At 41.3% G+C, this 57,671-nt stretch carries 49 protein-coding genes and 3 pseudogenes (2 of these 52 cut by a window edge); 25 read left to right on the forward strand and 27 right to left on the reverse strand.

Annotated features, from left to right (window positions below; translation table 11 throughout):
• The 17 genes from V7K97_RS25720 to V7K97_RS25800 form a co-directional block, all read right to left on the reverse strand.
• A protein-coding gene (locus V7K97_RS25720; RefSeq protein WP_334803812.1) for a hypothetical protein crosses the window boundary here: on the reverse strand, positions 1–828 show its 5' portion. 12 nt of this gene lie to the left of the window's left edge; only the first 828 of its 840 coding nucleotides appear in the window; it begins with the start codon at positions 826–828; its stop codon lies off the left edge, out of view.
• Positions 829–919: 91 nt separating this feature from the next.
• Positions 920–2,761: a heterocyst formation ABC transporter subunit HepA gene (gene hepA, locus V7K97_RS25725; protein ID WP_334803813.1), complete on the reverse strand. Its 1,842-nt coding sequence runs from the start codon at positions 2,759–2,761 to the stop codon at positions 920–922.
• Between the two features lie 94 nt (positions 2,762–2,855).
• Positions 2,856–3,587 (reverse strand): heterocyst development glycosyltransferase HepC, encoded by a 732-nt coding sequence (hepC, locus tag V7K97_RS25730; RefSeq protein ID WP_334803814.1) that lies wholly within the window; start codon positions 3,585–3,587, stop codon positions 2,856–2,858.
• A gap of 698 nt (positions 3,588–4,285) precedes the next feature.
• Complete coding sequence (locus V7K97_RS25735; RefSeq protein ID WP_334803815.1) at positions 4,286–6,514, reverse strand: GumC family protein; 2,229 nt, start codon at positions 6,512–6,514, stop codon at positions 4,286–4,288.
• A 178-nt stretch (positions 6,515–6,692) separates the two neighbouring features.
• Positions 6,693–7,793, reverse strand: coding sequence for a glycosyltransferase (locus tag V7K97_RS25740; RefSeq protein WP_334803816.1), 1,101 nt, complete (start codon positions 7,791–7,793; stop codon positions 6,693–6,695).
• 509 nt (positions 7,794–8,302) lie between these two features.
• Positions 8,303–9,616: an NAD(P)H-dependent oxidoreductase gene (locus tag V7K97_RS25745; RefSeq protein WP_334803817.1), complete on the reverse strand. Its 1,314-nt coding sequence runs from the start codon at positions 9,614–9,616 to the stop codon at positions 8,303–8,305.
• 233 nt (positions 9,617–9,849) lie between these two features.
• The gene (locus tag V7K97_RS25750; protein ID WP_334803818.1) at positions 9,850–11,097 is read right to left on the reverse strand and encodes a glycosyltransferase; all 1,248 of its coding nucleotides are present in this window, start codon (positions 11,095–11,097) and stop codon (positions 9,850–9,852) included.
• Between the two features lie 104 nt (positions 11,098–11,201).
• Entirely contained in the window at positions 11,202–11,759 is a 558-nt protein-coding gene (rfbC, locus tag V7K97_RS25755; protein WP_334803819.1) for a dTDP-4-dehydrorhamnose 3,5-epimerase, read from the reverse strand.
• 413 nt (positions 11,760–12,172) lie between these two features.
• Positions 12,173–13,024, reverse strand: a complete 852-nt coding sequence (locus V7K97_RS25760; RefSeq protein WP_334803820.1) for a phytanoyl-CoA dioxygenase — start codon at positions 13,022–13,024, stop codon at positions 12,173–12,175.
• A 50-nt stretch (positions 13,025–13,074) separates the two neighbouring features.
• Complete coding sequence (locus V7K97_RS25765) at positions 13,075–14,082, reverse strand: glycosyltransferase family 2 protein (RefSeq protein ID WP_334803821.1); 1,008 nt, start codon at positions 14,080–14,082, stop codon at positions 13,075–13,077.
• A 157-nt stretch (positions 14,083–14,239) separates the two neighbouring features.
• Entirely contained in the window at positions 14,240–15,508 is a 1,269-nt protein-coding gene (locus tag V7K97_RS25770) for a class I SAM-dependent methyltransferase (protein ID WP_334803822.1), read from the reverse strand.
• A 201-nt stretch (positions 15,509–15,709) separates the two neighbouring features.
• Positions 15,710–16,738 (reverse strand): NAD-dependent epimerase/dehydratase family protein, encoded by a 1,029-nt coding sequence (locus V7K97_RS25775; RefSeq protein WP_334803823.1) that lies wholly within the window; start codon positions 16,736–16,738, stop codon positions 15,710–15,712.
• Positions 16,739–17,286: 548 nt separating this feature from the next.
• A complete protein-coding gene (gene lhgO, locus V7K97_RS25780) occupies positions 17,287–18,501 on the reverse strand; it encodes an L-2-hydroxyglutarate oxidase (RefSeq protein WP_334803824.1) in 1,215 nt (404 codons plus the stop codon).
• 147 nt (positions 18,502–18,648) lie between these two features.
• Positions 18,649–19,422 carry a glucose-1-phosphate cytidylyltransferase gene (gene rfbF / locus V7K97_RS25785; protein WP_334803825.1) on the reverse strand — a complete coding sequence of 258 codons (774 nt, stop codon included), beginning with the start codon at positions 19,420–19,422 and terminating at the stop codon, positions 18,649–18,651.
• Between the two features lie 544 nt (positions 19,423–19,966).
• Entirely contained in the window at positions 19,967–22,135 is a 2,169-nt protein-coding gene (locus tag V7K97_RS25790) for a tetratricopeptide repeat protein (protein WP_334803826.1), read from the reverse strand.
• Between the two features lie 56 nt (positions 22,136–22,191).
• Positions 22,192–22,974 (reverse strand): PP2C family serine/threonine-protein phosphatase, encoded by a 783-nt coding sequence (locus V7K97_RS25795; RefSeq protein ID WP_334803827.1) that lies wholly within the window; start codon positions 22,972–22,974, stop codon positions 22,192–22,194.
• 49 nt (positions 22,975–23,023) lie between these two features.
• A complete protein-coding gene (locus tag V7K97_RS25800) occupies positions 23,024–23,698 on the reverse strand; it encodes a vWA domain-containing protein (protein ID WP_334803828.1) in 675 nt (224 codons plus the stop codon).
• 752 nt (positions 23,699–24,450) lie between these two features.
• On the opposite strand from V7K97_RS25800, the gene V7K97_RS25805 reads away from it, so the two are divergent.
• Both V7K97_RS25805 and V7K97_RS25810 read left to right on the forward strand, forming a co-directional pair.
• Entirely contained in the window at positions 24,451–25,923 is a 1,473-nt protein-coding gene (locus tag V7K97_RS25805; protein WP_334803829.1) for a response regulator, read from the forward strand.
• A gap of 47 nt (positions 25,924–25,970) precedes the next feature.
• A complete protein-coding gene (locus V7K97_RS25810) occupies positions 25,971–26,333 on the forward strand; it encodes a response regulator transcription factor (RefSeq protein ID WP_334803830.1) in 363 nt (120 codons plus the stop codon).
• Positions 26,334–26,370: 37 nt separating this feature from the next.
• Here the strand turns inward: V7K97_RS25810 and V7K97_RS25815 are convergent, their stop codons facing one another.
• A complete protein-coding gene (locus V7K97_RS25815) occupies positions 26,371–26,997 on the reverse strand; it encodes a Uma2 family endonuclease (protein WP_334803831.1) in 627 nt (208 codons plus the stop codon).
• A gap of 372 nt (positions 26,998–27,369) precedes the next feature.
• Between V7K97_RS25815 and V7K97_RS25820 the strand changes: the two genes are divergently transcribed.
• The 9 genes from V7K97_RS25820 (at position 27,370) to V7K97_RS25860 (ending at position 34,979) form a co-directional block, all read left to right on the forward strand.
• On the forward strand, positions 27,370–27,804 hold the full coding sequence (locus V7K97_RS25820; RefSeq protein WP_334803832.1) for a hypothetical protein: 435 nt from the start codon (positions 27,370–27,372) through the stop codon (positions 27,802–27,804).
• The gene (locus V7K97_RS25825; protein WP_334803833.1) at positions 27,762–28,238 is read left to right on the forward strand and encodes an HNH endonuclease; all 477 of its coding nucleotides are present in this window, start codon (positions 27,762–27,764) and stop codon (positions 28,236–28,238) included. The genes V7K97_RS25820 and V7K97_RS25825 overlap by 43 nt, the downstream gene beginning before the upstream one ends.
• A gap of 331 nt (positions 28,239–28,569) precedes the next feature.
• A complete protein-coding gene (gene pheT / locus V7K97_RS25830) occupies positions 28,570–31,020 on the forward strand; it encodes a phenylalanine--tRNA ligase subunit beta (RefSeq protein WP_334803834.1) in 2,451 nt (816 codons plus the stop codon).
• Positions 31,021–31,489: 469 nt separating this feature from the next.
• Positions 31,490–32,068, forward strand: coding sequence for a hypothetical protein (locus tag V7K97_RS25835; protein WP_334803835.1), 579 nt, complete (start codon positions 31,490–31,492; stop codon positions 32,066–32,068).
• The gene (locus V7K97_RS25840) at positions 32,052–32,702 is read left to right on the forward strand and encodes a WD40 repeat domain-containing protein (RefSeq protein WP_334803836.1); all 651 of its coding nucleotides are present in this window, start codon (positions 32,052–32,054) and stop codon (positions 32,700–32,702) included. Before V7K97_RS25835 ends, V7K97_RS25840 begins: the two co-directional genes overlap by 17 nt.
• Before the next feature lie 128 nt (positions 32,703–32,830).
• Positions 32,831–33,232: a WD40 repeat domain-containing protein gene (locus V7K97_RS25845; protein WP_334803837.1), complete on the forward strand. Its 402-nt coding sequence runs from the start codon at positions 32,831–32,833 to the stop codon at positions 33,230–33,232.
• Positions 33,225–33,743, forward strand: a complete 519-nt coding sequence (locus V7K97_RS25850) for an ATP-binding protein (protein ID WP_334803838.1) — start codon at positions 33,225–33,227, stop codon at positions 33,741–33,743. The genes V7K97_RS25845 and V7K97_RS25850 overlap by 8 nt, the downstream gene beginning before the upstream one ends.
• A 33-nt stretch (positions 33,744–33,776) precedes the next feature.
• Positions 33,777–34,349 carry a hypothetical protein gene (locus V7K97_RS25855; RefSeq protein WP_334803839.1) on the forward strand — a complete coding sequence of 191 codons (573 nt, stop codon included), beginning with the start codon at positions 33,777–33,779 and terminating at the stop codon, positions 34,347–34,349.
• A gap of 360 nt (positions 34,350–34,709) precedes the next feature.
• Positions 34,710–34,979, forward strand: a complete 270-nt coding sequence (locus V7K97_RS25860) for a YciI family protein (protein ID WP_334803840.1) — start codon at positions 34,710–34,712, stop codon at positions 34,977–34,979.
• A 275-nt stretch (positions 34,980–35,254) separates the two neighbouring features.
• On the opposite strand, the pseudogene V7K97_RS32170 reads toward V7K97_RS25860, so the two are convergent.
• Positions 35,255–35,332 (reverse strand): annotated as a pseudogene (locus V7K97_RS32170) (ribbon-helix-helix domain-containing protein); the annotation flags it as partial.
• A 155-nt stretch (positions 35,333–35,487) separates the two neighbouring features.
• Between V7K97_RS32170 and V7K97_RS25865 the strand changes: the two are divergent.
• From V7K97_RS25865 to V7K97_RS25880, 4 genes are all read left to right on the forward strand, one after another.
• The gene (locus V7K97_RS25865) at positions 35,488–36,288 is read left to right on the forward strand and encodes an ice-binding family protein (RefSeq protein WP_334803841.1); all 801 of its coding nucleotides are present in this window, start codon (positions 35,488–35,490) and stop codon (positions 36,286–36,288) included.
• Between the two features lie 286 nt (positions 36,289–36,574).
• Positions 36,575–37,369 carry a Tab2/Atab2 family RNA-binding protein gene (locus tag V7K97_RS25870; protein ID WP_334803842.1) on the forward strand — a complete coding sequence of 265 codons (795 nt, stop codon included), beginning with the start codon at positions 36,575–36,577 and terminating at the stop codon, positions 37,367–37,369.
• Between the two features lie 231 nt (positions 37,370–37,600).
• Positions 37,601–38,194, forward strand: coding sequence for a tetratricopeptide repeat protein (locus tag V7K97_RS25875; RefSeq protein WP_334803843.1), 594 nt, complete (start codon positions 37,601–37,603; stop codon positions 38,192–38,194).
• Between the two features lie 591 nt (positions 38,195–38,785).
• Positions 38,786–41,041: an EAL domain-containing protein gene (locus tag V7K97_RS25880; protein ID WP_334803844.1), complete on the forward strand. Its 2,256-nt coding sequence runs from the start codon at positions 38,786–38,788 to the stop codon at positions 41,039–41,041.
• On the opposite strand, the gene dcm is transcribed toward V7K97_RS25880, so the two are convergent.
• Both dcm and V7K97_RS25890 read right to left on the reverse strand, forming a co-directional pair.
• A complete protein-coding gene (gene dcm, locus V7K97_RS25885) occupies positions 40,987–42,351 on the reverse strand; it encodes a DNA (cytosine-5-)-methyltransferase (protein ID WP_334803845.1) in 1,365 nt (454 codons plus the stop codon). The genes V7K97_RS25880 and dcm overlap by 55 nt on opposite strands.
• A gap of 593 nt (positions 42,352–42,944) precedes the next feature.
• Complete coding sequence (locus V7K97_RS25890; RefSeq protein WP_334803846.1) at positions 42,945–43,229, reverse strand: DUF2470 domain-containing protein; 285 nt, start codon at positions 43,227–43,229, stop codon at positions 42,945–42,947.
• 245 nt (positions 43,230–43,474) lie between these two features.
• On the opposite strand from V7K97_RS25890, the gene V7K97_RS25895 reads away from it, so the two are divergent.
• Positions 43,475–44,230, forward strand: a complete 756-nt coding sequence (locus V7K97_RS25895; RefSeq protein ID WP_334803847.1) for a metallophosphoesterase family protein — start codon at positions 43,475–43,477, stop codon at positions 44,228–44,230.
• Between the two features lie 75 nt (positions 44,231–44,305).
• On the opposite strand, the gene V7K97_RS25900 is transcribed toward V7K97_RS25895, so the two are convergent.
• Positions 44,306–45,169 carry a M48 family metallopeptidase gene (locus V7K97_RS25900; RefSeq protein ID WP_334803848.1) on the reverse strand — a complete coding sequence of 288 codons (864 nt, stop codon included), beginning with the start codon at positions 45,167–45,169 and terminating at the stop codon, positions 44,306–44,308.
• 393 nt (positions 45,170–45,562) lie between these two features.
• Here V7K97_RS25900 and V7K97_RS25905 point away from each other — a divergent pair, with 393 nt between their 5' ends.
• The gene (locus V7K97_RS25905) at positions 45,563–46,096 is read left to right on the forward strand and encodes a DUF4330 domain-containing protein (RefSeq protein WP_334803849.1); all 534 of its coding nucleotides are present in this window, start codon (positions 45,563–45,565) and stop codon (positions 46,094–46,096) included.
• 132 nt (positions 46,097–46,228) lie between these two features.
• On the opposite strand, the gene V7K97_RS25910 is transcribed toward V7K97_RS25905, so the two are convergent.
• Complete coding sequence (locus V7K97_RS25910; RefSeq protein WP_334803850.1) at positions 46,229–47,125, reverse strand: alpha/beta fold hydrolase; 897 nt, start codon at positions 47,123–47,125, stop codon at positions 46,229–46,231.
• A 223-nt stretch (positions 47,126–47,348) separates the two neighbouring features.
• On the opposite strand from V7K97_RS25910, the pseudogene V7K97_RS25915 reads away from it, so the two are divergent.
• Both V7K97_RS25915 and V7K97_RS25920 read left to right on the forward strand, forming a co-directional pair.
• Positions 47,349–47,777 (forward strand): annotated as a pseudogene (locus tag V7K97_RS25915) (hypothetical protein); the annotation flags it as partial.
• A 288-nt stretch (positions 47,778–48,065) separates the two neighbouring features.
• Positions 48,066–48,839: an armadillo-type fold-containing protein gene (locus V7K97_RS25920; protein WP_334803851.1), complete on the forward strand. Its 774-nt coding sequence runs from the start codon at positions 48,066–48,068 to the stop codon at positions 48,837–48,839.
• Positions 48,840–49,005: 166 nt separating this feature from the next.
• Here the strand turns inward: V7K97_RS25920 and ftsE are convergent, their stop codons facing one another.
• Positions 49,006–49,752, reverse strand: coding sequence for a cell division ATP-binding protein FtsE (gene ftsE, locus V7K97_RS25925; protein ID WP_334803852.1), 747 nt, complete (start codon positions 49,750–49,752; stop codon positions 49,006–49,008).
• 367 nt (positions 49,753–50,119) lie between these two features.
• Complete coding sequence (locus tag V7K97_RS25930) at positions 50,120–50,875, reverse strand: WecB/TagA/CpsF family glycosyltransferase (protein ID WP_334803865.1); 756 nt, start codon at positions 50,873–50,875, stop codon at positions 50,120–50,122.
• Positions 50,876–51,163: 288 nt separating this feature from the next.
• Here V7K97_RS25930 and V7K97_RS25935 point away from each other — a divergent pair, with 288 nt between their 5' ends.
• From V7K97_RS25935 to V7K97_RS25945, 3 genes are all read left to right on the forward strand, one after another.
• Positions 51,164–51,883: a response regulator transcription factor gene (locus tag V7K97_RS25935; protein ID WP_334803853.1), complete on the forward strand. Its 720-nt coding sequence runs from the start codon at positions 51,164–51,166 to the stop codon at positions 51,881–51,883.
• 164 nt (positions 51,884–52,047) lie between these two features.
• Positions 52,048–53,721, forward strand: coding sequence for a SpoIIE family protein phosphatase (locus V7K97_RS25940; RefSeq protein WP_334803854.1), 1,674 nt, complete (start codon positions 52,048–52,050; stop codon positions 53,719–53,721).
• Between the two features lie 3 nt (positions 53,722–53,724).
• Positions 53,725–54,150, forward strand: a complete 426-nt coding sequence (locus V7K97_RS25945; RefSeq protein WP_334803855.1) for an ATP-binding protein — start codon at positions 53,725–53,727, stop codon at positions 54,148–54,150.
• Between the two features lie 479 nt (positions 54,151–54,629).
• Here V7K97_RS25945 and V7K97_RS25950 read toward each other — a convergent pair whose 3' ends face one another.
• Positions 54,630–55,061, reverse strand: a complete 432-nt coding sequence (locus V7K97_RS25950; protein WP_334803856.1) for a ketosteroid isomerase family protein — start codon at positions 55,059–55,061, stop codon at positions 54,630–54,632.
• Positions 55,062–55,317: 256 nt separating this feature from the next.
• On the opposite strand from V7K97_RS25950, the pseudogene queG reads away from it, so the two are divergent.
• Together queG and V7K97_RS25960 are read left to right on the forward strand one after the other, a co-directional pair.
• Positions 55,318–56,315: pseudogene (queG, locus tag V7K97_RS25955) on the forward strand (tRNA epoxyqueuosine(34) reductase QueG).
• Positions 56,290–56,919 carry an HAD-IA family hydrolase gene (locus V7K97_RS25960; RefSeq protein WP_334803857.1) on the forward strand — a complete coding sequence of 210 codons (630 nt, stop codon included), beginning with the start codon at positions 56,290–56,292 and terminating at the stop codon, positions 56,917–56,919. The pseudogene queG and the gene V7K97_RS25960 overlap by 26 nt, the downstream one beginning before the upstream one ends.
• A gap of 109 nt (positions 56,920–57,028) precedes the next feature.
• Here the strand turns inward: V7K97_RS25960 and V7K97_RS25965 are convergent, their stop codons facing one another.
• On the reverse strand, positions 57,029–57,403 hold the full coding sequence (locus V7K97_RS25965) for a hypothetical protein (protein WP_334803858.1): 375 nt from the start codon (positions 57,401–57,403) through the stop codon (positions 57,029–57,031).
• A 223-nt stretch (positions 57,404–57,626) separates the two neighbouring features.
• On the opposite strand from V7K97_RS25965, the gene V7K97_RS25970 reads away from it, so the two are divergent.
• On the forward strand, positions 57,627–57,671 hold the 5' end (the start) of the coding sequence (locus V7K97_RS25970; protein ID WP_334803859.1) for an orange carotenoid protein N-terminal domain-containing protein. It continues 486 nt past the right edge of the window; 45 of the gene's 531 nt are visible here — the first part of the coding sequence; its start codon is at positions 57,627–57,629; its stop codon lies beyond the right edge, outside the window.

Raw genomic sequence — 57,671 nt, forward strand, 5'->3', positions numbered from 1 at the left:
ATTAAACCAAAACTTGTGTCTGACATCACTAACATAATGCCTTAGAGCATTTTTTCTACTTGCAAATTTATCTGGATAGATAAACTGGTCTTCTACATTAAGAACATATTTATTTGAGCATAGAGGCTCACCATGATTATGGTGCATTGTCAAATGCACAATTGTTTGTTCCGTAAAATAAGTGGGATTATCTTGAAGATTTGCTAAACGTTCAATAGCAAAACTCCAGTCAAATTCATGCCTAAATAATATAAATCCACCATTTACTGGATTTGACTTCTCGGAATCATCATAAATAATTCGCTCGTCTAGTGAGCTAGAACAATCAGGTAGATAAAGAGAGTGTTTATCATCAGACTTACTCAAATTAATTAAGTCAACCCCGCCGGGAAAAAATAAAATATCTGAATCAGTGTAAATCGTAGTTCCATTAACAGGAATTGACATTAATGCCGATAATTTTTTGCCCATTGGATGCAGTTGGGCATAATCAAGAACACATTGAGGTAAATCCGTTCTCAGGAAGTTTTGTAAAAGTATTACCTGAACGCAAGGATGAATACGGTGGAGTAAATTACAACTAGAATCAGTGTAGCTGCCATCAGAAACTACAGTGAATGTATCTGGAATGCCAACATGACGAATGAAGGAGCGAATACTTGCCACTTGTTCTGGCAAATCGCGTTCACATGATAAGGCATAGACACTTATGGGAACTTGTCGAGTTTGTTTGATGGGGATGCTGACAATCTGAGAAAGGGCTGCTTTATATAGAGATCGATTAAATTTACCCTGAATTTTAGCAGTGTGGTAGCCTAGATTTACCATTTTTTTCCCTTGTTAAAGCTATAAATAATTGAGGAAGCTACGTAATTCGTAATTTACGAATTACGAACTTGTACTGAGCGCAACCGAAGTATTACGAACTATGGTATTGCATATTGTGATATTCCCAAAGCTTGCCTTTGATTTCCAATAGTTCTTGATACTTGCCTTGTTCTACTATGCGTCCATGTTCTAAAACTACAACTTTATCTGCTTTAGAAATGGTAGAAAGACGGTGAGCGATCGCAATTACTGTTTTCCCAACAGATAGCTTTTCTAATGAATCTTGAATTAACCGCTCAGATACAGAATCTAAGGCACTAGTTGCTTCATCCAAAATCAAAATTTCTGGGTTCCGCAGTAAAGCTCGTGCAATAGCAATTCGCTGTCTTTGTCCTCCAGATAATCTAACACCCCGATCTCCTAATTGGGTATCAAAACCTTCGGGCATTTCCAAAATAAATTCTAATGCATTTGCTTGTTTAGCAGCTTCTTGAATTTCATCATTAGTTGCTTGTGGAGTGCCGTAAGCAATATTCTGCCAAACATTAGTATTAAAGATAAAAGTATCTTGACTGACGACAGCTATTTTGCGACGTAGAGAGTTAATTTCAAACTGCCGCACATCAATTTCATCAATGTAAAGATTTCCATCTGTAGCATTATAGAATCGGGGAATTAAATCAGCAACAGTTGTTTTACCAGCACCAGAGGCTCCGACTAGTGCTGTCATTTTTCCCTTTTCAATAGTTAGGGTAATATTATGCAGGACTAGATTTTTATCGTCGTAACCAAAATCTACAGATACTAAGTTTATTGACCTTTTTAAACCCTTAAACTTAAGCTTTCCATTCTGGAAATAATTTTTGTCGTCACTTTTCAAGAGGTTTTTAATGTTGTCTGCTGAACCATGTAAAGTACTGAGAAAAGCTCTAGTTCCGTTAATATCTTGAACGAATGGAATAAAGCGAAATAGCACAAAGAAAAATGTTAGTAAAGAAGCAACTTGTAGGGTTCCATTAGTAACCAGGGTAGTGAATGCCAAAATAATCATTCCGACCAACACTGTTGTAGCTACCCCTTCAGCAATTGGTTTGACAAGTGTCCAAGTGAAGACAACTTTGGTCGTAGTACTTACTATCTTGTCGCTAGCTTTGTAGTAACGCTGGCGCTCAAATTCTTGAGTACCGCAGGAGTGAACAGTGCGAATGCCATTAATAAATTCTACGGCTGTTGAGGTAAAATTAGCATTAGCAGTTGTCAGACCAAAACTTGATTCTCTGACCCTGGCATTTAGATTGGATAATCCTACACCTAAAAGTGTAAATAATAATGCTGAAATTACTGTTAGCTGCCATGATATCAAAAACATTGATATTAAGTAGACAACAGTTGTTAGTCCTCTAGTAAATAAAAAGGCTGCGCCACTAAAACCCTGTCTGATCCTTTCGATTTCTGTAGTAATTGTGTTAATTAGCTCACCAGAACGAGTTTTAGAAAAGTAACTTAGTGATAAAGATTGTAATTGCTCAAAAATTTGCTTGCGTAAGCGATCGCCAAGATTAAGTTGAGATAGTTCAATATAGACTTGTGAAAAATAATTGAAGGCAACACGTAACCAAGTACTCAATAAAATCAGCAAAGATACGCGGTATAGACGATTAATCGCCGATGTCTTAGCTCCCAAAATCCAAATATCAAACCATTCTATTCCTGTATGGACAGGTTGAGCGTTGGGAGTGGTTAAGCTTTGCAAAAAGGAAAGCAAGAAACCAATACTCACACCTTCAAAAGTTGCCGCTAGAACCGAAAAGATTAGAGCTAAAATTGCAATTTTGCGAAAGTGCTTAAATTCTTGTAATATCAAATAGTTTTCCTGCCAAAAGCTGGTAGCTTTGAGAAAATTACCGAGTGGTTGAGGAAGTTTGAAATGCATGGATTTTATAATAATAGTTTGGCAAGGTAGATAGACCGCTTTTTGCTTTACCCCAAGTGCGGTAGATGAAATCATCAGTTACCGCACAGATAAATTACAGTGTTTGACTATCCAGATGTAACAGGTGAGACTGTGCCTCTACTTCCCACGAAGCTGTAATTTCTGGTAGTTTATTTAGCTGTATTGCATCTTCCAAAGTCCAACAACAAGATCCGGTTAAACTCATATCACCCCGCAGGATATTTAATAACTGGGGCAAATTGTCAAGACCGTATTTACACATCCAACGCCCTAGCGGTGTGATGTTGTGCTTTGTAGTTGTGCAAAACCTCATCGCCCGAAAGAGTTTACCCCGTTTTCCAACCCGCCACTCACGACAAAAAAGTGATCCTGGTGAGTAAACCTGCATTAATACAATCAATCCCAACATGAGCGGACTTACTAATAGCAGTAACACGCAAGCAGCAATCCAATCAATTAGTCTTTGTAATTGTCTCCAGGGTTGGTTAGATAGTTTATTGCCAGCAGGTATGCTTAGGAATATTGGTTTTTGAGCTTCTTCACACGCATCTGCCCAAAACCTGACCAAAGCTTCACCCAGTTTTGCATCTATGCTTACCAAACTTACAGGAGAATGTTGTAAGCATTCTACTAGCGATCGCTTACTATCTAATGAAGGCAGATATGGTTGTTTAACTAGTCCACGCGGCTTCACCAACAGCTTACCCCGTCGCCAATACAGTGTGCAGTACCCAGAGCGATTACCTTGGTGTTGCTGGGTTACATCATATAAATTCTCTAGAGTTGGAATTATTGAAGTTGTCATACGTCTTTGGGATTATACAGGAGTGAATTGCTGAAGAGTTATCAAAGGCTATCAATGCCAAAGACCCAAATCCAAATCTTGTTGTAAGTCCAAAAAGTTGGAAATATTCGTAATTCGTCAGATGTAGTCTAAACCCCAGTTTGAAACAAAGCTACCTGTGGAGTTGGGGGGTCATAAACCCTACACTTAATTACGAGCAACTTTACTATTAACATTCATGGGTAAATCATGATTTTCCGGGAACTACTGACAGTAGAGAAATGTAGAGGGAAATTACCCATGAATCTATATCTACGTTTAATTACGCTGAGGTGTTCACAATTCGGCAGATTTAACAAAACCAGTCTACTCTTGTCTTTTAGCCTTTTTGAAGCTGCTTTAATCTCTACAATATAAGACTATGTAGAAATAGCGATCGCTCAAATAAATTCTTTATTTACTCTTTAAAGAGCCAGTGATTTCTCTGATAACCCATAAAGATAGCATAAATATACTGAATTTATCCTGATCGCAACAAAATTAAATTCTGTTCATTACCTCGTTCCCAGTCTCCGACTGGAAATGCCCCTCATTGGGGCTGCCGCCTCCCTGACTCGCGGCAGAGCCACTTTTGATCTGCATTTCCAGCCAGAGGCTAGAAACCAAAAAGATCCCCGACTTCTCTAAGAAGTCGGGGATCTTTCATCTTGCGGTACTAGTTATTTTTCCACACCTTGACGTAGAGCTAATTGCTGTTGTTTAATATAAGGTACGTAATTACTACTAGAGTTTGATACCCCATTAGCTACAACCCCAATCAGATTTAACTTACTTAACATCGCTGTCGCTTGAGTCAACTGACTTCGCGTGACAATCCCAATGCTTGCCACCATGACCACGCTACGACAAGATGATGCGGTAAGCATGGCATCCACCAAGCCGAGAACTGGGGGAGCATCTATCAGTATCAAATCATAGTTTTCCTCAAATGCTGCCATTAATTGCATCATCCGAGGCGAACTCAACAGATTCGCTGGGTCAGCAGGTTTGGGGCCAGCAGTCAAAATGTCAATGTAGGCGGAACCTGAGTATTGAAGACTAATTTGGTTGGGTAGAGTTGTATCACTGGCCAGTAGAGTTGAAAGCCCCTGTTCATTAGGAAGATTCAATTGTTCGTGCAGACTAGGATCGCGTAAGTTGGCATCAATTAGCAACACCTTTTTGTGTAAACGCGCTGCACTCATTGCCAAACCCAAAGCTAAAGCTGATTTACCCTCATCGGCTAAAGCCGAAGTAATCATCAGAGATTTCAAACTTGTAACAGTATTTAAAAGTTCAATGTTTTTGTAAATCAGATCCAGCGATTCCCAACGCGGTGGAGATTGCAATACCTGAATTGTCCAGGGAGCGAGAACTTCTGGCTTGCCAAAAGGCAATTTGATCATTGATTCTTTGGGTTTGGCTGGCGGTAATTTCGGAGTTGTTCCCAACAACGGTATAGCCATTTGCTTCTCTAATTCAGCAGTGGTGTGAACTGCATCATCAGCCGATTCCCGAATAAAGGCAGCAATGCCTCCTAACATAAACCCAACCACTCCACCTAACAACAAGTTCTGTTGAAGATTGGGACCTAATTGTGCGCCTTTTTGGGGTTCTTCTACCACTTCCCAATTAAATCCACCCTTGGAAAGTTCTTGCCGTAATTGTTGCTCTGCTCTTAAAAGCTGCTCTAATCTTTCACGACTAAATTGTAACTGCGGTAGCATTCGATTGTAATAAGCTAGCAGAGGTGGGAAGCGTTTAATTTCAAGACGCAGTTCGTTTTCTTTCTGAGCCAAAGTTTGATCGCGAGCAGTTAAAGCAACTATATTTGTCTGCGTTTCTACTAACTGACCAGCAAGGCTAAGATCAATTTGCCCAAGCTGTCCTCGTTCGAGAAGAGAATCTCCAGAAGTGAATCCCCCAGAAGATTGTCCGCCTAAAGTTCTTCCTACCTCTTGTTGCAATAACTCCTTCTGGCTCTGAAGCTGTTCTTTAAGTTTTTGCACACTCGGAGTTTCATCTGTAAAGCGTAATCGTTCTTGTGCTAGTGCTAGTTCGCTTTTTTGGATTTCGTTTAGTAAGCCTTGATAGCGAGTAGATTGACTCAGACGAGAAGCAACTAGAGCATTTTGGGGAGAACGGTTAAGTTGTTCTTCTAAAGACTTTTGGCGTGCCAAAGCTTCCTCATATTGAGAACGAGTTGTCTGTCGTTCTTGGGCAATAGTATTCAAACCTGTCTCAATCGCTTTCGCCTGTGACTCTGGATCAATTAAGTTCTGATTTCTGCGAAACCTTTGTAAATTTGTCTCAGCCGCATTTACTTCTTCACTGGCTTTACTTAACTGTTCCCTAATAATTTGCAGACCTTTTTGTAAACGCGAATTCTGCTGTTCTTTGTTATATTCCACATAAACTTGTCGAATTGCACCCAGAACTTTTTGGGTCTTTTCTGGATCTCCAGCAGTGTATTCAACTTGAAAGATTTTAGTAGCGACATTATCTTCTTTGCTCCTTAATTGAGTTAAGACCAAAGAAGTTTTAATTTCAGCTGAACTTATATCTGGATAGTCAGACTGAAGTTTTTCAACTGCTTTTTGGATGAGTCCCGAACTTTGCATCAAGTTAAGCTGGGTTGCAGTATCTATAACCACATTAGAGTCTGTAAACTGGTTGTCTAACCCAGCACCTTCTGTCTTACCTTGATAGTTAGGTTCTACTAGCAGTTGCATTGAACTTTTATAAGTCGGTTTTGTCTTAAAAGTTACTACGCCTGCAAGAGCTACAGAAGTAATTAATACTGCTAAGAACCAAGGAAATCTCCGTATAAGTACAGCAAATAATTGTCCGTAACCTGCTTCACTTTCAGAAGTTGGAGTTATATGAGGATTTAGACTAGCTTGAACCACTTTTATTATCCTTGTCTTTTCTACGAAAGGCTGCGCCAACGAGATTTACGCTAAGAGATTCTCCGAAGAATACCTATTTTTTTACGAACCGCCAACGCGCAGCGTCTCGTTAGAGAAGGAGGCCAAGGAGGAGAGAGAAAATAAATAGGTAATCTTATAGTGAGAAGAGATTAACAAATCAAATGAATAATTGATGCACGCCACAAGCCTGATTAATAATTTGCTCGACCTTACCAAAGAATGCATTTTCTGAAAAGTTTGCTACTGCATGATTACGGATGCGATCGTAATCCCAAGAAATGCCATTAGCTTCTAGTAATGCAACTTGTAATGATTCCGGTGTTTGCCTTTTGAAAAAGACTCCTGTTTCACCTGGTATTTGAGTATCTAATACTCCACCTGCTCCATAAGCGATGACTGGTGTACCACTAGCATTAGCCTCTACTGGGACTAATCCGTAGTCTTCTAAGGCTGCGACAATAATAGACTTGGCTTTGGAAAACAAGTCTTTGCGGGTTTTATCACTTACGTGTCCCAAGAACTCAATATTTTGTAATGCTTTGGATTTTAACCGGGCTTGTTCTGGCCCGTCACCTGATATTAATAACCGCCACCCTAGCCAGTTAAAAGCTTCGACTATTATATCAAGTCGCTTATAACTGATCATCCGAGCGGAGGCAAGATAATATTCATCTTTTATATCTGAAAAAAGAAATTTACTAGTATCAATTGGATAGTTCACCATCATTGCCTTTTTGCCATAAATATTTTCAATTCGGCGGGCAACAACACTCGAATTAGCAATGTAAAGGTCAGGTTCCTGTGCATATTTCAGGTCTACCTTTCTCATTACTTGGAATACTTGTTCAATTAAAGGAGCAAAATATCTGTAGTCTCCGTACTCTCTTAAATAAGTTGCTGTATCCCATAAGAAACGGGTGACATTATGGCAAAAACAAATGTGGCGGGCATTAGGGTTTTTTCGCACTGCTTTGGCAAAGCTGGTGCTACTGCTAATAATTAAATCGTAATCTTGTAAATCTAAGGCTCGAAAGGCAGGAAAATATAGAGGAGCCATCGACCTGAAATATTTTGCTGCACCAGGAATCTTTTGTAAAAAGGTTGTGTTGACTATGCGATCGCCTAAGTCAATAGTTTTTTGGGGATCGTACAAAGATGTGAAAATATCTGCTTCGGGATAGCGCTTACAAAGCAGTTCAAACACACGCTCTGCCCCACCTCGCTGGGTTAAATAATCATGGACGAGAGCAATTTTCATGAATTTGACCTAAAGTTTCGATCAGGTTTGTTTCAACGCTCCCCAGCAAGTTACTATCAACAACTTTAGTTAAATGGGCGGTTAGAAACCGCACCTACACAGGGAAAACCCACCGACCTGGGTTAAGAACCCTTGATTTTGTATTAGTCCGCGCAGGCGGACTTTGTTTGTGTAGCCGCGAATTCTATTCGCCCTGCTTTAGTTAAATCGGCGGTTAGAAACCGCGTCTACACGAGGCTTTACCCACCGACCTGGGTTTCAAACCCTCAATTTTTCCTTAGTCCGCGCAGGCGGACTTCGTTTGTGTAGCCGCGAATTCTATTCGCCCTGACTCTACGCCCCTACAGCCAATTCATTTGTTGCAAATATTTTTGAAACCGATATTAGGGACTTCCAACAAATAAATTATCCAATCTTGTGGGGTGGGCAACATGAGCGTCTTTGGCTATGGGCACTCGTGTCGCCCACCCCACAAGAAGTAGTTGAGTATTTTTTTATTTGTCAGTCCCTTATCCAACTGCTACTAAGATTTTTTCTGGAGCGAAATAGGTGTTTTGCTCAGTTCGGAGTTGGTCGCAAAGTCTGCCTTCAGGTAATTCTACATCCTCATAAGTGAGGACTTGATCTTTAGAAATATCTCGTTTGAGGCGACACCCTTCTGCTAAACCGATTGGTAGAAGATTTTGCTGTTGGACGATATCGGAATTTTCACATTGTCCGTAGGTCATGTAGTAGCCGATGCCGTCTAAGGTTTCTCCTGCTTTCAGGTCGATTTTGGCGGTGGTGACAACATCTACTAGCGGGCCTGCTAGTGGAGACATAACGGCATCACCGAATAGGACAGCACGCGCTACGGACAAGGGAACTTCAAAATGACAGAGGTGATAAGGAGTATAGAAGCTGTAAAGTGGGCCTTCGCCTAATTTGTATAAGTTGAGATAGTGGCGTTGCTTGGGGTCGTCGTGTGTGGCAAATACATATACGCCTGGGCCGGGTTTGGCTCCAACTACATAATCGACAATGCCGCCCAGTTCCTTGAGTTGTTCAACATCATATAACTGGGTCATTTCATCGACAGAACCGTTGAAGTCATATCCTAGCATTCCCCGTTTGGCGACTTTCATGCCTGTGGCATTGGCAACGATCGCTTGCTCGAAGGAAATTTTAGTTCCGTCGGCGAAGCTAGCCACCATGTGGGGCTTTTGACCCCAACGTTTAGCAAATCCTTCCTGGGTGGTGGGATTGCGATAGGGGTCTTGAAGTCCTTTAATGTTACCGCATAATAAGGGAGTTAAACCAATGCTTTTGACAAAGCGGTAAAGGTTCATTTGTACCCCTGGCTGATCGCCATCACAGGCGCTGAGAATCACACCTGCTTTGTCGGCATACACTTTGAGGATGGGGCCAATGGTGCCATCGAGTTCAGCATTCATCATGATCACATGCTTGCAATGGGCGATCGCTTCCATAACGATGTGAGCGCCAAATTCCACTGCACCTGTGACTTCGATTAATGCATCGATGCCTTCAGCTCGACACAGTAACTTAGCGTCTTCTGTGACTGCATACTTTCCGTTAGCGATCGCATCTTCTAATTCGCTGACAGTTGCAACAACTTGGATATCTTCAATTCCTGCTTCCGAATAAGCTTGTTTAGCTGCATCAATCTGACGATTGGAGATAGCAACTAACTCCATTCCTGGCACTGAATTGACAATTTGGTTGGCAATTCCTCGACCCATAAAACCAGCACCAATCATTCCCACTTTGATAGGATTTCCTGCTGCTGCTCTGGCTCGTAAGGCGCGATCGATAATAATCATGAACTAAACTCCTTTTTGGAACTGTTTATTATGATACAAATTCTCGATATTTTTGTACTTAATAATTTGTTACAGCTAAATTTTAAGTACATTTTCATAGGGAATTAGGATTTGCGACATCTTGCACCAAGTGACTAGAAGTCACGGCTACACAGGCAAAACCCGCCTGCGCGGGTTTGAAACCCTTAATCCTTAGTCCGCGCAGGCGGACTTGGTTTGTATAGCCGCGATTTCTAATCGCCAGGGCTAAGTACTAGCTGTTTGCTAGATGCTATAGAATCAGTCTGTTTTTCCTGACTGTGATTTTCGATAATTTGCTCCACAGCATTTCTGTAGGCTTGAGCAAACTTTTCTTTGGTATGATTTGCTCTTGCGTATTCCCATCCTTTAATAGACATCAGTTTTAGGTCTTCAACAGGCAAATTGGAAATACTTATAACTTTCGCCTTAATTTCTTCAAGGGAAAGATTATCGAAAATCACACCAAAATCGTAAACATCCACACCAGATTCATAGCTCAAAATCGGAATCAACCCAGCTTGTAAGCAACTGATTACCGCTCCTGACTGCCCTTCAGAAACGGAAGGGTAAACAAGCCCTAGACAGTTATTTGTAACCTCTATAAAGTCAGGACTACTAACATCAATCCACCCATAAGTGTGAATATTAGGTGTTTCGTACAGTTCTTTATAGAAAGCTTGCTCAAATTCTTTGTCATTACTCACCGGGCCACAAACTGTTAAATGGTATTCCGGCATTTGAGCAAAGGCATCTAAAACTAAATCTAATCCTTTGAGGACTAAAGCACTACCACCAAACCACAGAAAACGCTTTCTTACCGCTTCAAAATCTTTCTTGTCAGGATAGGGATAAACGACAGGCGAAGAAATTGGGATACGATACATTGGTTTGTTGGCATACTTGAATGTATCAGTTGTGAAATCGTTACCCAACACAATCGCACAATCAGCATATTCAATTCCCAAGTTAGGAACTTCAAATCGCTGTGGTTTTAAGGTTATGCCTTTGCGCTGTTGGAGTTCTAGAAGCCTGTTACATTCTGCTGCATTGCGAAACACCATATTAGCAATGTCAACGTGGAAAATCTTGACGCAATCTTTATTGAGTTTTGGTGCAAGGGCTTCCATTCGATGACGGATATCAATGAAAAATGCGTAGTCTTTTTGGGGAACGAATTTATCATTGTGGAACTGTATGACATCAACGTTATAGCCTAACTTTAAAAAAGTTTGGGCGATTTGCCAAACTTCCCAGTACCAAGTATGGTCATTAGGCATTGGCTGACCAGCTTTTAATAGGAATGGCTCAATCCGATAAGAAAGAAGTACATTTCCTTTGGAAGGCTGTTTAGGCTTTAGGGAAACAACCTGTAAGCTCTTAGCATAATTGATGCGAGCTTGGACTTTTTGAGATAAAAAAGAGATAGTATTACCGACACGAGATAGAATATTATTTGGCATTTATTTCTACCAGAATTAATTATTGTATTACCTCATGCAGAGGAGCCAGTGTGTTATGCGAGTTACCCGCGTTGAAACACCTGGCGCAGAAAAAGACTCTATAGTTATCTGGAAGCTGTACCGCCAACAGTCATCATTCTCAATAAAGGCCAATTTAAATCTTTCTCAGATATTTCAGTCATATCTAGAGGCCAATCAATGTTAAAGAATGGGTCGTCATAGCGTAAACCTCTCTCATACCCTGGCGTGTAAAATTCACCTACTTGATACACGACTTCAGTCTCATCTGTGAGTGCTTGATAACCGTGAGCAAACATTTCTGGAACATACAAAGCGCGGCGATTTTCTGGGGTTAGTTCTACACCAATATGTGATAGAAAGCTAGGAGATTCAGGACGCATATCAATAATTACGTCATAGATAGCGCCTTTAGTACAGCGAATTAATTTTGTTTCTGCGGCTGGTAGAACTTGATAGTGCATTCCCCGGATAGTACCTTTTTTGTAGTTAAAAGACAGGTTACATTGAGCAACTGTTGGCTTTAATCCGTGTGCTTCAAATTCTTGAGCGCAGAAAGACCGAGCAAAAAAACCACGGTGGTCTGGCTTTTCTTCTAAATCAATAATGAATGCGTCTTTAAGTGCGGTTTCGGTGAAAATCATTTGATTGCTTTGAGATGAATGTTGAGTAAAGAAATTAAACGAACCACAGAGGGCACAGAGAGACGAGAGTTTGAGAGATATTTTGTGTCAGTAATCTAGAAATTTCATCGGGTGTAATACCAATTTAATGTGAAGTTGCACATATCTTGATCCCCCTAAATCCCCCGATAAATTGGGGGACTTTGATAGATGTTTTTCCGGTTCCCCCCTTATTAAGGGGAGCGGGCGCGGTCTTCTCCCAAAGGGAGAGGCTAACGCCAAGGGGGTTTCCCCCATGAGCGACTGGCGTGGGCTTGGGGGGATCGAATTCTATGCAGCTTCATAAAAAATTGGTATAACTCCTTTCTTTCTCTTCCTCTGTGTTCTCTGCGCCTCTGCGGTCTACTGAAATTAGATATTCTTTCGGCGCGTTTTTAAGTCGAAGCTTTAATTGCATCTGATGCAGAACGTAACTCTACTCTGGGATAAGTATCATCCCAGTATTGGGTGCAGAGGTCTGGTCTTTCAGGAGGGTTAGCGGTGTAACACAAGAATAGTGTTGCTCGGTCTTCTGTGCGGACTGTGCCGTGATGCAAAGCATTTTTTGTATCTACAAGAATGACAGTACCTGCTGGGCCTGGGCAGGATTTCCAAGCTGATTTGGGGATAACTGGTTTTACTTGTTCATCGTCGATACCCATATAGCTTGACTTCCAAAGTTTGTAGTAAAGTCGAACATAATTCCAACTAAATAAGGAAGTTAAAGAGCGGGGAATATATTCAAAAGGCCCAGTTTTTTCTTCGACATCATTCAAGTAAATAATGATTTTGATAATCCGACGGTCTTCTGCATCGCTATGCCATAGCAGCGTCCCAAACTGATGTTTGTTATTGAAATCTTTGCGTAAATGTACACCATGAAAAGCGATAGGAAGACCAATATAATTTTCGATGATATTGAGAAGTCTTTTCTCCACTCCCCAGGCATAAAATTCTGGTAAACCTGTAACTGTGGAAATTTGTGGCAATTTTTCGTCTAGATGGTCGTTGTTGGGATTTTCCATCTCAGACAATTGATGGTGTGCAGCTTTGAGCAATTCGGAGCTAGAGTTGAACCCTAAATCTGCCAGTGTTGTGACGTAAACGCCATCTTTTTTGAGAGCATTAAGGATCTTGCGATCGCGTCCTTCCAATGCTGGCAGATTTCTGCTATGCTTCCAACGAGCTAGGTAATATTCAAAGTCAGAAGACAGTGTATATATTTTGCGTTTAATTGCATCAAACATTTCGTAAATCCCCTCTATTTGTAATGTATATTTATCAGTTATTTAGTAGCTTATGGCTTATAACTCTGTATTTCCTGAGTAGATATTTCACTTGATTCTGCTAACCTGAATTCCTTAGAAACCATCATGTCAAAAGCACACAAACTGACTAAAGCCAAAAATGGGACTACTGTCTTGATGGCGGACATCGGCCATCTTCTTAAAGCACCCAAGAAAACTTTCAAGTTGACTTCCTTACTGTTCTGCAAAAGCATCCGCCTGCAAAACTGCTTAGAATATCCATTTTCTTCCAATTTCAAAATCACTTCGGGTATGTGTTTGTATTGCATTAATAGTGCAGACTTTGGCTCTTTCTGCCAATAACTCACACCAACAACACATTCCAAATAAGTCTCTTTAGTGACGATTATACTCCCATTAGCAGCACAATATCCGGCTAAATATGCTAAAGATATCCAGTTATTTTCAGCATCTTGCCAATTTTGTAGAGCGCGTTTTACTAAATCAGTGCGGTAGATTGTAGCAGTCAGAAAAATGACTGCACCGACACTTTTTGAGAAACAATGTTCAAATATAGCTTTACCATCACCATCACCATCTTCACTATCAATATCAAACCAGCGATTACCAACAATTGTTGGTGGATGAACTGGTTCACCAGTAATTTGATTCCGACCGGAAAAGTTAAGGAACAACAATGATAAATCTTCATGGTTCTTGAGCTTGCTAATCACATAAGCAATGGCTCTATCTTGAATTGGGTCATCATCACCAATTGTCCAAACATATTTTGTTGTTGTAGAATTTAGGCAATACATGATATTTTTGACAACGCCTAAATTCTGATAATTTCTATTTGACTTGAATGTAATATTGCTAAGTGTTGCTTGCCATTTTTGGATCACCTGCTGAGTATTGTCTGTTGAACAATTATCAGAAACTAAAATTTCACAATCATCTTCAAAACCTTTAATAGCTTGAGCTAGCCATGCTAACTGTTTATCAAGTAACTCAGCACGATTATAAGTAGGTATGGCAATAGTCAGTAATTTATGCATGGCAAGAAAGAGTAATTAAATTGGTATATGAGTAGTTATTGCCAATAAATCGTACACTTTAGCTGAAGTTTATCCGCCATTTAATTACTCTTTAAATATTGTCTATTATCCAAATAATTATTAGTAATCAGAGGCGTTTATTGCTCCTATTTAGTAATTACGACGCTATTAGAAGCCGATCAGGAACAGAACACGGATAAATTTTCACTTCAGGAATTGGCACTACAAACTGTCCACCCCATTGGCCAATAAATGCCATTTGTTCCATAATTTCTTCCTTGAGATTCCAAGGTAAAATTAGGATATAATCTGGTTTGGTTTCGCGGATTTTATCTGGTTCAAAAATGGGAATATGGGTTCCAGGTAAGAATAAGCCCTGCTTGTAGGGATTACAATCTACTGTGTAATCGATAAAATCTTTCCCAATTCCACAGTAATTGAGCAATGTATTGCCTTTCGCTGGTGCGCCATAACCAGCGATTGATTTACCTTCTGCTTTAGCCGTCAAGAGAAAATTTAATAGCTTGTGCTTTGTTTCTTTGGCTTTTTCTCCAAATGTAATATAAGTCTCTATCTGATGCAGTCCAGCAGCAATTTCTTTTGCTTTCAGATAGCTAACTCGTTCGCTGATGCTAGGATGAGCAGCGTGATCGTGTTTGGCATAAATTCTGAGTGAGCCGCCATGAGTTGATAACTCCTCTACGTCAAAAAGTTGCAATTTATGCGCTGCAAAAATTTTTTCGATAGTCAGGAATGAAAAGTAAGAAAAATGCTCATGATAAATCGTATCAAACTGATTTTCTTGAATGAGTTGTAAAATGTGAGGAAACTCCATCGTCAAAATACCATTGGGTTTGAGGATGAGTTTCATCCCAGCGATGAAATCATTTAGATCCGGTACATGAGCTAAAACGTTATTACCTATCAAAAGGTCAGCCAGTTTTCCTTGTATCACGAGTTCTTTAGCAGTTTCAACTCCAAAAAACTTGTTGATACTAGGAATGCCTCTGTCTTGGGCTACCTTGGCGATATTTGCGGCTGGTTCTATTCCTAAAACTGGGATTCCCTTCTCTAAAAAATATTGCAGTAAGTAACCGTCATTGCTGGCAATTTCAATAACTTGATTATGATGATTAAAGTTAAACTTTTCTACCATCATATCGGTGTAAGCTTTAGCGTGTTTTAGCCAACTTACCGAGTAGGAAGAAAAGTAAGCATAGTCACTAAAAATGTGATCTGGAGTTTCAAACTGTTCTAATTGAACTAGGAGAGTGTCTTCAGAAACATAAGCATGGAGAGGATAAAATTTTTCGGCATTGTTTAGCTGTTCTGCCCTAAGATAAGCATTGGCTAAAGGTGACATTCCTAGATCAATAAAGGTCTGATGCAGAGGTTGACCACTGAAACGACATTTTGCGATCGCCATAAATTTTAACTCACTGATTGCAAATAATTTGATGGATGAAATAAGTCAGAATCAAATACTATTATTTTCGGAATTATTGAGGTTATTAATGTGTATTTTCTGATTTACTATGTTAGTAGCTTGCACCTTATTGCTAAAGTGAAAACTACCAACAAATCCTATAAATAGATTATTTATGTACACACTAATAGCCAACTCTAGCTATTTTCTATTCCAGAAGAAATCTTTGTCAATTTGCTCTGTCCGAATCAGATACTCTAGCTGCTTTAAGCGGGTAAATCCTCTAAATAAGAAGGTATCTTCAGCCATGTGTATTTGACTGAATAAATCAAATAGCTGCCAGGCACCAAGTCGGGCATTCCAATCACACTTAAATCCGGGTAGAACTGTGTTAATTTTCTCGAAGGAGACTCGATAACTGCGGTTATCTCCACCGTTGTCACCAAAGGACAATTTACAATCTGGGAAAATATCAGCAATAATTTCCGCGATTTCTCTAACGCGATAGTTGTTTGCTGTATCTCCCACATTAAAGATTTGGTTATGTACAATGTCTCGCGGTGCTTCTAAGGTGCAGACTATGGCTTTGCAAATATCCAATGCGTGGACTAATGGCCGCCAAGGTGTACCATCACTGGTCATTTTGATTTGTTTGCTAGTCCATGCCAACCCTGCTAAGTTGTTTAAAACAATATCAAAGCGCATTCGAGGAGAAGCACCAAAGGCTGTAGCATTCCGCATAAAGGTGGGAGAGAAGTCATCATCAGCCAGTGGTCTGACATCTCTTTCTACGAGAGTTTTGCACTCTGCGTAGGCTGTTTGAGGGTTAATTGGGGATTGTTCTGTAACATCGCCTGCGGTAGCAACACCGTAGACACTGCACGAAGACATATATACGAAGCGACGTACACCCATAGCCTTAGCTAGACTAGCTAGACGAACTGAACCTACATGATTAATTTCGTAGGTAATATTTGGCGCCAATTGTCCGGCGGGATCGTTGGAGAGTTCCGCCATGTGAACTATTGCTTCAATACCTTCCAAGTCATCAGGGGTGATGTTGCGAATATCTTTGTTGAGGGTTTTGGGTGTTACTCCACTAGGGTTGTACAGCCAACCAACTTTATAGAAACCGGTATCTAGACCAATAACTTCATGTCCCCGTTCGATTAACAGAGGCGGTAATAATGAACCAAGATAGCCTTCTGTTCCAGTTACTAATATTTTCATTGTGGTTAATGCCTTTGTATTGATGAGTTAAATTCTTCGTTTAGTAGGGATGTACAGATGTCTCACTAAAGGGCGTGTTGCATTCAAAAGGGAACCGCTATATTTTTCGTTTGTATGCAATAACTCGACCTCTCTCCTCGTAGGAGAGAGGCTTTGAATCTTGCTCCCCAACGCTACAAGGGTTGGGGCTGTTCTTGTTAGGTCTGTTAACCCCCTATATGATTTGGCTAATATAGCGGTTCTCACTTGGATGCAATACAGTTTGACCTCACTTCCATTCCTCTCCCCTAAAAGGAGAGAGGCTTTGAATCTTACTCCCCAACGCTACAAGGGTTGGGGCTGTTCTTGTTAGGTCTGTATTGCACTCAACTGAGAACCGCTATAGTTATTACGTAGTTAGTAAAACCTTTGCAGGCTTACTCATTGGGTAGCAGCATTCTATAGCGATTCTTAATTGATGCATTACAGTTTTTCTAGTGGGATGGGCAAGATGCTCACCCCATAAGATTCACTCCTTAATTCAGCAGCCCCGGAAGTAACTATGATATCTATGCAGTTACTACAGTATCTAGATGCGAAAGTTGGGGAATTTCCGCCACAAGCGCTTTGCCGATTTCTAGAGAAGATGTGGCAGCCGGAGAAGGAGCATTGCAAACATGGATGGAGTTTTGACCGGAAACAATCAAAAAGTCGTCTACAAGCTTGCCATCGTTCATTAAGGCTTGAGCGCGCACTCCTGCATGGGTGGGAACTAAGTCTTCTGCTTGGACTTCGGGAATTAGTTTTTGCAAACTTCTGGTGAAGGCTGCTTTACTAAAGGAACGAATGATTTCTTGGATACCTTCAGGGGCGTGTTTGGCTGCCAATTTCCAGAAACCAGGATAGGTGACGACTTCCAGAAAATCCCGTAAGTCAAAGTCGGTTTTTTTGTAACCTTCGCGTTTGAGTGAGAGAACCGCGTTTGGCCCTGCATGGACGCTACCATCAATCATCCGGGTGAAGTGGACACCCAGGAAGGGGAAATCTGGATTGGGTACTGGGTAGATTAGGGTTTTGACCAGATAGCGTTTTTCTCTTGTGAGTTCGTAGTATTCTCCCCGGAATGGGACAATTTTGGCTTGGGGTTCAACTTGACCTAGTTTGGCGGTGCGATCGCTATGCAATCCAGTACAATTAATTACAAAGCGGGTTTCAAAGTTACCCTTGTTTGTTTGCAGTACCTGATTTTTACCACTTGGGGAGATTTTCAGAACTTTGGTATTGAGGTGTAAATCCCCACCCTGCTGTTGAATTAGCTGGGCATATTTTAAACAAACTTGTTTGTAATTAACAATACCAGTTGAAAATACCCGAAGTCCACCTACACATTTTACGTGAGGTTCAATTTCCCTGACTTCTTCGGGGCTGATTCTCTTGACTTCTATGCCATTGTCTAAGCCGCGTTGGTAGAGATTTTCTAAGCGTGGTAGCTCTTGTTCTTCTGTTGCAACAATTACTTTACCACAAACTTCATGGTCAATTCCATGCTCTTGGCAGAATTGTACCATTGAACGAGAACCATCACGACAAAATTTAGCTTTAAAACTTCCTGGCTTGTAGTAAATGCCAGAATGAATCACCCCGCTATTATTGCCAGTTTGATGAAATGCCCATTGACTCTCTTTTTCTAATACTAAAATCCGCGCATTGGCATAGCGTTTTCCTAAAGCCAATGCTGTAGAGAGTCCAACTATTCCCCCACCTATAATCGCAAAATCATACATTAGTATTATCGCACTTCAATTTACAGTAAATCTATAAAATCATTGGCATTGGGCATTGGGCATTGGGCATTGGGCGTTGGGCGTTGGGCATTGGTTATTCCCCTTGTCTCCCTCATCTCCCTCATCTCCCTCATCTCCCTCATCTCCTTACCACACCTGCCAAGGAGCCTGATTGTTTTTCCACAGCCCTTCGAGATAGTTTTTATCACGTAAAGTATCCATCGGTTGCCAAAATCCATCATGTTTGAAAGCAGATAGCTGTTGCATATCAGCTAGCTTTTCTAATGGCTCTTGCTCCCACACTGTAGAGTCATCAGTAATTAAGTTGATTACTTCTGGTTCTAACACAAAATAGCCGCCATTAATCCAAGCTCCATCACCTTCAGGTTTTTCCCGAAAGCTGGTGATTTTGGTTTGCTCATATCCTAAAGAAATGGCACCAAAACGTCCGGCTGGTTGAACAGCTGTGAGTGTTCCTAAGGTATTTTGTTGTTTGTGAAAGTTAACTAGCTCTGTGATATTAATATTACTTACACCATCACCATAAGTAAAGCAAAAAGTCTCATTACCAAGATGTTCGCTGATTCGCTTTAAGCGTCCGCCTGTCATTGTATTATCACCCGTATTTACTAAGGTGACACGCCAGGGTTCAGCATATCCAGAATGCACGTTCATCTGGTTGAATCGCATATCAAAGGTTACATCTGACATGTGCAAGAAGTAGTTAGCAAAATACTCTTTAATTATGTAACCTTTGTAACCACAACAAATGATGAAGTCATTAATGCCGTGGGCAGAGTAAGTTTTCATTATGTGCCAAAGAATTGGCTTACCACCAATTTCAACCATCGGCTTTGGTCTAATACTAGTTTCTTCACTGAGGCGTGTACCAAGACCTCCAGCCAAAATCACCGCTTTCATGCAATTACCTCGGAGATTTGTAGGGATATTGATTATTTGAGTGTGCCAATTTTAGATTTTGGTGAAGCAGCGCAGTCTTCTCGCAAAGGGAGAGGTTAGCGCCTTTCCTTCGGAACGCGTAGCATCTCGTAGAGAAGAAAGCAAATCTAAAATCCAAAGCTGTTTAGCTTTATCGATATAAAGAGGATGCACTTAGGTAGAGAAAAATTGATTTCTGTTTTTCTTTTCTCAGTCAATAATCTAACTGTAATTTCCGGCAAAATTATAAAGGAAATATAAATTAAAATCTTTTCTATATAAAAGCTCTATGAATATCTATAAACAGGAAAATAAATTACTTAATTAAATAAAAATATCAACAATAAAATAACTAGGATTAGCGACCGCTAACCCTAGTCAGGCTTGATTTTTTCAATCAAAACCAATCTGATGGTAGTAACAAAATTTACTTATTCAGGACTTACGCAAACAATACTTATTTTCAGCTATGGGAAATTGATGAATTGCCCCAGAGCGCGTATAGTTTTGCGTAAGTATTATTTTTTTAGTTAGTTTTTTCCCCATCAATTGGGCCTTGGAATAAAGGGTCACATTTGTTTTCTACGACTACGCATAAGTTACTGAGTGCTTGCTGATAATTATCCATATCACCTTGCTCAAGAAAGATTTTGATAGATGCCTGTATATCTTCGACAGATTTCGTCTGGTTTTTGTTAGATTCACTACCGCCATATTGCGCCAGCTCATAGCGAACCATGCCTCGTTTAAGATATGCTTTTGCTAGTCTGGGGCTTAGGGTTAATGCTTGGTTAAAGTCAGCGATCGCTAGATTATATTGTTGCTCATAATTGCTGCTATATTGAGCAATTTGATAATAGACAACACCCCTCTGAAAGTAAGCTTCTGCTTGGGATATATTAAGTTTTATGGCCTGACTAAAATCTGCGATCGCTGTTTTGTAAGCTTGTTGAGATTCACCACTATATTTAGCCATTTGGGTGCGGACAATCCCCCGTCTGATATAAGCTTCAACTTCATTCTTATCCAGACCGATAGCTCGATTATAGTCAGCGATCGCTAGGTTATATTCATGATCAGGATCGTTGCTATATTCAGCAAGCATATAGCGGGCATTACCCCGATTCACAAGAGCTTTGATTTGATTGGGCTGGATTTTCAGAGCTTGGCTATAATCTGTAACTGCTCCTTCGTAGTCTTTCAGGTTATAGCGGGCATTGCCACGATTTACAATCGCTCTGGCTTGTGTGGGTTCTTGTTCAATTGCTTCGGTGAAGTTGACGATTGCTTTGTCATAGTCTCGATCTTTGTAAGCAGTATAGCCTTGCTGATAGGAATCAGCGAAGCTGATTTTGTCATTTGTCTGAAGAGACTTGAATGTTTGTTGGGTGTAAGCGTTTTGGGAAACTAACGGCTGAGTAAATTTAATCATTACGTCTGCATATCCCAATAAACCAAAACCCAACAAGCAAAAAAGAATCGGGTACAATTTTGACTTCTTGGAAGGTTTATAATATGAACCACTGGGAGTCATTAGTGGCTGCCAATAATTAGCTAGCTGCTGCGACATGGCTCGCTGTGGAAAACGCGGTGTCTGGGTGTAGTGCTTTCTCGATTTGATTCGTGGTTGTAGATGTTCTCTAGCTTCAATAGCCCGATGTGATGGAAAGGGGTCGCGTCCACCTAATCGCACGGTACGTTCACACCACGGACAGCTACGTATATGGTTGTTGTAGCGATGCTGGGGATTTGTCGTACAGGTAATCAGGGAATCTTCGGCTTCAGCTATTGCTGAGAGCCAAGTTTGGGCATTGGGGCGCAGCCGTGGGTTGTTGTGACCCTCTTCAAAACAACGGATAAATAGTTCCTGTAAGCTGGGATGGAGAATTTCCCAAGGGGGTGCAATGGGTGTCGGTAAGTAAGGTACGTAACGCTTTTGGCTGTAAGTGAAATGACCGGATACAATGCGTGCTTCGTAAGGTGGTGGCTCAATAGAACCTTGAAAAATCCCCGAAAATGGGTGGGTGCCTTCCATTAAGAGTTGAAATATTAGCACCGCTAACCCAAATAAATCGTGAGAGATTTCGCGATCGTGCTGGGCAAAAGTTTTATTCTGTAGTTCTGGGGGAGTAAACTCTGGTTTACCTACTAGGCAGCGATAAACGATATTGTTGTTTGGGCTGGGTACTTGGAAAGAGTCTGTGTCTATTAAAGTCACCAGTGCGGTATCACTGACGAGGATATTTGACTCGTTCACATCACCAATACAATATCCACTAGCATGCAAAGCGGCAAAAGCCGCCGCCAGGTTACGAGCCGTGCGGAGCAGGTACTGATAGTTGAATAGGGGGCAGTGTTGGCGACGGGTTCTGGGATTGTAAAAGTCGATGATTGGACGCATCCCCTGAATACGTGGCATCAAAAAGCCCAGGACGCTATTTTTGCCATCTGCCGCCCGTAATAAATCCTCTGGCCAGGCGATAGAGATATGCCCCAAACTAGCTGTAGGGTTTTCTGGCGGGTTGGCTAGCATTGCCTGGAGTTTATCAGCATGGGCAGTGGTTGGCTTGTGGTAAATCTTCGCCACCAAGTTGCTATCGGATGGCACTGCATAAACGCAAGCTTCACCGCCACGCCCCAAACTGACATTGAGGCTGAGGATTTCTTTTCTAGGGAAACAACGTAGTACCTGCATAATGAAATTACCGCTAACGGGAGTTATTTGAGATGTGAAACCTGTAGATTTATTGCTTACGAGTTGTTGAATGCGGCTATAATGAGTGTTAAGTCATCATCAGTGCGTTGCGTAATCCGCTCTGAGCGTAAAAATTTTACCAACTGCTCCTTTGCTTCTGTTTTATCTTCGGTATTGGCGACAAATTCAAACAGTGGAAAAAAGAAGGGTTTGTGAGGTTCGCCAACAACCATATTCAAGGCGAGCATTTGTAGTCCGTCGGTGATAATACCAACATTTACTATGTCTGTGCGCCATAATCTCATCTGCGCTGTATCTAAGGCAGTAGGCGAAGTTAAAAAAGTGGTTTCGTTGATGTATTCGCCGCTATCAGGCATAGTCAGTGCGAGGAGGTTGCCCGTGCTATCTTTTGCCACTGCCAAACCATCACCTATCTGTACCACAGCCACAACTTCTGGTGTGGCCACCATCATAATTAAGGTTGTTGCTAAATCTTGAGGCTGTTTGTCACAAGTAGCCGCCTCAGCCTCCACAGCTTTTTTGGCGGCTAGTATGGCATCATTTAAGAGCGATCGCACTAATGCATCATCACTCAAAGTTTTTCGAGTTATCCCAATGGTTGAAATGTTTTCTATTGCTGTCTCCACAGCAACCATCGCTCCCACTTTCCCAAGACTTGCAGAACCCGCGCCATCTGCTGCGGCAGCCACTAAAATATTATCTGACAATATCTGCCAGTGATGAGCATCCTGACATAACTGCTTATTTTTTAAGTGACTTGTACCACATACAGACGCAGCCACAATCCGCCATTGAGCAATCTGTTTTGATATGTTCATAGATTTTTTGCAGCAGCTAGCTGTGTAAACATCAAGCTGCGATTTTTAATTAAACAGTCCCCCAACCAATGGGCGGTAATGCTACCTGTTCGTCCATCTGCGAATGAGAAACAGCTGACATACTAGTTGACAGCCAGACAAACATCTCAATGAAATTCAGTCCTTTGAGCTTCAAGGGAGTACGTACAGCTATTTGATTTAAAAGCGTCATATTCGCATTTTCTACACCGACTGTAAAAAATGCTACGCGTTTATTTGCTTCATCTCCCTGTAGGCGCTGGGCTGCTTGCTCGACAATATGTTCTAACTCGCCTTGCGGTTCTCCATCGGTAATCATAAATACCCAAGGACGATAGTAAGCAATCCCATTGGTACGATACTGAGATTTCCGCTCTTGAATTATGTCCAAAGCTTTATGAATTCCTGCGCCCATCGTAGTCAAGCCCTGTGCTGTCAAAATCGGCGGATTGAATTGATCGGCAGTCACAAAGTCTTGTACTACATTGATATTACTATCAAAAGTGACGATCGCCACTTCCACCCGTCTTGCTGCTAATGGATTTTTGACTAATTCATCCTTCAAGCTTAGTAAACCTTGATTTAAAGCCTCAATCGCATCTCCTTGCATCGAGCCAGATGTGTCTAGTAAAAGTACACAAGGACAACGTGGTTCTGGGTTCTCGGCAAATTCTACTACTTCATCAAGTCTTAATGTATCGTGCATAACTTTTTGTGTTATGTTAAAGTCCAAAACCTTATTTCCCTTTGCTCACAGTATATAATTCCCGTAATCTCGGCGATTACAGAATATAGTATCTAGTGGTAGATGCTCTAATCTTTATTAAACAAATTATTTTCATGAAGTTCTCTATATATTTAAGAAGAACTTGAGTACACTTTAGTTTAGCAAAAAAGAGTTTATCAAAACCCAGTATTACCTGTTGTAATGTATCTACCAAAAATTTATATCCCTTAAAACTACAGTACAATAAATACGTAAACTTTCCTAGATAAATTTTTAAAGATTTTATGTAGAACAATCGTTCCTTTATAGAAAACTTATTAACCATAATTAAGATCATTAGCTCTAGAAGTATACCAGTGTAAGTGCGCGAGATTTTAATCAAACTTGCGTCTGCAAGTGAGTGGACATAAATAAACGTCATGATTAAGGTCTTCAGTCAAGAGTTGGCAGTAGGAGTAAAATCCAGAAGTAACCAACATCTACTGATCGTCTAGCTATGATAAATATTTACCTTTATTCATACCCACCTACTTAATTTTTTGAGATAAATTAAGTAGAACGCGCCAAATGTAACGAATGAGTTATAAAACTTACAACTTTTAATATATATACATATTTTAAAAGGAATAATTTTTTCCCAGAGAAAAATTATAAAGAAGAAAATACCTTCATAGCTGATATTTTAAATCTACTAATGTTCGGTTGTTGATTCCGTAAAAAACTTAAAAAATATGAATAACTCAGGTGCATTCACCAAACTACGTCCTCTAAATTTGTTAAGACAGCTATCCAATTGCTCTGACAGTACTTGTTTACAAGCATTGAGCAACTCAGTTTCTTGGTCGATGTACCTAGAACATGGCAAAATAACTTATGCTACCCATTCAGTGGAACCTTTTGATCGACTAGAACGGCATTTGCGTCGCCTCAGCCATCAAATTCCACTCCTTACTAGTGAGGTTCGTGTTCAACTACGGCTGATGTTTGAACCGGACTCACATAGTCACTTAATCGAAGATGACAGCAATTCGAGAAGCTACCCTCCTGAGTATCAGGCTATATCCTGGCTTGTTAGTCAACAACATCTACATTCTACACAAGCAGCAGTGCTGGTTAAAGAATTAGTTAAAGAGGTGATGGAATCATTTTTGCTGATCAAAGAAGGTACTTATGAATTAACAGAACCACTTGATAGAATGCCAAAAATTTGCAGGCTAAATGTAGAAAAAATTTTAGAAGATTGCCAAGTAAGATTACGGAATTGGCAGGATTTTGTTCCCCAAATTTCTTCTCCATATCAACGTCCATATCTGTTGATTGACAGTAAATTTGATAACCAATATTTACCAAACCTCCAGCCAGATTTAACGAACTGGATGAGAGGTTTCAGCCTGTGTCATCTGGCTGCAATTTTGAATCAAGATGAAATCCAACTGGCTAGCAATTTATACCCTTACATTCTTAAGGGGGGGATTATCTTGCATGAACCCGATCCACCTTATGATAAATTACCAAAGATTTTTGAAGAGCAATGTCTACGGTGGTCACTGAACGCAGCCGTACCCCTACGGGGAAGCAAGCTACGCGCAGCGTCTCGTAGAGAAGTGCGGGCTACACCTACACTTTTATCAAAATTGATTCCAGAGTTAATTGACACCAAAAAAGAATTAAATAACACCGTCGATTCAAACCCAAATATTTCTGAAGAGAATATAGCACCTGTTCAGCGATTACCACAGATTTATACTCCTCCAAAAGATAATTTTCAAGAACCAACAATATCAAATAACATAAATTCTGCTTCCCAAAGCGTAACGGCTGCTACTGTAACGGTACAAAAAGTCCACAAAATTGTTTCTGTAGATGATAGCCCCACAATTCTCAAAGAAATTAGCTATTTCTTAGAAAATGAAAATTTTTCTGTAGTGACTATCAACGACCCACTAAAAGCCGTTTTGTCAATTATAAGGCACAAACCGGACTTAATTTTGTTGGATTTAAATATGCTAGGAATCGATGGTTATGAGTTGTGCCGGATTATACGAAATAATTCCATATTTCAAAAGACTCCCATCATCTTTGTCACTGGGAGTAAAGGAATTGTAGACAAAGTTAAAGCGAAATTGGTCGGGGCATCTGGATATCTGACTAAACCATTTACCCGCACGGAATTACTAAAAATAGTTTTCATGCATTTGGCTTAAATTAACGGTAAAATATAACGACTTTGAGCTAGTGAGGATAAATCAATATGGCTACAGTTTTAGTGGTTGAAGATGCCCCTTCTCAGTTGGAGTTAATCAATTGTTTTTTAAGAGACAGTGGACACACAGTAATTAAAGCTTCTGATGCTAAAGATGGCATGAGTAAGGCAATAAATCACCAGCCAGATGCAATCATTACTGATGTGGTGATGCCAGAAATTAGCGGGTTTGAATTTTGTCGCCAACTGAAAAGAAATCCAGCGACTCAAAAAGTACCAATTATTATTTGTAGTTCTAAAAATCAGCCAATTGACCGGATTTGGGGAATGCGACAAGGTGCAAACGTTTATTTAACTAAGCCTTTTACGAAACAGCAATTAATAAATGCGCTCAAATCTCTTGTAGAGTGAGGGGAGTAGGAGACAGTCGAAAATTACGAACTAGGAACTACGAATTAACCAAACCAGCTTCAAAAATCTGGTTTGGGGTGAGATTCAATTCGGGAAAAGTTTGGGAGATAAGGCGATCGCTATCTCGAAATTTACTGATTTGATATTCCCCATCAACCAAGTTACAGACAGAGATTGTTGGTTGTTTGGGGTTGCCAATAAAATTACGTCCACCCAAGGCGGCATAATCGACAATCCAGTATTCCGGGATACCCATCTCTTCATAGTCAGCATATTTCAAGTGGTAATCGTCCCGCCAGTTGGTTGATACAACCTCAATTACTAGAGGTATTGATGCACCCAAAGTCAGGGTAGATTGTTTTTTCCACAACGGTTCATTTGCCAGATTTGCCCGATTTAGCACCAAAACATCTGGAAAGTAACCCGAATCTTTTTCAGGAGGTCTAACTATAACTTGGTTGGGGACAATGTAGGGTAGTCCTAGACGTTTGATTTCAAAAGGAATTTCAATACCTAAAAAACCTTTAACTTCTTCGTGTTCCCCTACTGGTTGTGCCATCTCAACGATTTCCCCATTATGTAGTTCGTAGCGTACACCTGAATTTTCGGGTAGGCGATCGACAAATTCCTCAAAGGTTACTAGCTTGGGTATGGCTTGAGTCATAGATGATAGAAAATTACTGCTTTGGAAATATTATCTCTAATCTAGGAGATGACGGACAGCTTTTCCACCACGGTTAAGTACATGGGCAGGGCTATTTCATTCTAGATTTAACCAACGAATTTAGGTATTTCCAGCCATCGTGAGATATAATCCCTGAAGCCTAAAATGACGTATTCTCGTAAATACATAAAATGTCAGATTTTAGAATGAAATAACCCTGAGTACATGGGTATAAATCATCGTCGTTTTTTAGTTGAAACAGTACTTGACGGTTATTTGTGGGAAACAACACCACAGTCATTGCTGTATCTTGGCGATCTCAAAATAAAGCAAGATAATTGAAGTGCCACAATTTAAGTATGTAGGTAAATCGTGACAAACCACGAAGATAGTCATATTGAGTCACAAATAACCTGTGATGCACTCCTTAGCATAATGCAAAAGCAAATTTTGGATATTGAGCGCAAAGAAGCAAAGAATACTTGTGCAATCTTTCATCAAACAGGTAATCGGTTTGTATTCCTGTACCATCGAAAAAATAGCCCAAATGTAAGAATTTATTTTCGTGCAGAACCTGATTCAGAATTACATCAAGTTCCGCTTACCATAAATCTCCAGAAACGAACCAAAATTAATAACGCTTGGGAGAGAAATTTTCCTTACTTTTTTGAACTTTCACTATCTGATAATTTGGAGGAAGTTTCTGAGTTTCTCGTTAAAGAAGCTTATCCACTTTCCTTTAAATCTGCTTTGCTTCATCAATATTGGGGAAAGAACAGCCTGCACTATCTGAGCAGCGTCAAATAGTTGAAGCTGAAGGTTATTTCAATGCTAAAAATATTGAAGACGCAAGGCGGCGAGTAACTACTTCTATTGTCCAGCGACAAGGGCAAGCAGAGTTTCGTCGTCAACTGTTAAAAGCCTATAATTATCAATGTCCAATAACGGGATGTAATGCTGAAGCTGCTCTCGAAGCAGCACATATCATTCCATATAAGGGTACTGAAACTAATCACATAGCTAATGGTTTACTATTAAGAGCAGATATACATACTCTTTTTGATTTACATTTGCTATCTATCCATCCTAAGACACATAAAATTGTCATTTCTTCTGAATTGCAGGCAACTTCCTACATAGAATATATGGGTCAAAGTGTGTCTTTACCAAAAGAAAAAATCGCACAACCAGACCCAGCTGCTTTGGAAAAACATTATAATTTATTTCTGCAAAAATGCTGACACAAAACCCTTCAGCCACCTCACAATTCTGGTACAGCAATTGTACGATCTTGTAAATCGCCTGTCGTATCTGGTTTTGTTTGTAGTAGGTTACTTACTCGTACACATACAGCGTTTTTCAGGTAAATGAGGTACACAGGTAGGGGCACAACATTGTTGTGCCCTTACGACAAAACGCCAAGAAAAAATTAGCATCAAAGATTGTTCTGCTAGTCTAACGTAGTAGGATTGTTCAAGTAAAAGGGTACGCCTTGCGGGACGAATAGCCATCGATCGCTAGTAGGCACCCTAAAATGAGAACAAAAGACGATTCCTAAAACAAGCACACTCCATGCGTATTTCTCTAAATTGGCTGCGCGAACTAGTAGAGATAAAACTTAGTCCAGAAGAATTAGCCGAAACCCTGACAATGGCGGGGTTTGAGGTTGAAGACATTGAAGACCGCCGCACTTGGGCAAATGGCGTGGTGATCGGGAAAGTGCTTGAGCGTCAACCCCATCCCAATGCCGATAAATTGAGTGTTTGCCAAGTAGATATCGGTGCAGGTGAAACTTTAAATATTGTCTGTGGCGCTGCCAATGTGAAGGCAGATATCTATGTACCAGTGGCAACTACGGGTACTTACTTACCCAACATCGATTTAAAAATTAAACCTGCAAAACTCCGTGGTGTCCCATCTCAGGGCATGATTTGTTCTTTAAAAGAACTCGGTTTGCCCACTGATGTCGATGGAATTCATATTTTTACCCAGGAAAATTTACCATTGGGTAGTGATGTGCGTCCGTTGTTGGGTTTAGATGATGTAATTTTAGACCTCACCGCAACTGCCAATCGCGCTGATGCTTTGAGTATGGTAGGCGTAGCCAGGGAAGTCGCAGCTTTGACCGGTGGAAAGTTGAGCATTCCTGAACCGGGTGAAGTTTCTATTACCAAAAGTGCCGGAAATTTAGCTTTAAAAATTGCCGATAGCCAAGCTTGTCCTGCATACATCGGTACAGTAATTGAACAGGTGAAAATTGCTCCGTCTCCCGAATGGCTGCAACAGCGTTTGCGGGCGGCTGGGGTACGTCCCATCAGTAATGTGGTGGATATTACTAATTACGTTTTGTTGGAATGGGGACAACCACTACACGCCTTTGACTGCGATCGCCTAGAATCTGTGGCAAGTAGCGAAAATTTAACCATTGGCGTTCGCTTCGCCACTGCTGGAGAATCCCTCAAAACCCTGGATGGACAAACTCGCACCCTATCAACCCAAAATTTATTAATTACCGCTAACGACAGACCCGTTGCACTGGCGGGAGTCATGGGTGGACAAGAAACAGAAGTCCATGAAGGGACTCAAAGCTTAGTTTTAGAAGCAGCTTTATTTGATTCCGTAGCAATTCGCCGTTCTTCCCGCAGTGTTGGGTTAAGAAGTGAGGCTTCTGGCAGATATGAACGGGGAGTTAACCGGGCTGAGTTGGAAATAGCTAATCGCCGCGCCTTATCCTTAATTAGCGAATTAGCGAGTGGAATTCTTGTGCAACAGGAAATTGCCGACACCCGCCCCGATCCTTCTACCTGGAGTCGTTCTATCGCCCTGCGTTTAGATCGAGTTAATCAAATACTCGGGCCAATCGAATTGGAAGAGGACGCAGGTGAACTCCAAGAACAAGATGTTGAGCGCATCCTAACTGCATTGGGATGTAAATTAACTCCTTCAGGAGAAGATAACAGCCATCAAGCTACATGGTCTGTTTCTGTCCCACCCTATCGTTACCGAGACTTAGAGCGGGAAATTGATTTAATTGAAGAAATTGCTCGTCTTTATGGCTACAACAAATTCTGTGATACTTTACCAGAAAAAGCTGAAGCTGGTTATTTGCCTTTAGATGAAGAACTAATTCGCAAATTACGAGCTTTCTTCCGGGCTGAAGGGTTGACAGAATTAATTCACTATTCTTTAGTCAAACCAGGAGAAGACAGAAATATAGTACTGTCAAACCCATTATTTGCCGAATATTCAGCGCTGCGAACCGATTTGATATCTGGGTTAATTGATGCCTTTCAATACAATTTAGAGCAGGGTAATGGTGCCCTTAACGGCTTTGAAATTGGGCAGATTTTCTGGCGAGAAGAAGACGGTTTGCAAGAAACCGAAGCCCTAGCTGGGATTGTGGGAGGCGATATTTCCGTTGGTAAATGGTCAAAAAGTGGACGCGAAGAACCCATCACCTGGTTTGAAGCTAAAGGCATTTTAGAAAGTGTATTTCGGCAACTTGCCTTGGAAGTGGAATTTCAACCCGATCGCCGCGACGATCGCTTACATCCAGGACGCACCGCTTCTCTGTGGATTCGGGGTAACAGGCTGGGGATTTTTGGACAACTCCATCCCCAATTGCGACGAGAAAAAGGCTTACCAGATTCCGTTTATGTTTTTCAGTTGGATCTAGATGTGCTTTTAGAGTCTCTGGGAGAAGATGAAGTTCTTGTGCCAACATTCCAGCCCTATTCTACCTATCCACCTAGCGATCGCGACATTGCCTTTTTCGCACCCGTGAAAATCTCAGTTACCGAAATTGAAAAAGTAATTACCAAAGCGGCTAAAGATTTGCTCGAATCGGTGGAATTATTTGATGAATATCGGGGCGAAAACGTCCCCGAAGGACAGAGGAGTTTGGCATTCCGTCTAGTTTATCGGGCTAGCGATCGCACCCTTACTGAAGCGGAAGTCGAACCAGTACACAACAAAGTCCGCGAAGCCTTGGTGGAAAAATTCGGCGTTAACCTGAGAAGTTAGAAGTTATATCATGTCCGCTTGATTACTTATTAAACCCCAAGAACCCCACCCCGCCAAAGGTGCGCTTTAGCTCCCCTCCTCGCTTGCGGGGAGGGGTTGGGGGTGGGGTTCTTTTATTACGAGTAACTTGGCGGTTGCTATAACTTGATGAAATTATACATCAGGTGGAGCGATCGCATCTAAGAGGTTGTTTGAAAAGTCCTCTTGTTGGTATCAAAAGTTTTAGATCCCTCTAAATCTCCCGATAAATTGGGAGACTTTGATTCCGGTTCCCCCCTTTTTAAGGGGGGTTAGGGGGGATCTAAAAGTGCCTAAAGTCACAGCGAAACCCTTTTCAAACAACCTCTAATAATACTAATCCCAGTTGCTTGTATAAAGTAGTGTTACATCTATAATATTACTCAACAGTATTTACTATATAGTTTGGTATAATCTCACACATAAAAAAGTAAATTTTCGGTAATTAACGATGATAGAATTTGCCGCCATTACTTCAGTAATTACTCCCATAATTAAAAAATATGCTCCTCAAGCTAGTCAAATAATCATTAAACAAGCTCAAAAAAACGAAGCTATCATCAAAGTTTTACAGGAATTAAAACTCAATAGTACCCAAATTCCTGATGATGTTGATACTGTTTATGTTTACGCTCTGGTAAGGTATGGTGTATTTAAGCCAGAAGCAATTTTAAACCTGTTTAAAGAGAAAGTAATTAAAGATTATTTTTGGGATGCTTATAGTAATAATACTCCCTCTAAGTTCGTAGAAAATACCAAAAAATTTCTTCATCAAAATAGCGAACTAAAAACCCAGATAATCAATGCTAAAATTAACTTTTTGGGTGAATTAGAAGAATTCGGGGAAGTGTTTATTGTAGTTGCTAAACAAACGAAAGCATCACGATATCAGCCTTACCCAGATTGGAATTTAGATGTTTATCCCAAAGAATTTAAAGCCTTGTACCCTACAGTTATCAGCCCATGTTTTGAATCAAGACCCAAATCAATTAGTAGGACAATTATGGGGAAGATTGCAGAGTTTTCCTGAGCCAGAAATTCAGAAAATATTGGCAGATGCAGTACAAAGTAAAAGTGAAATTCCTCGACTTCAACCGATCACAGCCAGTTTAACTTCTCCGGGTGGAAACCTAGTGCGTATTCTAACTGGTCATAACGACTCGGTAAATGCAGTAGCGATCGCCCCAGATGGTCAAACAGCAGTTTCTGCTTCTGTTGACAACACCCTGAAACTGTGGGATTTGGAGACTGGAAAGGAAATCTCTACCCTGAGAGGTCATAAAGACTCGGTAAATACAGTAGTCATTACTCCAGATGGTCAAACAGCGGTTTCTGCTTCTAGTGACAACACCCTGAAACTGTGGGATTTGGAGACAGGAAAGGAAATCTCTACCCTGAGAGGTCATAACGACTCAGTAAATGCAGTAGTCATTACTCCAAATGGTCAAACAGCAATTTCTGTTTCTAATAGCTTGGAACTGTGGACTTTGAAACTGTGGGATTTGGAGACGAAAAGGGAAATCTCTACCTTGAGAGGTCATAAAGACTCGGTAAATGCAGTAGTCATTACTAGGACTTACGCAAAAACCCTCTTAAACTCTCATTCCTCCGTGACCTCTGTGTCCTCTGTGGTTCGTTTTCCGTTACCTGTGCGTAAGTCCTAATTACCCCAGATAGTCAAACAGCAGTTTCTGCGAGAGGTCATGACAACTCGGTAAATGCAGTAGTCATTACCCCAGATGGCCAAACAGCAGTTTCTGCTTCTAGTGACAACACCCTGAAACTGTGGGATTTGGAGACTGGGAAGGAAATCTCTACCCTGAGAGGTCATGACAACTCGGTAAATGCAGTAGCGATCGCCCCAGATGGGCAAAAAGCCGTTTCTGCTTCAGATGACAAGACCTTAAAACTGTGGGATTTAGAGACAGCAACAGAAATCTCTACCCTAACTGGTCATAATCACTGGGTAAGAGGAGTAGCGATCACCCCAGATGGGCAAAAAGCCGTTTCTGCTTCTGCTGACCACACCCTGAAATTGTGGGATTTACACACAGCAAAGGAAATCTCTACTTTTACAGGTGAAAGTTATATATATTGCTGTGCTGTTTCCCCAGATGGATTGACAATTGCAGCAGGTGAAAGTTCAGGGCGGGTTCATTTTCTCCGTTTAGAAGGGGGTTCAGAAAATGAATAACATTACTCCAAATACAATCAATATCCCCAGATATCCCCCAGAATTTCAGCAAATCATCAACGCTAAAAATCAAAACTTTGTCGGTCGTGAATTTGTCTTTTCTGCTATCAACAACTTTCTCAATCAATCTGACTGGGGCTACTTTACTATTATCGGCGAACCTGGTATTGGTAAAAGTGCCATTCTTGCCGATTATGTCAGCCATAATCCGGGAGTTGTCTATTACAATGTCGAAATCCCAGGTAAAAATCGCGTTGAGGAATTTCTGACGACGATTTGCACTCAATTAATAGAAATCGCCCAACATCAAGGTAGTAAAAATCTCACCGCTAACTTTCCTGATTCTACCACAGAAGACAGTGGTTTTTTATCGTTGTTACTGCAACAAATCAGCAATAGATTGCATCCAGGGCAACGTTTAATTATTACTATAGATGGCTGCGATAGGATTGATATCAACAATCAACCACGCGGCTCAAATATATTCTATTTACCCCGTTATCTACCCTAAAAAGTTTATTTTATCCTTAGTCATCGTCATTTTTTGGCAGATAAATCAGGTTTATTAATTGAAACTCCAGCCCAATCTCTAGATTTATCAAACTACCCTGAACAAAATCGCGCTGATATCCAGGAATATATTAAAACTTATTTAAATGAATCATGTCATTCTGTAGAAGCTTCTGCGGCTTCCCACAGGGTGCGTAGCCTTAGCAAACAGAAGAATACCGGAGATGTTTCGCTCAACATGACACAAGGTTTTGATGATGAAACCAATTTTATGTATGTTAAAGAAATTTTAACAGCTATTAATGAGGATATTTACCCCCCAAATTTACAACTCTATTACCAAGATCACTTAGAAAAGATGAATTTAGCAACCAGTAAACAGCAACCGATGGCTTTACAGGTGTTAAATATCTTAGTTCAAGAGCAACCAATATCAATAGAAGCGGTCGCAGAAAGATTAGATGCAGATGAATATGAAATAAAGGTAATTTTAGACAAGTGGCGAGAGTTTTTACATTTAGAATCAATAGCACCAGAAATCCATTATAGTATTTATCATCCTAGTTTTCGTGATTGGTTGAGGCAACAAATTGAGCCTAACTTTTGAGTTAAAAGGGGGGTTAGAAACCGCACGGCAGTCAGCCTCAACGGGGAGAACCCCCGCACAGCGCTGGCTCGTCTACACAGGCAAAACCCACACTTCGACAAGCTCAGTGACCGCCTCCGTGGGTTAAGAATCCTTGATTTTGTATTAGTCCACGGAGGTGGACTTTGTTTGTGTAGACGCGGTTTCTAACCGCCATTGCTCTAAGTTGATACGCATGGGCATAGTACTAACCCTTTTATAGAGAAAATTGAGGGTGAAAGCATTTGAGGGTTTATTTGAAAAAATCTCATCTTAGAAGGAGATCGACTCAAGCTTTTGGCAAAGCAATATCTTATTAACCAGCAGGAGTAACAAGTAATTATGGCTAAATATGTACTCTGGGGAACTTACTGCGAAGACGTTCTCGAAAAACGCACCCCCCACCGTCAAGCTCATTTAGACGGATTAGCAAAACAGAAAGAATCCGGTGTGTTGATTACTATTGGCCCCACCAAGGATGTCACAAAAGTTTTTGGAATTTACGAAGCCGAAGACGAAGCCACTGTGCGTCAGTTGATTGAAAATGACCCGTACTGGAAAAATGGCATCTGGACTGAATATTCTGTCAAAGAATGGATTCAGGCTTTTTAAATTGGTATGGGGCATTCTTGACAGGTTAAGGGAAATGGACTTTTGTCAAATGGTAAAGCTAATTCATCAGCTACCCTGACTTTTCACGTTATGTGGAAAAGCCACAAAAAAACTAACCCCCTTTTCCCTACCAGGGGGAAAATTCAAAGTCTCTCTCCTTGTAGGAGAGAGATTTAGAGAGAGGTTTTCCAGATCCCGTGAAAAGTCAGATCAGCTACCACGTCTCCCAAGTCAACTAATACTGCATAAAAATCTATTTAATTTTTCGTACAAGCTTAAGCAATCGGACTCCTGTCATATTTTTCAAATAAATTATTTAAAGCTTCTGCCAGCAATGCTTGACTACTTCGGTCTTTGTCAAGTGCAAATTTATCGCGCCTTTATACAACCCTAAAGATTGCGTAAAGGTTAAATAAAACACAATTTTTTTCTTTGAGATCGGGTACACTTGTATCTGTTAAGACAGTCTACTAATACGTGATAACACGTAACAATTTAAATGTTCAAAATGAACTACAAGTACGCGATACTCTTGGGAATCGTGGCATTCTCCAGTTTTCAAGCTCCAGCAAAAGCCGCTTCTCTGCTGGGAACGGCGAATGACTTCGGGGTCTTGGGTGGCTCGACGGTGACTAATACAGGACCCTCCGTCATCATGCAATCTCTGGGTGTCAACGCAGGTTCTTCAGCCACTGGCTTTTCTCCAGGGATCGTGAACGGAACGATATTCACGTCTGATGCAGTTGCGGCTCAGGCTCAGCTGGATAACGCAAGTGCGTACAATTATTTAGCAAAATTGAGTCCCACTAAGGAGTTGACTGGTGTGGATCTGGGTGGACTCACGCTCACACCTGGCGTCTATTCTTTTAGCTCATCGGCTCAGTTGACAGGAAAACTCACACTCGACAATCTAGGCGACCCCAATGCGCTCTTCGTTTTCCAGATAGCCAGCACGCTCACCACCGCAAGCAACTCGTCTGTTGTCACAACCAACGGTGAAGCTCCCAATGTGTTTTTCCAGATCGGCAGCTCCGCGACTCTCGGTACTGGCACTCAGTTCATGGGAAATATTCTAGCGCTCACGAGCATCACCCTGACTACTGGCGTAAACATTGAGTGCGGTAGAGCCTTGGCGCAAAATGGTGCCGTGACGATGGATACCAACAAGGTTTCCAATACCTGCTATACGAAGCCAAAGCCACAGGAAGTAGCAGAGGTTCCAGAACCTGACTCATCACTTGGTGTTATCGGCTCCGGGCTGGCGGGTCTGTTATTCACCTTCAGCAAAAGATTTAGAAAAGGGTGGTAGGTTGCAAATAGTTTTTTGAAATACTTGATTGGCAAAGAGTGTAGCAATCTATGGTAGAAAAAGATAGGCCCCGAATTGTTAATCAGACTTATCTGTTTAAAATGTTACCAGTATTTTACCAAAAGCATAATAATAATAATTAAATAGAGGGGGATAAGGCGAACGTCGGTCGCCTCATCCCCCTCTCCCCATAGCCGATTATCATTCTTATTAAGACTGTTTTGAGTATTTTAACTGATAAAAGGCATTTTATCTTAATCTCTCACGAATGCCCCACTCCCCACTTATGAAAATTTGGCAGGCTGATTTTTATCGTCGTCCGTTGCCAGATGCATCTGGACAAATTTTATGGGAGTTGTTGATTTGTGACGCAACTCGCAGCTTTGAGTATGAAGCTACCTGTCTCCAGTCAGCAGCAAATTCTAATTGGGTTGCTACTCAACTTGAGTTAGCATCTGGTGAAAAATTGCCGGATGTAATTCAGGTATTTCGTCCTCAGTCACTCAGTTTAATTGAGGCGGCTGGACGCAATTTAGGTATTAATGTCGAACCTACCCGCCACACTTTGGCATTGAAGCAGTGGTTACAAGAAAAGCAATATCCCTCAACCCTGGATAAACCGCCCCCAGCACCATTATCAGAAAACCTCTGGGGAGAACAATGGCGTTTTGCGACTCTAGCTGCTAGTGATGTCGAAACGAGATTTAGCGATCGCCCCATTCCCATTTTGCACATCCCAGAACATCTCAAACCGATCAATTTGGGTTTAGCATCAACAGTACCCGTCCCTGGTGTGGTAATTTATGGTGGACGGCAATCAATGCGCCTAGCACGGTGGTTACAGCAAGCCCGTCTCGTAAGCTTGAACTACATTTCTGGCGCACCAGATGGCTTAATATTAGAAGCTGGTTTAGTCGATAGGTGGATTGTTGCCACATTTGAAGATCCAGAAGTTACAACAGCAGCCCAAGCATTTCAACAACGCAAAAAGCATTGCCGAGGATTGCATTTTTTGTTAGTGCAACCCGATGATTCTGGGATGACTTATAGCGGCTTTTGGTTATTGCAGACAGAAGATTGATATTAATTGCCAAAAATATTGTTCCGTTTCTTATAGCCTATTTTTTCGGTAAATAAAGCGAAGGTATGTAAAGTTTGTAAATACTTATAATAAACTCAAACTTTATAGACTTCAGATTATACATCTCAAACCTTGGCAAGACTTAATATCAAGCAGATATCTGTAATGCTGTATAAGTACAGGTTGAGCACTGATGCCAGCTAGCAGAACTCTACTATTATCAAGGACGCTATGAACAAGCTGAACCGCAAAGTGCTGTATCTGCAAGCTTCAGGACAAAGAAAATGGGTGCTGGGAGAAGAACATTCTTCTGTTGCGACTAGCTTGAAAATCCTAGCAGGACTTTACTATTATCAAGGACGCTATGACCAAGCCGAAGAGTTGTTAGTGGAAGCTTTAGAAGAGAGAAAACTGCTGCTGAAAGAAAAACATTTTTCTGTCGCCAGGACCTTGAAGAAGCTAGCAGGACTCTACTATTATCAAGGATGCTATGACCATGACCAAGGCGAAGAGTTGTTAGTGGAAGCTTTAGGACAGAGAAAACGGCTGCTGGGAGAAGAACATCCTTTTGTCCCCACCAGCCTGATGAAGCTAGCAGGACTCTATTATTATCAAGGACGCTATGACCAAGCCGAAGAGTTGTTAGTGGAAGCTTTAGGAGAGAGAAAACGGCTGCTGGGAGAAGAACATCCTTCTGTCGTCACCAGCCTGAACAACCTAGCGTCACTTTATGATTCTCAAGGACACCATGATCAAGCCGAGCCGCTTTATCTGCAAGCTTTAGAAGTATTTCAGCACCTGCTGGATACTTATCCAGAATATTAATTTAGAGGTTGTTTAAAAAGTCCTGTTGTTGATAGCAAAACGTTTTAGATCCCCCTAAATCCCCCGATAAATTGGTTTACTGTTAATTCCGGTTCCCCCCTTTTTTTGGGGGGTTAGGTGCTGACTTTTCACGTCATGTGGAAAAGCTCTAACGATTAACCTAACCCCCTAACCCCCTTCCCTACAAGGGAAGGGGCAGGGTGGTTTCATACGAAAAAAGAAAAATACATAAGCCTTAATTTCTCATCTAAAACCATAGATTTTGACCCCTCTCCAAACCTCTCCCCCACAGTGGGAGAGGCTTTGAAACTTTTTCTCTGGTTGTATGAAACCACCCTGTTTCCCTACAAGGGAAGGGGGAAGATTCAAAGTCTCTGACGCCACGTGCTTCAAGTCGGCTAGCCGCCCAACGCAGTGGCTCCTCCTTGTAGGAGAGAGATTTAGAGAGAGGTTTTCCAGATCCCGTGAAAAGTCAGGGGTTAGGTGGGATCAAGAAGTGCCTAAAATCACAGCTAACAATTTTTTCAACAACCTCTTAGTCGTAACCGTTCACAGGTTTTTTTAGCTACTGCAAAAATATAGGTATATATCTTGGCTTATAAACATTGGCTAAGTAGTTGCATCAAGGCCATCACGGCTTTCGGATCGCTATACACAGATATTGCGTTGAGAGAGTTAATACCAAAGGCACTTACTTTCCCCAGTTCTGCACGACTGTTGGTAGCCAACCGAGAACTAGAGCGGAAAATCAGCAATGTGTACGACGAGCTTCGCTTACTCAAGCAAGCAGAAATTGCGATCAAACAAAGCGAGATTCGCTACCGTGCCATTGTAGAAGATCAGACTGAAATGATTGCCCGATATTTACCAGACGGCACACTCACATTTTTCAACCAAGCTTTTGCGCTTTATTTTGGGCGATCGCCAGAGGAACTCATCGGGAGTCCCGATCAACCCATGATCTTGGAGGCAGATCGGCAGCGAGTTGCTGAATTTGTAGCTTTAATTAGTGCTGATAATCCTGTTGTCATCATTGAGAATTGTGTGCTTCTGGGAGATCGGGTGCGTTGGACTAAGTGGCATAACCGAATGATATTTGACGAGCAAGGATGCTTTCTGGAATTTCAATCGGTGGGATACGACATCACAGACTTCAAGCAAATCGAAGAAACACTTTTTCAAGAAAAAGAATTAGCCCAGGTGACATTGCAATCCATCGGAGATGCAGTTCTGACTACAGATGCCTTGGGCAAAATTCAATACCTCAATCCGGTTGCAAAATCTCTGCTTGAATGTAGTGAAGCATCCGCAGAAGGGTTGCTGTTAGAAGAAGTCTTTGGAATTGTGCATGAAACAACACGGGAGAAAGTTCAGAACCCAATTGAGCAAGCGTTACAGGAAAATCGAACTGTGAATTTAGCAAAACATACCGTCTTAATTAATCAGAATAATCAAGAAATTGCGATTCAAGATTCAGCTGCGCCCATTCACAATCGTGACGGACAAATTATTGGCGGGGTTATGGTGTTTCGTGACGTGACTCAGAACCGCAACTCTTCACGTCAGCTATCCTGGCAGGCAAGCCATGATGCCTTAACCGGATTGGTGAATCGTCAGGAGTTTGAGCAGCGGATTGAACAAGCATTGTGCGTTACCAAATTAGACTGCCAGGTTCATGCCTTGTGCTATTTGGATCTCGATCACTTCAAAATCGTAAATGATACGTGTGGTCATGTGGCTGGAGACGAATTACTGCGTCAAATTAGTTTCCTATTGCAGGAGAAGATTCGGAAAACTGACACACTGGCACGGTTAGGGGGCGATGAATTTGGCCTATTGCTCAATCAATGTACACTGGAGCAAGCTTTACTAGTTGCTAATGAGATGCTTTCGTGTGTTCAAGAGTTCCGGTTTGTTTGGCAAGAGCAGGTATTCTCAATTGGAGCAAGTATTGGCTTAGTCAGTATCGACACGAATAGCGAGAGCGTTGCAGAGATTATCAGCAGATCTGACGCAGCTTGCTATACCGCAAAGAACCGGGGGCGCAATCGCGTGTACGTTGCTCAGACTGACGACCAGGAGCGAGTGCAACAACGCGGGGAGATGCAGTGGGCCAGCCGCATTTCTCAAGCCTTGGAAAGTGATTGGTTTTGTCTCTATGTTCAACCCATTACCGCTATCACCCCGGCGGCTGAAAACGGCGACTATTATGAAGTACTGCTGCGGCTCCGGGATGAACAGGGAAATTTAGTGCTACCGATGATGTTTATTCCAGCAGCAGAACGCTACGACTTGATGCACCTGATCGATCGCTGGGTGATTCGGACTCTGTTCAGGAATTGGACAAGGGTTGTTGGCGAAAAACAAATCATGTATGGGATTAACCTTTCTGGCTCTAGCATCAACGACGATCAGTTCATTAACTTTCTGTATGAGCAGTTTAGCCTATACTCCATCTCACCCCACTGCATTTGCTTTGAGATTACCGAAACTGTGGCGATCGCCAACTTGAACAAAGGCAAGCAATTCATTGAGTCGCTTCAACGGATGGGCTGTAGCTTCGCGTTAGACGATTTTGGGGTGGGGATGTCGTCGTTTGCCTATCTCAAGTCTCTGCCTGTGGATTACCTCAAAATTGACGGGAGCTTTATTCGTAACATTATCGAGAATCCTGTGGATAATGCGATCGTGACAGCAATGACGCACATTAGCAGTGTGATGGGTATTAAGACGATTGCTGAGTTTGTAGAGAATGACGCGATTTTAGAGCGAATTAGGGCATTAGGAATTGATTACGCACAGGGAAATGGCATTGCACTACCTCGCCCATTGGGGTCAGGAACATAATTTAAAGATTGAGCAAGTGTAAGCTGAGATTTATCTATTCTTTCTGGAGAAGAATAGAAGGTTTTTATAATCACTTCCTGAGCCACAGCTTTGACTACATTAATACTCACAGAATTCCCTAATTGATAGTAAGCCTTATCATCATTGGGATGAAGTATAAAGCTATCAGGAAAACCTTGCAGCCTTGCAGCTTCTCGCGGAGTTAGTCGCCGTACTCTCTGATTGTGATAAACTCCCAATCTATTAGCATCACTAGCAACCAAGGTTACCGAAATCTTATTTGGATCTACAAATTTATAAACTTCAAATGAAAAGTTACCCGATAGAGGTTTGTATTGATCATTAATAAGTTTTAGATACTTTTTTGTAACTAGTGAATTCAAAATCTCTCCTAGATTTGGGTGTTCAAAAAAGCTAAATATTTGCTCCTGAGTTAGTAATTTGCCATCTTTTTCTTGCCCAAACTTCTTATTCCGCCTCTTTAATATGAAACGGTTCATCAGTTCAATTTCCTCAGCACTACACTTCCCACGCAATCCTAAATCCCAGGAATGAATAGAGTTTCCACCCCGGTAATCAATCAACCTTATCCCATGTAAACGATTTAAATCATGATTAAATATTCGTTTTAAGGCATTAACAAAACTTTGCGAACAATCATACTTTTCATCTGGATTATTTTCCAAAATGTCGGCAACAGTCACAGATTTTTTTGGTGGGTAAAACAAAGATAACTGCTGAGGGTTATATGAATGAGAATCTTTAGGCCCCACATCAGAAATCAATTCAAAAGTGGGAGAAGCATCTAAAATTCCTACCAGATAAATGCGGACACGATTTTGCGGTAAGCCAAAGTTGGCGCTGTTGAGTAAAAAAGCATCAAAACTATAACCTCTTTTTTGAATTTCATGCTTAATTGTTGCTAATGTTCGCCCTTGATCGTGACTATAAAGCCCTCGAACGTTCTCAAAAATAAAAGCTTGCGGTTTATAGGTATCAAGTAATCTTGTTATTTCAAAAAATAGCGTACCTCGCGTATCGACAAACCCTTCTTTTTTGCCAGCATGAGAAAAAGATTGACAAGGAAATCCAGCTAGTAAAAATTCATGTTCTGGTAGTTGATCAATTAATCGAACATCACCTAAAGCTGTTTGAGCAAAGTTTTTTTCATAAACTAATTGAGCATCTGTATTAATTTCGCTGCTTAAAACGCATTCACTTTTTATATTTAAAGAACTAGCCGCTTGTTCAAAGGCTAATCTAATTCCCCCTATTCCTGAAAATAAATCTACAAACCGAATTTTATGCATAGATATAAAAGTAATTTTCAAGTGCGTGCAATCAGTAAGTAGGCATAATTAAACATCAAATAAAATCTTAGTTCGTAGTGAGCGATTCATCGCTCAAAACAAGGATCATCAGGACTAAAGTCCTTACTACAAACTTTAATTTATTTACGCCGAGCTACTTAAAAATTACTATCGGGGCACAATATATTGTCCCCCGACGCGTATAGTCTATTGAACGCACCCCATCTAAATACAAAGATTATACATGGGGATTCGTGCGCTAAGAAGCTGAAATACTTCTTGAACGTTACCAGGGCTACTGGCGTTCTCAGTGTGTCGTTAGAACTTTCGCTTCCGAACACCCTAGTAAAAAGTCATTATTAGTAATACTTTTTACTGATTATAAATAATTAGTGAAATTGGTCTATGTCTCCAGCTATAAAGCTTTTACAGTACCGCAAAAACTAATTCTTAGAATAATAGCATGAAAGAATAGCTGTTGCTGCGCGTTTTATACTGGTTTCGCTTACCCCACCTCAAATGTAGATATTTTTATAGTATTTTTAGGTGGGGACTGCACGAAACATTTCTATTCAATTGAAAACCTTTGTAACTTATTTAGCCTTCACCCGCGCCTGCTTCACCATCGCAATCAGAGTTTGATGGGCATCTTCCGCATCTGCTAAAACATGATCGAACTGAATGCGAACTGGTACAGATTCCCCATTCACTTGCGCGGTTAAATCCATACCCTGTGCATCAATTGACAGCATTTGGGCTGCGTTCGCATCTGTTACACCGCCAAAGGCTTGAGCATAAATAACTACAGCATCGGCATGATCATCATTCATGTGGTTGCAGATGCGCGAACTAATTTCAGTAGAGAAATCTTTAGACATGGTGAGATTGAAAGTGAGCAATAGCTTAAATTCTAAGTTAACAACGTGGATGAAATTTGCTGATTTTCTTTTTGAGCGCTAAAAACTATGTATTATACCCCAGAGTCATCATAAAATAATTTTATTAATGGGAGAATAATTAAATTAAAATAAAAGTTATTCAGTATTTTTACCTTTCATTGCGGAAAGCAAACAGCTTAAACTGTAGCAGAAGTATTAGCCAAAACTATTGCAGCTAAGAGACAATGAGCGAAACTAGCCCCAGACGAATTGTAATTGGGGATGTGCATGGACACTATGAAGGTTTAATGACATTGTTGGAGGCGATCGCCCCCACATCAGAAGATCAAGTCTATTTTCTGGGAGACTTAATCGATCGCGGTCCCCATAGCGCACAAGTAGTTAATTTTGTCAAGCGAAACAACTACCCATGTTTGCTGGGAAATCATGAGCAGATGTTATTAAGCATTCTGACCAATGAAAGGACTTCTTCCTCGACCATGCAAGCATGGCTATATAGTGGCGGAGAAGCTACCGTAGCCAGTTACCAAGAGGCTCCAATTCCTGACGACCATCTGGATTGGTTAAAAACTTTGCCTACATACCTTGACTTGGGGGATATTTGGTTAACTCATGCTGGTGTTGACCCTTCCATGTCGGTGACAGAACAAACTGCCGATGAACTGTGCTGGATACGAGAAGAATTTCACAGCATTGAAAAACCCTACTTCCCTGATAAGCAAATTATCATCGGTCATACCATTACCTTTACCTTGCCGGGTGTTTCTCCTGGGAAACTGGCACAAGGACAGGGATGGCTAGACATAGATACTGGCGCTTATCATCCCCGGAGTGGCTGGTTGACTGGACTGGATGTTACAAATCAATTGGTTTATCAAGTTAACATCTTTAAAAACCATATCCGTACCCTGCCTTTAGAAGAGATTGTAATTACCATTGATCCAGCCAAAATTAAAGTTGATCGCCGGAATAAGAATTGAGGAGGAGTGGGGAGTGGGGAGATGAGGGAGATGAGGGAGATGAGGGAGATGAATTAATGCCCCATGCCCATATTGTCAAGACCTCGCTAATACTCGAACATTGGCTTTATAACTAGCCTTATCCAAGCCATATTTTCCATTACTAGGTTGAGAGTTAATTGCACTTCTTAGGGCATCAATGCGATCGCTGGTTCCGGGGTGCGTACTCAAAAATGTCGGCGCAGAACCACCCTTGTTCAGCAGCTTTTGCATAAAAGAAACCATTCCAGACTGGGCATAACCAGTACGTGTCAAGGTTCGTAGTCCTCTTTGATCAGCCTCAAATTCATTTTTCCGACTGCGTGGCAAGTCTCGCGCTAACTGTACACCAATTTGTACTGCTGAATTTCGATCTAAGCCAGCTGCTGTTAATAGACCACTTTCGAGGGCTTTTTGCTGCATCTGTTTGACTACGTGTTTCCCGCCAATGTGACCAATTTCATGGGCAAGTACACTTGCCAGTTCCGCTTCATTGTCTGCGGTTTTCAGCAAACCTGTGTGGACATATACATAGCCGCCCAAGGTAGCAAAGGCGTTAATAGAGTCATCCTGAACTATCTGGAAAGTATAGGGGAGATCGGGGCGATCGCTATTCGCTGCTAAACGCCTACCAACTTGCTCTACATAACGATTAACTTCGGGATTGTGGTAAAGCCGGACTTGACTGCCCACTAATTCCTGATTAATCTGCTTACCAAGATCAACTTCTTGATTAGGGGATATATTAGAAAGCTGAAATGCCTGAACTCCTTGGAGTAGAAGAGGTAAGAAGTCTAAAGCTCTTCCAGGCAAGGGTGTACTTAGGCACACACTCAGGGCGACTACCACTGAAATGAGGGGATAAAACCAGCCACGCCGCCACACACGGTAATTTGTCACAAAACCTTTCCAGTTGAACATAATATACTCTGAAGATTATTTCAGGAGAACATAAAATAATGAGATAAATTGTGAGACGGATTTAGAGTATTCTAAGTTGCATTCTTAACTCCAGACCAAAGGAGTTGTTATACAGATAATTCTGACGTAAATCTACCTAACTGCGGGGGACCAAGGATTTCCTCTAGAGGTAGGCTTAAACACTAGATTTTACTTTCTAGGCGCGTCAGTTTTAACAACTAAAAGCTTGAGGGTTAGCTGCCACTCCTCCGAAATTACGAACTCGTGATAAACTGTCGCATAACCGCAACCCCTAGATGCTTTGAGCTATTAACAAATAGGGAAAATTGCCGTTTCCATTGAAAACCTTCTTGCTACAATCAATTACTTCGCTATTACCTCGGAAAACTTTTTATGGCTATTTTAGATTCAAAAGGTCGCTTATTCGGCAAAATAAACCTTCTAGATTTAGGTGCTGCCCTCGTAATTCTGTTAGTTATATTTGGCATCTTTATCTTTCCTGGCACTTCTGGTTCCGTTGCCCAAGTCGGTGCGAAAACAGTACCCATAGAAGTAGACTTAGTAGTTCGTGGTTTAAATGTACGTGACCCGCAAAAATTAATCGATAACGGTTTAAAAAAAGGCGGGAAAACTAATGTCATCATCCGCAATCAGCCCTATGGAGAAATTGAAATTAAATCTGTTCAACAGCTACCCAGAACAATAAATATTCCCCAACCTGATGGTACTGTTAAAGAACTACCAGATCCAAAAACCAACAATTATAGTACAGATTTGCTTTTGACTTTAGATGGCAAAGCCCAAGTCACTGAAAGTGGGCCAGTTCTGGGTAATAGTAAGGTGAAAATTGGGATGCCATTTGAGTTAGAAGGCTTTAACTACAACTTTAATGCAACTGTCATTGATATCAGATTGAAAGACAAATAGTATTCTCACTTTTGTTGATAATAGCAACGCGCAGATCCCCGACTTATTAAAGGAGTCGGGGATCTTGTTCATCACAAATGATTTAGGATTGCTATATAATACCCTCGAACTACGGAGACAGTTTTTCTTATGTTAATTAAGCAAAGGTAAAAATTTGCGAATTAAGCCAATTGTCACTGCTGGTAATTCCAACTGCGGTGTTAACCCGACATTTTCCAACTGTTGAAAAAATCGGATCGCTTGGGGATTCATTTCGGCAAGGCGGCGACCAATTGATGGCCCCGTAAATTCCGATTTTTGTCCCCAAATAATCGCAGTGGGAGTTGTTAGTTGTTGAATATAAAGAGATAAATCAAAGCACAAATCGCCACGTACAAAAGACAGTGCTGCATACTCAGCATTAGGCTGTTGGGCGGATTGTAGATAAGCTTCTACAATTTCTTCGTAGACTCGATTGGCTTGAGCAAATTGCCGTTGCTCTAAGAAGCTGCGAATACCCCCACTTGTTGCAATTCCAGTGCTATAAAGTAAACGGTCAACAACGGGAACGCTAACTATCTGGGCAAAAAAGCTCCGAGAATAGTCTTCGCCAAAGTCAGAAATTCCGGCGGGGGTAGTCAGAATTAAAGACTTGAATAAATCGGGATGATCTGATGCTACCCGAATTGTAAATGCTGCGGTCAAAGAAGAAGCGATCGCTACTACTGGCCGAGTGCAAGTCTGCTCAATAAACTCCCGAATCGTCGTCAAATAATCATCAATCTTATAACTGCGTGGCGGATGCTCAGACCGACCCCAACCGATCAAATCTGGCGCGATCACCCGATATTCAGCCGCAAAAGCTGGATAAACTTTCGACCACTCATAAGCAGAAGATCCACCACCAAAGCCGTGCAGAAACACCAAAGTTTCTCGATCATCTTTGCCAGTCAAATCGTCCTGCCAAGGTGTACCAGTGGCTGTATAGTATACCATTCTACCTAGTGAGGTATTTATGGAGCGTTGTTCAAATCCTAGTGGTTGAAACATAAGTATTTTTTTGACTGTAGTGATTGGTAGAAGTGAAAAAAGAGACATCGGCGCGGTGACAGAGAGAGTATTTGATAATTTCTCCGCGTCCTTGCATCTTCTTTAGTCACCCTTGATGCTTACGTGTTTAGTTGAAACTTCCCACTCATTGTTATTATCAGCGAACTATCACTCTAAAACTTCTCGCCACAGTCAGATTAAGTAGATGTAAAATTACTGGATTAGTTGTAAAAATTTAGACTTAGAAGACTTGAGGTGTTTTGAAGCGGTAGAGCGCCAATATGAATGCTGGGGAGTCATTTTTCACAATTGTCTAGCAATACAGCCATCAAATCCAGCATTTCCAACCTATTCAGGGGTAACAGTCTTAATGGGAGCGCCCAAAAGCGGATTTTTAGAAGCTACTTTCTTACATCCGGTTAACTCGGTTAGTGCCTTTGTGACTAGTTCGCAACGGCTAGTGCTTTCCGCCTACGATCGCAATCGGCAACTGCTGGCTCAAACTGCACTACCAGGTTCTAATCTTGCCAACTCAGACTCGGCAATTTCCCCCAATACCTTATTATCTATAAATGTGAATAACATCTACAGCGTTACCTTCTGTGCTTTTGATGGTCAATTCACCCTTGATAGCTTTCGTTTTTGTCTTTAAGGACTTATAGCGGTTCCCATTCAGATGCAGTACAACGTTACATCACGAGGTGTAGGGGCACGGCAATGCCGTGCCCCTACGGGTGTACGTCACGTAAACGATAACTGCTATACGTACAACATGCCCTTGCTCTGAGCGATTTAAAATGGTATCTTTATTTGCGCCGTGCTGTTCTAGTCTACTATCCGTGCATAAAACTAGGGATCTTGTAGTTTGAGCCTTAATCCTTTCTTCATCCATAGTAAAACTTATACAATAGTTAATTTCGTAATCAAGTAGGTAAACACTGTGGCACAGGCTTCGTCTTCTTGGCAGCAATTAATCAACCAGATCCCCAACTGGAACTGGTTGCTGACAAAATTCAAGACAAAGGGAGCCATAAAGCAGCAAACATTTAAGCGCTTCTCTGGGCCTGGGGGCTTTCTTGGGTTCTTGACAATCGTTGTTGCTATGTTGTTGTGGAACTGGAAACTGCTATTGGCTCTCTTAATCGGTATTGGGGTAATGGTATTGGTTTACTCAATGCAGGAGTGGGACTGGCAATTGCGCTGGTCTAAAATAAGTAATTTCTTAAACAGTTCAAATCGTCGGTTAGCTTTGGCAGTCGTCAGTGGTGGTCTTGCTACTGTCAGCACTTACATGGCGGCGGCAATTTGGGTTGACTCTCACAGCCCTTGGATTGCGGCTGGTGCTATTGTGCAAGGTGTGGGAACCCTATTAACTTTAATTTTATTGGTATGGCAAATTGTTAACTTCTATGAAAATCGAGAAGAAGACCATCTTGATCAGTTGTTGGTAAATTTAACAGAAAAAGATCCATTGAAGCGGTTGATTGCCCTACGTCAACTAAATAAATTAATCAGCCGTAAGCAAGTTGATTCTTTAGTGCAGCAAGATGTTGTCGAATGCTTACAACTCCTACTCAGTCGAGAGGAAGAAGTTGTAGTTCGAGAGGCAGCTTTTAAGAGTTTACAAGCTTGCGATCGCCTACAAGTTTTACCCCCCAAAACAGCAACAATTCTCACACCCGTATCAGCAAAACTCAAGCACCACGTTTATTAGTCATTAGTCATTGGTCATTAGTCATTGGTTAAATGATGAGTCCTAATTAATGCCCCATGCCCAATACTTCTCTTCTTAGGCTGCGCCAACGGCAACTCTTGGAGACGCTACGCGTAGCAAGATCCCCGGAGGGGTACGCTCAGTACAAGTGCCCAATGCCCAATACTTATTTTCGAGACAGCTTTCCATTGCGAACTTGCACTACGGGATGATTGCACCGGCGCACCAATTGTTCATCATGGGTGGTAACAATTACTGTAGCCCCAAAGGAATTTAACTTCTGGAGAATCTGGATCACTTGCCAGGAATTATCTGGATCGAGATTTCCAGTAGGTTCATCTGCCAACAACAGTGGTGGTGTACCAACGATCGCACGGGCAATACTCACCCGTTGTTGCTCTCCCCCAGACAGTTGATCTGGAAAACAGTCAGCTTTATTCAGCAAACCTACCAGTTTTAAGGTTGGTTCTAAGCGTCGTTGAATTTCTTTACGGGTATACCCTTGAGCTTGCAGCACAAAAGTCACATTTTCTGCCACTGTTCGTTGGGTAATCAATTTGTAGTCTTGAAAGACAATACCAATCCGTCGCCGCAATAATGACAAGCGATCGCCCCGTAAACCCGCTACATTACATTCATCAACAATTACATCTCCCTGTGTAGGCAACTCCTGGCCATACAGCAGTTTCAACAGCGTTGATTTACCAGAACCACTTGGCCCCGTGATAAACAAAAATTCTCCCTTTTTTACCTCAAGATTTGCACTCAACAAGGCGTGAGTGCCATTAGCATAAGTCTTGGTTACAGATTGCAATTGCACTTTGGCAGTAGTATTGCTACCGCGCTGTTGAGTTTCACAGTCCTCTCTATAAACGGATTTGTCTGTCTTAACTTGAGTTGTTAATACTGGCATTGTTAAATTTTCCTCATACCCACAACCAAGCACTTTGGCGGCTTAGATGTGACATTCCTCTCAAAATAAGGATTCCCAGGTTTCGACTGAGAATTTAAATTCAACAAAGAAAATTTAAAACTTTTTGAAGACCTTAGTACTAACTACGTAATAACACGTAGGAGCGGGCATTGTACACGGAGACATTATTATACAGAGATAGTATTTGATCTTTTCTTTGCGTAGCCACGTTTCCTCATCCCCATGCCCTATGCCCAATACTTCTCTTCTTAGGCTGCGCCAACGGCAACTCTTGGAGACGCTACGCGTAGCAAGATCCCCGGAGGGGTACGCTCAGTACAAGTGCCCCATGCCCCATGCCCCACTCTTAACTAATTGCACCTCTTGCTGTCAAACGATAAACAAAGGCTTTCACAGCAAACTCGGGCAAAGCCAACATCCGCCGCCAACGCCAAGGTTCTTGATAAAGCCGATACAACCATTCCAAATTATTATTTCCTAACCAGGCGGGAGCGCGAGTTTTAGTTCCCGACCAAATATCAAAACTACCACCAACGCCAATCCAAATTGCTTGGGGACACAAATGGCGGTTTTCGGCAATCCATAACTCTTGACGTGGCACTCCCAAACCGACAAAAATCACTTGTGGCTGCAATTGAGCAAGAGTTTGTCGCAATTGTGCTTCTTCTTCTGGGGAGTGATAGCCTGAATGAGTGCCTACTATACTCAAATCTGGAATTTGCTGCTGCCAAAAATCTGCAACTTTTGCGGACACTCCAGGCGCTGCTCCATAAAAAAATATCTTTGCCCCTGTCTTCTGTTGCCCAAGTTCTTGCAAAAGTTTTTCTGCTAATTCAATTCCCGGAAAACGCTGCACTTTTTGCCATAACAGCCACCGCAAATACAGAACAACCCCGGCTCCATCTGGAATTACTAGTTCAGCATTTTTAATGACCTGAGCTAATAATTTATTTCGCTCTGCCTGCATAGTCATTTCTGCATTGAGCGTTACTACATGAGTTCCTTTGCCTGCGTACAGGGATTCTAACAACCAGCCTGGATAGTTAGCCATCACATGAACTGGTATTCCCAATACTGAAAACGCTTGATTGCCGTTAGACATAGCCTGTTCTTGAGTAATCTTCACACCAGATTTTCCTTGAATGTTAAGCTTATCAAATTTTTTTATCAGGAAGATGGGTTTAAACTAATTAGTCTTGGGCGCTTGTACTTGGGCTGAACCAGTCCAAATTTTATTGTTAAAGTGTAATATTAACTCAGTATAAAACGCTCAACTCGCAACTCTGGTTCCGGGAACAGAAGCCCGCACTATACTGCTTGCAGTTAGTGTAGGAGTGTGTCACGAAACTCGACTTTATGGTTAAGGTAGTGTAACGGGCTGAAGTTTGCTATGAGTAAAATTCGTATCGCTCTGATTGAAGATCATGACCTAACTCGTGTGGGTATTCGGACAGCACTACAGCAAAAGGATGAAATTGAAGTTGTAGGTGAAGCTGCCAATGCTGCTGAGGGGCTAAAAATGTTAAAAATGCTACGACCAGATATTGCCATTGTAGATATTGGTTTACCAGATAAGGATGGCATTGAGTTAACACGGGAGGTAAAATCTATTACTAATGGGCAGCAGCTACTGACAAAGGTGTTAATTTTGACCCTGCGGGATAACAAAGAAGCGGTGTTGGCAGCTTTTGCGGCGGGCGCAGACTCTTACTGTATGAAAGATATCAAATTTGATAATTTGCTGGAAGCAGTGCGAGTAACTTACAATGGCAACGCCTGGATCGATCCGGCGATCGCTCGGATTGTATTACAACAAGCGCAACAAAATCCCCAAAAGTTGGAATCGACAAAAGCCGATTTCAAGACTATTGCCCCTAACTCTGATTTTCTTGAGAATCTGGAAGGAATTCAGCCTTACACACTGACAGAAAGGGAGTTAGAAGTGTTACAGTTGATCGTCGAAGGTTGTAGTAATGCAGTAATAGCGGAAAGACTTTACATCACTGTTGGAACTGTTAAAACTCACGTTCGCAATATTTTGAATAAGCTATGTGCCGATGACCGTACCCAAGCGGCAGTCCGCGCCTTGCGTTCTGGGTTGGTTGGATAAAGTTAATTTTTGTGTACATCAATTGAGGATGATCAAGGGAAAGTTACAACTTTGAGAAAGTTATATTTTCAAAGTGAATAGCTTCTCTGGTTTTTTGTTACTTATCAGGTGGGATAAACATGACGTTATCTCGCCATTCAAATATGTGAAAACTAAAGTCAAATATGGCTGAAATTGGAGTGGAAAAACTTAAGCTCATGGTCGTAGACGATGAGCCAGATAACTTAGACTTACTCTACCGCACTTTTAGGCGAGATTTCCAAGTATATAAAGCCAATCATGCCTTTGCTGCTCTGGAAATTTTGGATAAATTTGGCGAAATGGCGGTGATTATTTCTGACCAAAGAATGCCAGAAATGAATGGCACGGAATTTTTTAGTCGCATCGTAGAACGCTTTCCTGATACGATTCGGATTTTGTTAACTGGTTTTACTGATGTCGAAGATTTGGTGGATGCGATTAACTCCGGTCAGGTATTCAAGTACATTACCAAACCCTGGAATCCTGAACGCCTGAGAGGGTTAGTTGAGCAAGCCACTGATACATATCGCCTAGTTAAGAAGCGTACCCAAGAGTTGCGTCGATCCCTACGGCGAGAATCTTTGGTTAATGCGGTAACAACGGCAATTCGGGAATCTTTAGACTACGACAGTATGCTGCAAAAGATTGTGGCAACTATTGGAGAAACATTTGAAGCTACCAGTTGCTTGCTCAGACCAGTAGAAGGCGATCGCCTTCTACAAGACCAGTTTTTTTACCACGATCCTGAATCCTCTGTATCAGATTGCTTCTTCGACCCCAGTGTTTTAATTGAAAAAGTGCTGGAAACCCGTCATTATCAACTTGCTGAAGATGTATATAACGGTAATCCTCGTCACCAACTGGTTGTGCCACTTAGCTATCAGCAACATCTGTTGGCTGTGCTAGCCCTGAACCAATGGGGACGCGATCGCCCTTGGGAAGATGAAGATATTCAACTGATTGCAGGTGTTGCCGAACAAGCAGCCTTGGCTCTCTCCCAAGCAAAACTCTACCAGCGCCTCCAAGAAAAACAACAGCAGATTCACAATGAGTTGGAGGTGGCTCGCCAAATTCAATACAATCTGCTACGCCAAACTTTACCTGATATCAAAGGTGTGAAGGTGCAAGCCTGCTGCTATCCTGCACGAGAAGTAGGAGGCGATTTTTTTGAGGTTTTTGTCCATCCTAAAGGCGATTTGTGGTTGGCAGTGGGTGATGTTTCTGGCAAGGGCGTTCCAGCTGCTTTATTTATGGCTAGTATTATTTCCGTTTTGCGCCGGGAATTATCTCAAGAAGCGCCAGCCGAACCGAATGTGGTCATGCAAAACCTCAACCACGCTCTCAGTGAAGATTTAATTAGCAACAATTATTTCATTACTCTTGTGTTAGCTTGTTATACCCCTACCACAAAGGAACTCGTCTACACTAATGCCGGTCATATCTATCCACTGCTATGGTCACGCCAAGACGCTTTAGGTGACAATCCTAATTACCTGAAAGTCCGCAGCGTTCCTTTGGGAATCTTACCCAAGTGGCAGGCACAGTCTGGTCGTTTGGTTCTCGCTACTGGAGACACATTGTTACTAGCCAGTGATGGTATTACAGAAGCAACGATATCAAATGATTCTGATTTAACAGTAAAAAACGGGTCTAGTGCTGAGGCAGTTAACCGTTCTATGCTGAACCAAGATGGCCTTTGGCAACTGTTACAACAAGAGGAACAACCGCTTTCTCTCAACCATTTACTAGCTCGCATCCAGGCAGATAACCACGTTCAAGAAGACGATCAAACTATACTTTCGCTGGAGATTTTGTAAGTCGTGAAAAGTGAGCTTCATGTACCAAGTGACTTGAATTTTCTTAATATTGTCGAAAACTGGTTGCTGGGATGTTTGAAAATCCAGTTAGGAGAATCTGTGGATTGGTCGCGGCAATCAAGTCGTTTGAGACTGGCTTTAGTGGAAGCCTACTCAAATGCAGTCCGTCATGCCCACAAGGACAAACCAAGTTTACCGATTTTACTGCGTTTGGAAGTGAAAGACCGGAATTTTGCCCTAGAAATTTGGGACTACGGCGAAGGTTTTGATATGTCTAACTACTACGCTCCCAACCCTATGGAAAAACAAGAAGGTGGTTATGGTTGGCTAATTATGAATCGTCTCATGGATAAAGTAGATTACAAGTTACAGATTAATGGTGCTAACTGTCTGAAGTTAGAAGCTACTTTACCAGAATTAGTCCAATAGACAACAGTTACTATTTTTCAAGTCATGTTATTCATGAAGAATAATTCAGAACTCAGGAGTGAGAATGAAGCCATGATTTTTGTCTGACTAGGTGATAGCGTAGCGGTAGCGAGTCCGCTAGCGTGTGAATATTTTTTTAAAACTTTGCCCTTTGTGGGCAAAATTAAGTATTAAATATTCTTCCTTATATTTGATTTTTAAAATACACGTAGGGTGCGTTAGCCTAGGGCATAACACAAAGTTGGTTGCTATAGCAATCCTAAATCATTCGTGAACAACGAGATCCCCGACTTCTTAGAGAAGTCGGGGATCTGAGTCTTGTGATTTTCACAAATCAAATCGGATTGCTATATATAGCAAGGGACTTGGAGGTTAGGACATTAACTGATGATAAAACCTATATACAAACAGACTTTAAACCCAGTCCCCAGCGATGCACTGAGCTTGTCGAAGTGTCCCCAGTCCCCAGCTATAGCTACTTACTTTTCACGACGTAAAGAAATCAACTCTTTGGGGGAAGCTAAAAGTTTGATTCTAGTATAGAAAATTTGCCGTTCTTGGTTGAGGATAAATAACCACAAGATATTCACACTACACCATGAAGTTTGTGCTTTGCCTGTTACCTGGATTTGGATGTCACCGTTTTCTAAAGTCTCGGTTATTCCTACATTGGGGTAAGCTTTAATGTCTTGGCCTTCTTGTTTTAAGTAGGCTGCGATCGCATCTTTCCCCACAATGTCAGATTCAAATGGTGGACGCATCACACCATCTACTGCAAAGAGGGCAGCAGTTGCCTCAAATTCTCCTGCATTTAAGGTTTTAAAATAACGCAGTAAACTTGGTTCTGTAATTCCCTCAATCTGGAATTTTTCTTTAAATTGCGCTGGGGACACAAATTCAGCAGAGGTCATAGAATTACCTGTATCATGCATACTAACTGAATATTAATTTCAATACAAAAATAGCTAAGAATAAAGCCTCTATTGAGATAGATTGCTACATATTGAGAAATCTTCCTCACGATGGAAGTAAAGACGTTGCATTTCAACGTCTTTACATTGGTGTTGCAATAAAATATGTCGGCTAAGTAACAAATCTTAATCAAAGATATTGACTACGTAATGTAGAATTAGAACGCCTTTATTTAGGCAAAATCCAAATAAAAAAATGAATCAGTATTCCGTAACAAACAGCAGTCTGGTGAAAGAAAAAGCCAGCGAGTTGGGCTTTCACAAAGTTGGAATTGCTGCTGTAGATAGGTTAGATGCCACAGAAGCGCAGAGGTTACAAGCATGGATTGAACTGGGTTATCACGCCGATATGAAATGGATGACTAACCCAAAACGTCAGGATATCCGCTTAGTGATGCCAGAAGTGCGATCGCTAGTGTGTGTGGTGCTGAATTACTACACACCACATCAACGTCCTGTTCGCGTAGCGTCTCCGTCAGGAGAAGGCGAAGAATACGCCAAAATCTCCCGTTATGCCTGGGGAAGGGATTATCACAAGGTGATGCATAAAAAACTCAAGCAGCTAGCCACATGGCTAGAATCACTTGATGCAGGTGTTCGAGCCATTTATTATGCAGACACTGGACCAGTACCGGATAAAGTGTTGGCTCAACTTGCCGGAATTGGTTGGATTGCCAAGAATGGTAATGTGATTACACGGGAATATGGCTCTTGGGTATTTTTGGGAGAAGTTTTGACTAATTTGGAACTAGAGAGCGATCGCCCGCATACAGAACACTGCGGTACTTGTACTCGTTGTCTTCAGGCTTGTCCTACAGGTGCAATTACTCAGCCTTTTGTCGTAGACGCTAATCGCTGCATTGCTTATCATACCATTGAAAATCGGGCAGACCAATTACCAGAGACAATCACACCTCATTTGCAAGGTTGGGTTGCTGGTTGTGATATTTGCCAAGATGTTTGTCCTTGGAACCAACGTTTTGCCAGCACAACTGATATTGCAGAGTTTCAGCCTTATCCTGAAAATATTGCTCCCAAGCTGCTAGAATTAGCCCAAATCTCAGATCAGGAGTGGGATAAACGATTTCCAGTATCTGCCTTGCGGCGGATTAAGCCAGAAATGTTACGACGCAACGCCCTAGCTAATCTTGACGCATCCCGGCAAAGAATGACCCCGAAAGTAATTATTTTTGATTTTGATGGCACTATTGCTGATACAGTAGATGCTCTTGTAAGCATTGCTAATCGTCTAGCTGTAGACTTTGGTTATAGACACATAAGTCCAGAGCAATTAGCCCTTCTTAAGAACTTAACATCTAGGGAAATCATTAAGTACTCTGGAGTTTCTCTATTTAAGATACCTTTTCTAGTTAAAAAAGTTAAAGGAGAATTAAAAAACAAAATTCCAGAATTAAAACCTATTCCGGGAATTAAAGAAGCATTAATAGAACTACAAAATCAAGGATATAAACTCGGCATTATCACTTCTAATTCTAAAGAAAATGTGACGGAATTTCTCACAATAAATGATTTAAATCACCTATTTGATTTTATATATTCAGGAATTACAATTTTTGGCAAAACAACGATCATCAATAACGTCTTGAGGCAGAAGCAACTCCAACCTCAAGAAGTTATTTATGTCGGAGATGAAACCAGAGATATAGAAGCATCAAAGAAAGCAAATATCCAAGTGATTGCAGTGACTTGGGGCTTTAACTCAGCAGAAGCACTAGCCAAACAAAATCCAGATTATTTAATTGAACGGCCTAGTGAACTGCTAGAAGTGATGAAGTAAGAATTCATAATTCACAAGTCAGTTGCTTAAGCAAGATTTAGATCCCCGACTTCTTCAAGAAGTCGGGGATCTTGAAAGCGTTGATTGATTATTGGTGGCTGGTGAAAAGTTACTTTTTGGGTTGACCCTTTTCCAAAGCTTGTTGTACTAGTTCATCACTGACATTAGTTACAGCCTCAGTCTTAGAATTCCCAACTTCCTTTGCTAACTCTACATAATCATCAGGATTACCAGTTGACTGTGCTTGAGTTTTTGTCTCTTCTGGCTTAGAGGTTTTGTATTTAGGTGCGGTGGCTGCTTCGGCGGCGGTGGCACCTTTACCTGTGCGATCAATTTCACTCACGCTGAATTGCTGTGCAGCTGCATAATCAGCATCAAAATCAACCTTCGGTGCTTTTTCCTCACCACTAGCTATGCTTTCGGCAGCTAATTGAGCATCATGGGTGGGAGCTTCATTTAAATTGGGCTTTACTTCATCGGGCATAATTAAAACCTTAGGTAAATTTTTTATTGCTTACTTGAGAAATCATAGCAAAGCAATTCGCTGCTTTCTTGCTTCCTTGAGAGAGACTTTCACCTCTATTAAAAGGTAGATTAAAGTTGTAGTTACTAATTAATTTAACTCTTTCTATTGATAGTAGAATCTGATTCAGAAACTCTGGTAACACTTAGTTTGGGCTGCTAAATTACTTTGGAGACAAATAATAATGACTGCAAGTTACGACAAAACTATTTCTCAAGCTCAGAGCAAT

Source organism: Nostoc sp. (genome assembly GCF_036917815.1).
Classification (GTDB): Bacteria; Cyanobacteriota; Cyanobacteriia; order Cyanobacteriales; family Nostocaceae; genus Nostoc.

Bases quoted from the DNA above. Each gene is read 5' to 3' on its own strand.
- hepA (WP_334803813.1), bottom strand. From the start codon at position 2,761: ATGCATTTCAAACTTCCTCAACCACTCGGTAATTTTCTCAAAGCTACC.
- V7K97_RS25760 (WP_334803820.1), bottom strand. From the start codon at position 13,024: ATGTTTGATGCAATTAAACGCAAAATATATACACTGTCTTCTGACTTT.
- hepC (WP_334803814.1), bottom strand. From the start codon at position 3,587: ATGACAACTTCAATAATTCCAACTCTAGAGAATTTATATGATGTAACC.
- V7K97_RS25810 (WP_334803830.1), top strand. From the start codon at position 25,971: ATGGCTACAGTTTTAGTGGTTGAAGATGCCCCTTCTCAGTTGGAGTTA.
- V7K97_RS25850 (WP_334803838.1), top strand. From the start codon at position 33,225: ATGAATAACATTACTCCAAATACAATCAATATCCCCAGATATCCCCCA.
- V7K97_RS25865 (WP_334803841.1), top strand. From the start codon at position 35,488: ATGAACTACAAGTACGCGATACTCTTGGGAATCGTGGCATTCTCCAGT.
- V7K97_RS25800 (WP_334803828.1), bottom strand. From the start codon at position 23,698: ATGCACGATACATTAAGACTTGATGAAGTAGTAGAATTTGCCGAGAAC.
- V7K97_RS25900 (WP_334803848.1), bottom strand. From the start codon at position 45,169: ATGTTCAACTGGAAAGGTTTTGTGACAAATTACCGTGTGTGGCGGCGT.
- V7K97_RS25750 (WP_334803818.1), bottom strand. From the start codon at position 11,097: ATGCCAAATAATATTCTATCTCGTGTCGGTAATACTATCTCTTTTTTA.
- V7K97_RS25815 (WP_334803831.1), bottom strand. From the start codon at position 26,997: ATGACTCAAGCCATACCCAAGCTAGTAACCTTTGAGGAATTTGTCGAT.
- V7K97_RS25890 (WP_334803846.1), bottom strand. From the start codon at position 43,229: ATGTCTAAAGATTTCTCTACTGAAATTAGTTCGCGCATCTGCAACCAC.
- V7K97_RS25745 (WP_334803817.1), bottom strand. From the start codon at position 9,616: ATGATTATTATCGATCGCGCCTTACGAGCCAGAGCAGCAGCAGGAAAT.
- V7K97_RS25775 (WP_334803823.1), bottom strand. From the start codon at position 16,738: ATGAAAATATTAGTAACTGGAACAGAAGGCTATCTTGGTTCATTATTA.
- ftsE (WP_334803852.1), bottom strand. From the start codon at position 49,752: ATGCCAGTATTAACAACTCAAGTTAAGACAGACAAATCCGTTTATAGA.
- V7K97_RS25950 (WP_334803856.1), bottom strand. From the start codon at position 55,061: ATGACCTCTGCTGAATTTGTGTCCCCAGCGCAATTTAAAGAAAAATTC.
- rfbF (WP_334803825.1), bottom strand. From the start codon at position 19,422: ATGAAAGCGGTGATTTTGGCTGGAGGTCTTGGTACACGCCTCAGTGAA.
- V7K97_RS25860 (WP_334803840.1), top strand. From the start codon at position 34,710: ATGGCTAAATATGTACTCTGGGGAACTTACTGCGAAGACGTTCTCGAA.
- lhgO (WP_334803824.1), bottom strand. From the start codon at position 18,501: ATGTATGATTTTGCGATTATAGGTGGGGGAATAGTTGGACTCTCTACA.
- V7K97_RS25835 (WP_334803835.1), top strand. From the start codon at position 31,490: ATGATAGAATTTGCCGCCATTACTTCAGTAATTACTCCCATAATTAAA.
- V7K97_RS25790 (WP_334803826.1), bottom strand. From the start codon at position 22,135: ATGCAGGTACTACGTTGTTTCCCTAGAAAAGAAATCCTCAGCCTCAAT.
- V7K97_RS25930 (WP_334803865.1), bottom strand. From the start codon at position 50,875: ATGTCTAACGGCAATCAAGCGTTTTCAGTATTGGGAATACCAGTTCAT.
- rfbC (WP_334803819.1), bottom strand. From the start codon at position 11,759: ATGATTTTCACCGAAACCGCACTTAAAGACGCATTCATTATTGATTTA.
- V7K97_RS25940 (WP_334803854.1), top strand. From the start codon at position 52,048: ATGGCTGAAATTGGAGTGGAAAAACTTAAGCTCATGGTCGTAGACGAT.
- V7K97_RS25895 (WP_334803847.1), top strand. From the start codon at position 43,475: ATGAGCGAAACTAGCCCCAGACGAATTGTAATTGGGGATGTGCATGGA.
- V7K97_RS25805 (WP_334803829.1), top strand. From the start codon at position 24,451: ATGAATAACTCAGGTGCATTCACCAAACTACGTCCTCTAAATTTGTTA.
- V7K97_RS25870 (WP_334803842.1), top strand. From the start codon at position 36,575: ATGAAAATTTGGCAGGCTGATTTTTATCGTCGTCCGTTGCCAGATGCA.
- dcm (WP_334803845.1), bottom strand. From the start codon at position 42,351: ATGCATAAAATTCGGTTTGTAGATTTATTTTCAGGAATAGGGGGAATT.
- V7K97_RS25765 (WP_334803821.1), bottom strand. From the start codon at position 14,082: ATGCATAAATTACTGACTATTGCCATACCTACTTATAATCGTGCTGAG.
- V7K97_RS25965 (WP_334803858.1), bottom strand. From the start codon at position 57,403: ATGCCCGATGAAGTAAAGCCCAATTTAAATGAAGCTCCCACCCATGAT.
- V7K97_RS25910 (WP_334803850.1), bottom strand. From the start codon at position 47,125: ATGTTTCAACCACTAGGATTTGAACAACGCTCCATAAATACCTCACTA.
- V7K97_RS25875 (WP_334803843.1), top strand. From the start codon at position 37,601: ATGAACAAGCTGAACCGCAAAGTGCTGTATCTGCAAGCTTCAGGACAA.
- V7K97_RS25960 (WP_334803857.1), top strand. From the start codon at position 56,290: ATGACCCCGAAAGTAATTATTTTTGATTTTGATGGCACTATTGCTGAT.
- V7K97_RS25795 (WP_334803827.1), bottom strand. From the start codon at position 22,974: ATGAACATATCAAAACAGATTGCTCAATGGCGGATTGTGGCTGCGTCT.
- V7K97_RS25770 (WP_334803822.1), bottom strand. From the start codon at position 15,508: ATGGCGATCGCAAAATGTCGTTTCAGTGGTCAACCTCTGCATCAGACC.
- V7K97_RS25905 (WP_334803849.1), top strand. From the start codon at position 45,563: ATGGCTATTTTAGATTCAAAAGGTCGCTTATTCGGCAAAATAAACCTT.
- V7K97_RS25740 (WP_334803816.1), bottom strand. From the start codon at position 7,793: ATGAAAATTGCTCTCGTCCATGATTATTTAACCCAGCGAGGTGGGGCA.
- pheT (WP_334803834.1), top strand. From the start codon at position 28,570: ATGCGTATTTCTCTAAATTGGCTGCGCGAACTAGTAGAGATAAAACTT.
- V7K97_RS25935 (WP_334803853.1), top strand. From the start codon at position 51,164: ATGAGTAAAATTCGTATCGCTCTGATTGAAGATCATGACCTAACTCGT.